The sequence below is a fragment of the Nocardia sp. NPDC055165 genome (assembly GCF_053606985.1).
The window spans coordinates 1-56499 of the sequence record NZ_JBSGSS010000002.1; the positions used below are offsets into that span (position 1 = coordinate 1).

At 69.2% G+C, this 56499-nt stretch carries 55 protein-coding genes (1 of these 55 only partly in view); 30 read left to right on the forward strand and 25 right to left on the reverse strand.

Annotation, left to right across the window (positions count from 1 at the left end; all coding sequences use genetic code 11):
* Positions 1 to 36: 36 nt before the first annotated feature.
* Genes ACWFRF_RS03975 through ACWFRF_RS03990 form a run of 4 tightly spaced genes read right to left on the reverse strand, consistent with a single transcriptional unit; the run spans position 37 to position 3520 of the window.
* Positions 37 to 537, reverse strand: a complete 501-nt coding sequence (locus ACWFRF_RS03975; protein WP_067444912.1) for a hypothetical protein — start codon at positions 535 to 537, stop codon at positions 37 to 39.
* Between the two features lie 29 nt (positions 538 to 566).
* The gene (locus ACWFRF_RS03980; protein WP_067444910.1) at positions 567 to 1349 is read right to left on the reverse strand and encodes an enoyl-CoA hydratase; all 783 of its coding nucleotides are present in this window, start codon (positions 1347 to 1349) and stop codon (positions 567 to 569) included.
* A 10-nt stretch (positions 1350 to 1359) separates the two neighbouring features.
* Positions 1360 to 2538 (reverse strand): acyl-CoA dehydrogenase family protein, encoded by a 1179-nt coding sequence (locus tag ACWFRF_RS03985; RefSeq protein WP_452448840.1) that lies wholly within the window; start codon positions 2536 to 2538, stop codon positions 1360 to 1362.
* Positions 2522 to 3520, reverse strand: a complete 999-nt coding sequence (locus ACWFRF_RS03990) for an acyl-CoA dehydrogenase family protein (RefSeq protein WP_452448841.1) — start codon at positions 3518 to 3520, stop codon at positions 2522 to 2524. Before ACWFRF_RS03990 ends, ACWFRF_RS03985 begins: the two co-directional genes overlap by 17 nt.
* Positions 3521 to 3695: 175 nt before the next feature.
* Between ACWFRF_RS03990 and ACWFRF_RS03995 the strand changes: the two genes are divergently transcribed.
* The gene (locus tag ACWFRF_RS03995; protein WP_174551036.1) at positions 3696 to 4349 is read left to right on the forward strand and encodes a TetR/AcrR family transcriptional regulator; all 654 of its coding nucleotides are present in this window, start codon (positions 3696 to 3698) and stop codon (positions 4347 to 4349) included.
* Between the two features lie 36 nt (positions 4350 to 4385).
* Here the strand turns inward: ACWFRF_RS03995 and ACWFRF_RS04000 are convergent, their stop codons facing one another.
* Both ACWFRF_RS04000 and ACWFRF_RS04005 read right to left on the reverse strand, forming a co-directional pair.
* Positions 4386 to 5531 (reverse strand): thiolase family protein, encoded by a 1146-nt coding sequence (locus tag ACWFRF_RS04000; protein ID WP_452448842.1) that lies wholly within the window; start codon positions 5529 to 5531, stop codon positions 4386 to 4388.
* Positions 5524 to 6960 (reverse strand): class I adenylate-forming enzyme family protein, encoded by a 1437-nt coding sequence (locus tag ACWFRF_RS04005; protein ID WP_452448843.1) that lies wholly within the window; start codon positions 6958 to 6960, stop codon positions 5524 to 5526. Before ACWFRF_RS04005 ends, ACWFRF_RS04000 begins: the two co-directional genes overlap by 8 nt.
* Before the next feature lie 53 nt (positions 6961 to 7013).
* On the opposite strand from ACWFRF_RS04005, the gene ACWFRF_RS04010 reads away from it, so the two are divergent.
* Positions 7014 to 7778, forward strand: a complete 765-nt coding sequence (locus ACWFRF_RS04010) for an SDR family NAD(P)-dependent oxidoreductase (RefSeq protein WP_378990217.1) — start codon at positions 7014 to 7016, stop codon at positions 7776 to 7778.
* Between the two features lie 166 nt (positions 7779 to 7944).
* Here the strand turns inward: ACWFRF_RS04010 and ACWFRF_RS04015 are convergent, their stop codons facing one another.
* From ACWFRF_RS04015 to ACWFRF_RS04030, 4 genes are read right to left on the reverse strand one after another with little or no spacing between them, the layout of a single operon-like run.
* On the reverse strand, positions 7945 to 8712 hold the full coding sequence (locus ACWFRF_RS04015) for an enoyl-CoA hydratase/isomerase family protein (protein WP_449961862.1): 768 nt from the start codon (positions 8710 to 8712) through the stop codon (positions 7945 to 7947).
* Entirely contained in the window at positions 8712 to 9983 is a 1272-nt protein-coding gene (locus tag ACWFRF_RS04020; RefSeq protein WP_452448844.1) for an acetyl-CoA hydrolase/transferase family protein, read from the reverse strand. The genes ACWFRF_RS04015 and ACWFRF_RS04020 overlap by 1 nt, the downstream gene beginning before the upstream one ends.
* On the reverse strand, positions 9980 to 10870 hold the full coding sequence (locus ACWFRF_RS04025; protein ID WP_452448845.1) for an HpcH/HpaI aldolase/citrate lyase family protein: 891 nt from the start codon (positions 10868 to 10870) through the stop codon (positions 9980 to 9982). Before ACWFRF_RS04025 ends, ACWFRF_RS04020 begins: the two co-directional genes overlap by 4 nt.
* Complete coding sequence (locus ACWFRF_RS04030; RefSeq protein ID WP_452448846.1) at positions 10867 to 12054, reverse strand: CaiB/BaiF CoA transferase family protein; 1188 nt, start codon at positions 12052 to 12054, stop codon at positions 10867 to 10869. The genes ACWFRF_RS04025 and ACWFRF_RS04030 overlap by 4 nt, the downstream gene beginning before the upstream one ends.
* A gap of 168 nt (positions 12055 to 12222) precedes the next feature.
* Between ACWFRF_RS04030 and ACWFRF_RS04035 the strand changes: the two genes are divergently transcribed.
* From ACWFRF_RS04035 to ACWFRF_RS04055, 5 genes are all read left to right on the forward strand, one after another.
* Positions 12223 to 13761: an AMP-binding protein gene (locus ACWFRF_RS04035; protein ID WP_452448847.1), complete on the forward strand. Its 1539-nt coding sequence runs from the start codon at positions 12223 to 12225 to the stop codon at positions 13759 to 13761.
* 10 nt (positions 13762 to 13771) lie between these two features.
* Positions 13772 to 14560: an SDR family NAD(P)-dependent oxidoreductase gene (locus tag ACWFRF_RS04040; RefSeq protein WP_452448848.1), complete on the forward strand. Its 789-nt coding sequence runs from the start codon at positions 13772 to 13774 to the stop codon at positions 14558 to 14560.
* A gap of 56 nt (positions 14561 to 14616) precedes the next feature.
* Positions 14617 to 15621 carry an acrylyl-CoA reductase (NADPH) gene (gene acuI / locus ACWFRF_RS04045; RefSeq protein ID WP_452448849.1) on the forward strand — a complete coding sequence of 335 codons (1005 nt, stop codon included), beginning with the start codon at positions 14617 to 14619 and terminating at the stop codon, positions 15619 to 15621.
* 13 nt (positions 15622 to 15634) lie between these two features.
* Complete coding sequence (locus ACWFRF_RS04050) at positions 15635 to 16831, forward strand: MaoC family dehydratase (protein WP_452448850.1); 1197 nt, start codon at positions 15635 to 15637, stop codon at positions 16829 to 16831.
* A 79-nt stretch (positions 16832 to 16910) separates the two neighbouring features.
* Positions 16911 to 18572, forward strand: a complete 1662-nt coding sequence (locus ACWFRF_RS04055) for a class I adenylate-forming enzyme family protein (RefSeq protein WP_452448851.1) — start codon at positions 16911 to 16913, stop codon at positions 18570 to 18572.
* 15 nt (positions 18573 to 18587) lie between these two features.
* Here ACWFRF_RS04055 and ACWFRF_RS04060 read toward each other — a convergent pair whose 3' ends face one another.
* From ACWFRF_RS04060 to ACWFRF_RS04080, 5 genes are read right to left on the reverse strand one after another with little or no spacing between them, the layout of a single operon-like run.
* A complete protein-coding gene (locus ACWFRF_RS04060; RefSeq protein WP_452448852.1) occupies positions 18588 to 19691 on the reverse strand; it encodes an acyl-CoA dehydrogenase family protein in 1104 nt (367 codons plus the stop codon).
* Positions 19688 to 20860 (reverse strand): acyl-CoA dehydrogenase family protein, encoded by a 1173-nt coding sequence (locus tag ACWFRF_RS04065; RefSeq protein ID WP_452448853.1) that lies wholly within the window; start codon positions 20858 to 20860, stop codon positions 19688 to 19690. The genes ACWFRF_RS04060 and ACWFRF_RS04065 overlap by 4 nt, the downstream gene beginning before the upstream one ends.
* Positions 20857 to 21639, reverse strand: coding sequence for an enoyl-CoA hydratase/isomerase family protein (locus ACWFRF_RS04070; protein ID WP_452448854.1), 783 nt, complete (start codon positions 21637 to 21639; stop codon positions 20857 to 20859). Before ACWFRF_RS04070 ends, ACWFRF_RS04065 begins: the two co-directional genes overlap by 4 nt.
* The gene (locus ACWFRF_RS04075; RefSeq protein WP_452448855.1) at positions 21636 to 22598 is read right to left on the reverse strand and encodes an acyl-CoA dehydrogenase family protein; all 963 of its coding nucleotides are present in this window, start codon (positions 22596 to 22598) and stop codon (positions 21636 to 21638) included. Before ACWFRF_RS04075 ends, ACWFRF_RS04070 begins: the two co-directional genes overlap by 4 nt.
* The gene (locus ACWFRF_RS04080) at positions 22595 to 23746 is read right to left on the reverse strand and encodes an acyl-CoA dehydrogenase family protein (protein ID WP_379313109.1); all 1152 of its coding nucleotides are present in this window, start codon (positions 23744 to 23746) and stop codon (positions 22595 to 22597) included. Before ACWFRF_RS04080 ends, ACWFRF_RS04075 begins: the two co-directional genes overlap by 4 nt.
* A gap of 118 nt (positions 23747 to 23864) precedes the next feature.
* Here ACWFRF_RS04080 and ACWFRF_RS04085 point away from each other — a divergent pair, with 118 nt between their 5' ends.
* The 11 genes from ACWFRF_RS04085 to ACWFRF_RS04135 all read left to right on the forward strand — a co-directional run bounded on the left by ACWFRF_RS04085 (position 23865) and on the right by ACWFRF_RS04135 (position 37176).
* Positions 23865 to 24668, forward strand: a complete 804-nt coding sequence (locus ACWFRF_RS04085) for a FadR/GntR family transcriptional regulator (protein ID WP_379313107.1) — start codon at positions 23865 to 23867, stop codon at positions 24666 to 24668.
* Between the two features lie 526 nt (positions 24669 to 25194).
* Positions 25195 to 26793 (forward strand): SMP-30/gluconolactonase/LRE family protein, encoded by a 1599-nt coding sequence (locus ACWFRF_RS04090; protein WP_452448856.1) that lies wholly within the window; start codon positions 25195 to 25197, stop codon positions 26791 to 26793.
* Positions 26790 to 27647, forward strand: a complete 858-nt coding sequence (locus ACWFRF_RS04095; RefSeq protein ID WP_452448857.1) for an SDR family NAD(P)-dependent oxidoreductase — start codon at positions 26790 to 26792, stop codon at positions 27645 to 27647. The genes ACWFRF_RS04090 and ACWFRF_RS04095 overlap by 4 nt, the downstream gene beginning before the upstream one ends.
* Positions 27648 to 27655: 8 nt before the next feature.
* Positions 27656 to 29029 carry an aromatic ring-hydroxylating oxygenase subunit alpha gene (locus ACWFRF_RS04100; RefSeq protein ID WP_067444854.1) on the forward strand — a complete coding sequence of 458 codons (1374 nt, stop codon included), beginning with the start codon at positions 27656 to 27658 and terminating at the stop codon, positions 29027 to 29029.
* Positions 29030 to 29078: 49 nt separating this feature from the next.
* The gene (locus tag ACWFRF_RS04105; protein ID WP_452448859.1) at positions 29079 to 30923 is read left to right on the forward strand and encodes a flavin-containing monooxygenase; all 1845 of its coding nucleotides are present in this window, start codon (positions 29079 to 29081) and stop codon (positions 30921 to 30923) included.
* A gap of 21 nt (positions 30924 to 30944) precedes the next feature.
* Positions 30945 to 31871, forward strand: coding sequence for an SDR family NAD(P)-dependent oxidoreductase (locus tag ACWFRF_RS04110; RefSeq protein WP_452448860.1), 927 nt, complete (start codon positions 30945 to 30947; stop codon positions 31869 to 31871).
* Positions 31861 to 33567, forward strand: a complete 1707-nt coding sequence (locus ACWFRF_RS04115; protein WP_452448861.1) for a thiamine pyrophosphate-binding protein — start codon at positions 31861 to 31863, stop codon at positions 33565 to 33567. Before ACWFRF_RS04110 ends, ACWFRF_RS04115 begins: the two co-directional genes overlap by 11 nt.
* 7 nt (positions 33568 to 33574) lie before the next feature.
* Positions 33575 to 35005 (forward strand): aldehyde dehydrogenase family protein, encoded by a 1431-nt coding sequence (locus ACWFRF_RS04120; protein ID WP_452448863.1) that lies wholly within the window; start codon positions 33575 to 33577, stop codon positions 35003 to 35005.
* Between the two features lie 10 nt (positions 35006 to 35015).
* Positions 35016 to 35843, forward strand: coding sequence for a TauD/TfdA dioxygenase family protein (locus tag ACWFRF_RS04125; protein ID WP_452448864.1), 828 nt, complete (start codon positions 35016 to 35018; stop codon positions 35841 to 35843).
* Positions 35840 to 36583: an SDR family NAD(P)-dependent oxidoreductase gene (locus tag ACWFRF_RS04130; protein ID WP_379314029.1), complete on the forward strand. Its 744-nt coding sequence runs from the start codon at positions 35840 to 35842 to the stop codon at positions 36581 to 36583. Before ACWFRF_RS04125 ends, ACWFRF_RS04130 begins: the two co-directional genes overlap by 4 nt.
* A 56-nt stretch (positions 36584 to 36639) precedes the next feature.
* Positions 36640 to 37176, forward strand: a complete 537-nt coding sequence (locus ACWFRF_RS04135) for a carboxymuconolactone decarboxylase family protein (protein ID WP_452448866.1) — start codon at positions 36640 to 36642, stop codon at positions 37174 to 37176.
* 21 nt (positions 37177 to 37197) lie between these two features.
* On the opposite strand, the gene ACWFRF_RS04140 is transcribed toward ACWFRF_RS04135, so the two are convergent.
* Positions 37198 to 37914, reverse strand: a complete 717-nt coding sequence (locus ACWFRF_RS04140) for an enoyl-CoA hydratase/isomerase family protein (protein ID WP_067444827.1) — start codon at positions 37912 to 37914, stop codon at positions 37198 to 37200.
* Between the two features lie 90 nt (positions 37915 to 38004).
* On the opposite strand from ACWFRF_RS04140, the gene ACWFRF_RS04145 reads away from it, so the two are divergent.
* Positions 38005 to 39552, forward strand: a complete 1548-nt coding sequence (locus ACWFRF_RS04145; protein ID WP_452448868.1) for an AMP-binding protein — start codon at positions 38005 to 38007, stop codon at positions 39550 to 39552.
* A gap of 349 nt (positions 39553 to 39901) precedes the next feature.
* Positions 39902 to 40114 (forward strand): DUF2283 domain-containing protein, encoded by a 213-nt coding sequence (locus tag ACWFRF_RS04150; protein ID WP_449961795.1) that lies wholly within the window; start codon positions 39902 to 39904, stop codon positions 40112 to 40114.
* 162 nt (positions 40115 to 40276) lie between these two features.
* On the opposite strand, the gene ACWFRF_RS04155 is transcribed toward ACWFRF_RS04150, so the two are convergent.
* Positions 40277 to 41455: a thiolase C-terminal domain-containing protein gene (locus tag ACWFRF_RS04155; RefSeq protein ID WP_452448869.1), complete on the reverse strand. Its 1179-nt coding sequence runs from the start codon at positions 41453 to 41455 to the stop codon at positions 40277 to 40279.
* Positions 41452 to 42642 (reverse strand): OB-fold domain-containing protein, encoded by a 1191-nt coding sequence (locus ACWFRF_RS04160; RefSeq protein WP_452448870.1) that lies wholly within the window; start codon positions 42640 to 42642, stop codon positions 41452 to 41454. The genes ACWFRF_RS04155 and ACWFRF_RS04160 overlap by 4 nt, the downstream gene beginning before the upstream one ends.
* Positions 42643 to 42767: 125 nt before the next feature.
* Between ACWFRF_RS04160 and ACWFRF_RS04165 the strand changes: the two genes are divergently transcribed.
* Together ACWFRF_RS04165 and ACWFRF_RS04170 are read left to right on the forward strand one after the other, a co-directional pair.
* Complete coding sequence (locus ACWFRF_RS04165) at positions 42768 to 42959, forward strand: hypothetical protein (protein WP_378990245.1); 192 nt, start codon at positions 42768 to 42770, stop codon at positions 42957 to 42959.
* Positions 42956 to 43849, forward strand: a complete 894-nt coding sequence (locus tag ACWFRF_RS04170) for an alpha/beta fold hydrolase (RefSeq protein WP_452448871.1) — start codon at positions 42956 to 42958, stop codon at positions 43847 to 43849. The genes ACWFRF_RS04165 and ACWFRF_RS04170 overlap by 4 nt, the downstream gene beginning before the upstream one ends.
* Before the next feature lie 63 nt (positions 43850 to 43912).
* Here the strand turns inward: ACWFRF_RS04170 and ACWFRF_RS04175 are convergent, their stop codons facing one another.
* The 7 genes from ACWFRF_RS04175 to ACWFRF_RS04205 are packed head-to-tail and all read right to left on the reverse strand — an operon-like array spanning position 43913 to position 50562.
* Positions 43913 to 45061 (reverse strand): acyl-CoA dehydrogenase family protein, encoded by a 1149-nt coding sequence (locus ACWFRF_RS04175; protein ID WP_452448872.1) that lies wholly within the window; start codon positions 45059 to 45061, stop codon positions 43913 to 43915.
* A 17-nt stretch (positions 45062 to 45078) separates the two neighbouring features.
* Entirely contained in the window at positions 45079 to 46224 is a 1146-nt protein-coding gene (locus tag ACWFRF_RS04180) for a thiolase family protein (protein ID WP_452448873.1), read from the reverse strand.
* Between the two features lie 17 nt (positions 46225 to 46241).
* On the reverse strand, positions 46242 to 47072 hold the full coding sequence (locus tag ACWFRF_RS04185) for an enoyl-CoA hydratase/isomerase family protein (protein ID WP_452448874.1): 831 nt from the start codon (positions 47070 to 47072) through the stop codon (positions 46242 to 46244).
* Positions 47072 to 48292: a CaiB/BaiF CoA transferase family protein gene (locus tag ACWFRF_RS04190; protein WP_452448875.1), complete on the reverse strand. Its 1221-nt coding sequence runs from the start codon at positions 48290 to 48292 to the stop codon at positions 47072 to 47074. Before ACWFRF_RS04190 ends, ACWFRF_RS04185 begins: the two co-directional genes overlap by 1 nt.
* On the reverse strand, positions 48292 to 49059 hold the full coding sequence (locus ACWFRF_RS04195; protein WP_449961774.1) for an SDR family NAD(P)-dependent oxidoreductase: 768 nt from the start codon (positions 49057 to 49059) through the stop codon (positions 48292 to 48294). The genes ACWFRF_RS04190 and ACWFRF_RS04195 overlap by 1 nt, the downstream gene beginning before the upstream one ends.
* A gap of 1 nt (position 49060) precedes the next feature.
* Positions 49061 to 50239, reverse strand: a complete 1179-nt coding sequence (locus ACWFRF_RS04200) for an acyl-CoA dehydrogenase family protein (protein ID WP_379316310.1) — start codon at positions 50237 to 50239, stop codon at positions 49061 to 49063.
* Positions 50240 to 50253: 14 nt separating this feature from the next.
* Positions 50254 to 50562, reverse strand: coding sequence for a hypothetical protein (locus tag ACWFRF_RS04205; RefSeq protein WP_452448876.1), 309 nt, complete (start codon positions 50560 to 50562; stop codon positions 50254 to 50256).
* Positions 50563 to 50719: 157 nt separating this feature from the next.
* Here ACWFRF_RS04205 and ACWFRF_RS04210 point away from each other — a divergent pair, with 157 nt between their 5' ends.
* The 8 genes in view from ACWFRF_RS04210 to ACWFRF_RS04245 are tightly spaced (at most 51 nt apart) and all read left to right on the forward strand, a layout consistent with a single transcriptional unit that may run on beyond the window.
* A complete protein-coding gene (locus ACWFRF_RS04210) occupies positions 50720 to 51253 on the forward strand; it encodes a carboxymuconolactone decarboxylase family protein (RefSeq protein ID WP_452448877.1) in 534 nt (177 codons plus the stop codon).
* Positions 51254 to 51257: 4 nt separating this feature from the next.
* Positions 51258 to 52529: an aromatic ring-hydroxylating oxygenase subunit alpha gene (locus tag ACWFRF_RS04215; protein WP_452448878.1), complete on the forward strand. Its 1272-nt coding sequence runs from the start codon at positions 51258 to 51260 to the stop codon at positions 52527 to 52529.
* Positions 52510 to 52836 (forward strand): hypothetical protein, encoded by a 327-nt coding sequence (locus ACWFRF_RS04220; protein ID WP_378990254.1) that lies wholly within the window; start codon positions 52510 to 52512, stop codon positions 52834 to 52836. Before ACWFRF_RS04215 ends, ACWFRF_RS04220 begins: the two co-directional genes overlap by 20 nt.
* A 2-nt stretch (positions 52837 to 52838) precedes the next feature.
* Positions 52839 to 54050: a metal-dependent hydrolase family protein gene (locus tag ACWFRF_RS04225; protein WP_067444766.1), complete on the forward strand. Its 1212-nt coding sequence runs from the start codon at positions 52839 to 52841 to the stop codon at positions 54048 to 54050.
* On the forward strand, positions 54046 to 54453 hold the full coding sequence (locus ACWFRF_RS04230) for a nuclear transport factor 2 family protein (RefSeq protein ID WP_371855968.1): 408 nt from the start codon (positions 54046 to 54048) through the stop codon (positions 54451 to 54453). The genes ACWFRF_RS04225 and ACWFRF_RS04230 overlap by 5 nt, the downstream gene beginning before the upstream one ends.
* Entirely contained in the window at positions 54450 to 55553 is a 1104-nt protein-coding gene (locus ACWFRF_RS04235; protein WP_452448879.1) for an acyl-CoA dehydrogenase family protein, read from the forward strand. Before ACWFRF_RS04230 ends, ACWFRF_RS04235 begins: the two co-directional genes overlap by 4 nt.
* Positions 55554 to 55604: 51 nt before the next feature.
* Positions 55605 to 56354, forward strand: a complete 750-nt coding sequence (locus ACWFRF_RS04240) for an acyl-CoA dehydrogenase family protein (RefSeq protein ID WP_452449146.1) — start codon at positions 55605 to 55607, stop codon at positions 56352 to 56354.
* Positions 56351 to 56499: the beginning of a TetR/AcrR family transcriptional regulator gene (locus tag ACWFRF_RS04245; RefSeq protein ID WP_452448880.1), read on the forward strand. Its footprint extends 511 nt past the window's final position; the window shows 149 of its 660 coding nt (coding positions 1-149); its start codon is at positions 56351 to 56353; its stop codon lies beyond the right edge, outside the window. The genes ACWFRF_RS04240 and ACWFRF_RS04245 overlap by 4 nt, the downstream gene beginning before the upstream one ends.

Sequence of the window (56499 nt, forward strand, 5' to 3'; positions counted from 1 at the left end):
GCGGAAACCGCTGGGCGCCACACTGTTTCGACTACCTCAACAGGCGGGCGAGGTGCCGCCCTGAATTGCCATCAGCGCGCAGTAGGTGGCTGCGGCCACCTTCCACTGGCCGCCCTGACGCACTGCCTGACCGGTCTGGTCGGGCAGTACCGGCGTGCCGTTCATGAGCAGCGAATAGGTGACGTCGGCGTTGTCCGCGTCGATCAGCTTCACCCCACCCACGGTGACCGAGGTGCTCTGGGCCTGCGGGTTGGCCGCTTGCGCCTGCAGCAACGGGGTGAACTCGGCGCCCTTCTCGACCACCGCGACCTTCTTGTCGGCCCCCGCCTTGCCGTCGAAGAACAGCACATAGGCATCGGTGATGGACTTGACCGCCGCCGGGTCGGCCGCCGCGGCCTTGGCCGAGGAGGTGGCCGCCGACGTGGTCGACGAACTACTCGAAGCCTCGTCGTCGGAGCCGCAGCCGGTGACCGTGACGAGGGCGATCGCCACGAGACCACAACAGGCCATGGCCTTGCGGCGCAGTGTATTTCGCATTGGTGGTACCTCTCTTCATGAGCGACGAATCACTCGATCTTCTGTTTCATCTCGTCCAGCGCCATCAGGATCGGAAAGCCGTTCACGCTCAACGCGTTCCCGTGACCGGTCGAGTGCACGTCGAAGACGGACTGAATGGCGGCGTAGAAGCCCTGGACGTCGAGTGTCTGGTTGACCGCGCGTTTGGCCTGCCGCAAACCGAACGACGGCATGGCGGCGATCCGGGTGGCCAGCGCACGGGTCTGCTCGTCGAGCTCCGCGCGCGGCACCACCTTGTTCACCATGCCGACCTGCTCGGCCTCGGTCGCGGTCACCGCGCGACCGGTGAACAGGATCTCCTTGGCCTTGCGCGCGCCGAGTTCCCAGGTGTGCCCGTGGTATTCGACGCCGCCGATGCCCATCAGCACCACCGGATCGGAGAACAGCGCGTCATCGGCGGCCACGATCAGATCGCACGGCCAGCACAGCAGCAGTCCCCCGGCGATGCACCGCCCCTGAACCGCGGCGATGGACGGCTTGGGCACATTGCGCCAGCGCAGCGAGTACTCGAGGTAGCGGCGGCTCTCGTTCTGGTAGATCCATTCGAGGGTGATGTCCTGCGGCGACGGCCAGCGATCCTTCAGGTCGTGACCGGCCGAGAAGTGCTTGCCCTCGCCGCGCAACACGATCACCGCGACCTCGGGGTCCTGGGCCGCGCGGGTCCACGCGCCGTCGAGTTCGTCGAGCAGGTCCGAGTTCTGGGCGTTGGCCGCCTCGGGCCGATCCAGGGTGATGGTCGCGATCTTGTCGGCGACCTCGTAGCGGATGTACACAGCGAGCTCCTCAGCTCCGAGGGAGACCGAGCACACGCTCGGCGATGATGTTGCGTTGGATTTCGGACGTGCCGCCCGCGATGGTCCCCGCGAAGCTGCGCGCGTAGCGCTCGAACCAACTGCACGAGAAGTTGTCCAGATTCAGCGGATTGAACGGCGCGGTGACGGCCGGGTGCACCAGCCCGTCCGCGCCCGCCGCGAGCAGCGTCTGCTCCGCGGCGCTCTGCACCGCCTCCGAACCGAAGACCTTGAGCACCGACAGCGCGGCCACATCCTGATCGCCGCGGGCCGCGCGGGCCAACGCCGCCGAGCCGAGCAGGCGCAAGGCCTGGTTGTCCATGACCATGGTCGCGTAGGCATCACGCTCGAGCACGGTCTCGGGGCGGAAGTCCTCGATCAGTTCCCGCAGGCGGTCGGCGAAACTCAGCCACAGCAGCGTGCGCTCGTGCCCGAGGGAACCGTTGGCCACGCTCCACCCGCCGTGCAGCGGACCGACCAGGTTCTGCGCCGGCACCACGACGTCCTCGAAGAACACCTCGTTGAAGTCGAGATCGTGCGGACCGCAGATCGACGCGAACGGGCGTCGGGTCACGCCCGGGGTGTCGGTCGGGATCAGCAGCACGCTGATCCCCTTGTGCTTGGGGACGTCGGGGTCGGTGCGGACGAAGGTCAGCAGCACGTCGGCGTCGTGGGCCCCGGAGGTCCAGACCTTCTGGCCGTTGACGACGAAGTGGTCACCGTCGAGCACCGCGCGGGTCCGCAGTCCGGCCAGATCGGACCCGGCGCCCGGTTCGCTCATGCCCAGCGCCGCGGTGATCTCGGCGCGCAGGATCCGCACCGCCCAGTTCTGCTTCTGTTCCTCGGTACCGAACGACAGCAGCGAGGCGGCGATGATGCCGAGCCCCTGGGGGTTGAAGCTGTGATACATGTGCCGCTTGGACAGCTCCTCGAGGTGCACGTACTGCTGCACGAGCGTCGCGTTGCGGCCGCCGTATTCCGGGGCGTTGCCGGGAAGCAGCCAGCCGCTGTCGAACTGGAGGCGTTGCCATTCGCGAGCCCAGCCGGGAATGTCGGCGCTCGACGCCGCCCGGTCCGCGCCGGCGACCGCCGCGTCGGGCAGGTTCTCGTCCAGGAACGCCACGAATTCGGCCCGGAAGGCCTCGACGTCGGCGTCAAAAGTCAGTTGCACGGTACTCCTCGGCGATCAGCGCCCGATGCGTGTGCGCGCCGCCGAGCAGCAGCTCGCCGGCCTTGGCCCGCTTCAGCGCGAATTGCAGGTCGTTTTCCCAGGTGAAACCCATGCCGCCGAACAACTGCACGCCGTGGCGGAACACCAGGGACTGGCACTCGCCGGACGCGGCCTTCGCCATCGAGGCGGCGATCCGGCGGCGTGGATCATCGGTGGCGATCGTCAGCGCCGCGAAATAGGCCAGCGCCCTGGCCCGTTCGATCGCGATCTGCATGTCGGCGGCCTTGTGTTTGACCGCCTGGAAGGAACCGAGCGCGACGCCGAACTGCTGACGCGTGCGCACGTGCTCGAGCACCAGGTCCAGAATCCGCTGACACGCACCGACCGTGGTCAACGCCAGCCCGGTCAGCGCGAGGTAGCGCGCGCGTTCGGGCACCGAGGCGACGCGCCGGTCGTCGCGCACGCGCACCCCGACGAAGCTCACCTCGGCGAGGTGCAGGACCGGGTCGAAAACCGCTGTGCGCCGGGCGATCACCTCGGCCGCCTCGACGACGAACACCCCGGCATCGGTGACGACCGCGTAGTGCTGCGCGCGATCACCGTCGAGGACATGGTGCGCGGTGCCGTCGAGCACCCAGTCCGCACCGTCGCGCCGCACCGTGACGCCGGTGAACACGGCCGTTCCCGAGCGCCCACCCTGCGCGAACTCCGGTGCGAGCGGAGCGAACTGGCTCATCGTCGCCAGGTACGGCGTGGGATCGGTCGCCCGGCCCAGCTCCTCGAGCACGATGGCCAGTTCCACCGCGTCGCCCGCGTCGACCAATTCGGTCCAGCCCAGCTCGACGTAGGTCTGCCACAGCGGGTCCGGATCGGCGTTCTGGTCGGCGACCGCGCGAATCAGCGTGGGCGGACATTCCTTGGTGAGGACGGCGCGCACAGTTTCCTGCCACAGCCGTTGATCGGAGTCGAACTCCACGAGCATCCGGAGGGCCTCCTTGCCAGCAACCGTCAGTATCGATACGGAGAATAACATTCTCGTCAGAAGAAAGTAATAGTCTCCAAGATCGCGGACACGCGGGCCTGGTAGCCCTTGGATATGACGTTCTCCGGTACAGTGCATGCATGTTCTGCACACCTGACCGAGGATGGAGGCAACCGTGACCAGCGTCAGCGAAGAGCCCGCGTGGAAACAGCGGGCCGTCGAGCGGTCCATCCGCGGGGCGAAACTGCGCGCCGAGCAGCGGGTGCAAAAATTCCTCGACGCGGCGCAGGCGATCATCACCGAGAAGGGCACCACCGACTTCACCGTGCAGGAAGTCGTCGACCGCTCCCGCCAGTCGCTGCGCAGCTTCTACCTGCAGTTCGACGGCAAACATGAGCTGTTGCTCGCCCTGTTCGAGGACGCGCTGAGCCGGACCGCGGATCAGCTGGCGGCGGCTGCCGAGGGCAAGACCGAGCCGCTGGATCGGCTGCGGGTGACCGTGGAGCTGCTGTTCGAATTATGCAGGCCCGACCCGGTCGCCCAACGGCCCCTGTTCACCGATTTCGCGCCGCAGCTACTGGTCTCGCACCCCGCTCAGGTCAAGGTCGCGCACGCGCCCCTGCTGTCGCTGTTCACCGACCTGATGGAACAGGCCAAGAAGGCGGGTGCGCTGCGCGCCGACCTCAACCCGCACCGCATGGCCGCCGTCGTGATGCAGACAGTCATGTTCACCGCCCAGTCGGCGGGCGGCGCCGACGAGGACAGCGCACACCCGATCACCGCGGGCGAGGTCTGGGACTTCTGCGCGTTCGGGTTCGCCGAATCCTGAACGACCGGGTGGCCGCGGAGGCCACCCGGTATCACCTCAGGGCGCGGCCACCTCGATGACCGTCGCCGAGCCCATGCCACCACCGGCGCACAGCGCCGCGATGCCGAAACCGCCACCACGGCGCCGCAATTCGTGCACCAGGGTGGCGATCATCCTGGCCCCGGTCGCCGCGACCGGATGCCCCAGCGAGCACCCGCTGCCACTGACATTGACCAGTTCCGGGTCGATGTCGAGCGCCTTGATCGCGGCCAGCGGCACCACCGCGAACGCTTCGTTGATCTCGATCAGACTCACCTGCGACAGCGAGATCCCCGCCCGCGACACCGCTTTCGCGATCGCCTCGATGGGCGCGAGGCCGGTGACGGCGGGGTCGACCGCGACCGACGCCCACGACCGGATGACACCGAGCGCGGGCAGACCGAGCCGATCGCTGGCGATGGCCAGGGCCGCGGCCCCGTCGTTGGCGCCCGCGGCGTTGCCCGCCGTGATGCTGAAACCCTCGATCTCGGGGTGCAGCACCTTCAACCCGGCCAGCTTCTCGATGGTGGTGTCGCGGCGCGGGTGCTCGTCGACCTCGAACAGGCCGTGCGGGGTCTTGATCGGCACGATCTCGTCGGCGAAACGCCCCTCGTCGATGGCGGCGATGGCGTTGCGATGCGAACGCAACGCCCAGGCGTCCATCTCCGCACGCGAGATACCGGCTTTGACCGCCGCGTTCCAGCCGACGGTGATGGACATGTCCAGATTCGGCGCATCCGGACGATCGGGATGCGTCGGGGAGGTCCACGGGTCGAGCCACTCGTCCTCGCCGACCCGGAAACGCAGGCGCGGCGCGGTGGAGTCGGCGTTCACGCCACCGGCGATGATGAGCCGGTCCATGCCCGCGCGGATGCTCGCCGCGGCGGACTGCACCGCCGCCATCCCCGCCGCGCAGTGCCGGTTGGTGGCGAGGCCGGGCACCGTGGTGAGCCCCGAGGTGACCGCGGCGTGCCTGGCCAGCACGCCGCCGCCGTAACGCCCCTCACCCAGGATGACATCGTCGATCTGATTCGGATCGAGGTCGGCCGCCACCGCGGCGACCACATGATCGGCCAGCGTGAAGCCGTCGGTGTCGCGCAGCGTCCCCTTGCGCGCGGTCCCGATGGGCGTACGCAGCGCGGAGACGATGACTGCTTCAGGCATGGGTGCCCTCCATTTCGGCGACAAGGGTGCGTCGCAATAGTTTTCCGGTGTCGGTCTTGGGCAGCTCGGTACGGAACACGACGGCGTCGGGCGTCTTCGACGAGCGCAGCCGGTCCTTGACCCACTGCTTGACTTGCGCTTCGTCACCGACCCCGACGACCACCGCGACCAGGCGCTGACCCCATTCCGCATCGGGAACGCCGATCACCGCGGCCTCGGTGATGCCGGGGCATTCGAGTAGCACGTCCTCGATCTCGGCCGGTGCGATGTTCTCCCCGCCTCGGATGATGGTGTCGTCGGCGCGGCCGTCGATGAACAGGTAGCCGGCGGCGTCGAGCCTGCCGAGATCACCGGTGGGGAACCAACCCTCGGCGTCGAGGGCGCTGCGGCCGCCGTATTCGCCCGAGATCTGATCACCACGGACAAAGACCGATCCGGTCTCGCCGTCCGCGACGGGTTCGCCCGCGGCACTGCGGATCTCGAACTCGATGCCGGGCAGCGCGCGGCCCACCGAGCCGAGACGATCGCGCACGAGCTCATCGGCGGAGGCGGCGGCGGCCCGGTGATCATCCGGTCCGAGAACCGCGACCGAGGACGCGGTCTCGGTGAGGCCGTAGGCGTTGACGAAACCGGTCTCGGGGAACACCCGCAGTGCGCGATCGAGCACCGGGCGCGGCATGCGCGAGCCGCCGTAGGCCAGCGTCGCCAAGGTCGGGGTGCTCGCGTCGGGTCCGTCGACCGCGGCGACGATGCGCGCCAGCATGGTCGGCACCAGCATCGCCTGGGTGATCCGCTCTCGGCGTACCGTCGCCAGCCACTCGGCGGGGTCGAACGCGGGCAGGTAGACCACCCGGCGGCCGGCGTAGAGATTCGAGAGCAGATTCGTCAGCCCCGCGATGTGATACGGCGGCACCGACACCAATGTCGCGTCGGTGGTCGCGGCGGCACCGAACTCCACGGTGTTGAGCAGGTAGGCCATCAGGTGCCGGTGGCGCAGCAGCGCGGCTTTGGGCGCGGAGGTGGTGCCGCTGGTGTAGAGGATCACCGCCACCGAGTCCGCGTCCCATGGCGTCGCCACCTCGGGCGCGTCGGGCTGGGCGGGGTCGACCGCCACCAGGGCGTCGAGGTCCTCCGGTCGTAGGACCAGCGCGCCGGGGTGGCGTTCGAGCAGCGCGCTCAGCTGGGCGTCGCCGAGCCGGTAGTTCAGCGGCACGAACGGCACACCGGCCAGCACGGCGCCGAACAGGGCGATCGGATAGGCCAGGTGGTTGGCGCCCAGATACAGCACCGCGGAGTGCTCCTGTAAGCGCGGGGTCGCACGTCGGGCGCGGTCGAGCAGGTCTGCCGCGGTCAGCGAGCGGTCGCCGACCGTAATCACCGATCGGCTCCCGGCCGAGGCGGCCATGTCTAGGATCATGCCAATGTTCATGAGAACATTATTCTCACAGCAAGAGAGTGTTAATTTCAAGAGAGGAAAACAACATGGATATAAGTGGTAGTTCCGCCATCGTGGTCGGCGGTACCGGCGGGCTCGGGGAGGCCACCGTCCGCCGCTTGCACGCCGCGGGGGCGAAGGTGGTCGTCGCCGATGTCGCCGACGACAAGGGCAAGGAACTGGCGGCCGAGCTCGGTATCCGCTACGTGCACACCGACGCCACCAGCGAGGAGTCCGTTCAGGCCGCCATCGACGAGGCGCAAACCCTGGGCCCGCTGCGGATTTCGGTCGATACGCACGGCGGCCCCGCCAGCGGCGGACGACTGGTCGGTAAAGACGGCAGCCCGCTCGCGCTCGACGGCTTCCGCACCACGATCGAGTTCTACCTGACCGCTGTGTTCAATGTCCTGCGGCTCTCGGCCGCCGCGATCGCCAAGCAGGAACCGCTCGACGAAGGCAGTCGCGGCGTCATCGTCAACACCGCCTCGATCGCGGCCTACGAGGGCCAGATCGGCCAGCTCCCCTACGCCGCGGCCAAAGGCGGCGTGGTCGGCATGACCCTGGTCGCGGCCCGCGACCTGTCCCCGCTCGGCATCCGGGTCGTCACGATCGCACCCGGTACGTTCAACACCCCCGCCTACGGCAAGGCCGCCGATCGCTTGGAGGCCCACTGGAGCACGCAGGTTCCCCACCCGAAGCGGATGGGGCAGTCGCCGGAGTACGCGCAGCTGGCGCAGTCCATCATCGAGAACGACTACCTCAACGGCGAGGTGATCCGCCTCGACGGCGCACTGCGCTTCCCGCCGAAATGACCACGGTCGGCACGAATTGACGCTCGCGACGGTCGATGCGACGACCACCGAGGGTATCCGAACCGGGCCGAGGCAAGCGCATTCCCCTCGCCCGGATTCGGCCCACGGGCACGAGCCGAAGTTCCCGGTGCACCCACCGAATCGGTCGTGGCGGCAGCCGAATGTCTCAGCGGCCCAGCCAGATCGGGGTTCGCTTCTCCGCGAACGCGCGCGGACCCTCCTGCGCGTCGGCACTGTCGTAGCACTCGACGGCGGCCGCTCTGGCGGCCCCCAGCGCGTCGGAACGGCCCATCTCGGTGGCGAGCATCACCGTATCCCGCGCCGCCCGCACCGACAGCGGTGCGCCGCGCAGGATCTCGGCAGCCAGCTCCAGCGCCGCCGTCAGGACCGCGCCCGGCTCGGCGAGGCGATTGACCAGGCCCACCTCGTAGGCCCGGCGCGCGGTGATCGGCGCGCCGGTGAGCAGCAGTTCCATCATGATCCGCTGGGGGATCATATGAATCAGCGGCGCGGCCCACGGCGAGCTGCGCCCCACCTTCACCTCGGTGATCGCGAACGTCGCCGCCGTGCTCGCCACACACAGGTCGCAGGCCTGCGCGATCATCCACCCGCCGGCGAACGCGGCGCCGTTGACCGCGGCGATCGTGGGCTTAGACAGCTCGATGGTGTCGTAGGGCAGCGGGAACATCTCGGGCGGGGGCACCCGCATCCCGGTGTCCACCATCTCCTTGAGGTCGCCGCCCGCGCAGAACGCCTTGTCACCCGCGCCCGTGAGCACGGCCACGCGCAGCGCGGGATCGTGCTCGAACCGGTCCCACGCGGCGTACAGACCCGCGCGCACATCGGCGGCCAGACAGTTGCGGGTTTCCGGCCGGTTCAGGGTGATCACGGCGATGCCGTCGGCCCTGGCGTCGAAGAGCACGGCGTCGTTCATCAGAAACCTCGCTGCTGGATCAGGTGGGCGGCTCGGTCGAGCTCGGCCCGGAAGTCGGGATGGGCGATGGCGATCAGTCGGCGCGTGCGCTCGGCGACCGATGCGCCCGCGAGTTCGGCGGCGCCGAACTCGGTGACGATCACATCCACGTCGCTGCGCGCGGTCGTCACCGGCCCGGACAGACTTGCGGTGATCCGGCTGAGGGTGCCGCCTTTCGCGGTGGCGGGCAACGCGATCACGGCGTGCCCGCCCGGTGAGCGCAGGCCGCCACGAACGAAGTCGACTTGACCGCCGGTCCCGCCGAGATAGGCCGAACCGCTCTGTTCGGCGTTCACCTGGCCGGTCAGATCGACCTCGAGCGCGGAATTGAGCGACACCAGATTGTCCAGGGTCGACAGCACGCCCGCGTCGTGGGTGTAGGAGGTGGCGCGCATGCCGATCAGCGTGTTGCGATGGGCGAAGGAGTAGAGCCGTTCGGTGCCGATCAGCGCCCCGGTGATCGACACCCCTCGATCGATCCCTTTGCGCGCGTTGGTGATCGCGCCGGACTCGATGAGATCGACGACGCCGTCGCCGATCATCCCGGAGTGCACACCGAGATCGGTGCGATCGCCCAGCAGCCGCAGGACCGCGTCCGGCACCGCGCCGACGCCGACCTGCAGCACGGCGCCGTCGCCGATGTACTGCGCGGCGTGTCGGGCGATGGCGTCGTCGGTCGGGTCGGCGGCGGTCGGCGCGACGGCGACCGGTGGCCGCGAAACCGTGACAGCACAGTCGATGTCGGCGCTCGCGAGCAGCGCGCCGTGGGTGTAGGGCACCCGCTCGTTCACCTCGGCGATCACGACGCGCGCCTTCGTGACAGCGGCCCGGACGTAGTCGCTGATCAGCCCGAGGCTGTGGTTGCCGTGCGCGTCGGCGGGGCTCACCTGGACGAAGGCGACGTCGCAGCCGAGCGTGCCCGCCGCGATCATCGGCGCGACCCGGCTCACGTGGCACGGGATCACGGTCAGCTTGTGCGCCTTGGTCATCGACCGCAGCGTGCCGATCGCGCCCATGCTCGACAGCGCGAAACTGTCGGCCGTCTCGGGGGTGAACAGTCCGGAGAAGCTGGTGGCGATGAACGCGCTGAGCCCGCCGATCTCGCGACCATTCGCGATCAACGCCTCGACCAGGGTGGTCGGCTCGCCGCACGCCTGACCGATGACGATGCGGTCGCCGTGGCGCAGGTAGCGACCCAGATCCAGCTCTGTCGCCGCGACCGAGACGCTCACGCGCGGCCACCCGACGCCAGCAGCGCCTGCGCGCGGGCCAGGTGCGGACGATCGAGCATGGCGCCGCGATGACCGAGCGCGCCGACGCCGGGATGGGCGGCGAACAGGTCGACGATCTCCTGGGCCGCGGCCAATTCCGCGAGCGTCGGGGTGAACGCCGCGTTGATGACCTCGACCTGGTCGGGATGGATGGCGAGCATGCCGCTGTAGCCGTCGCGACGCACCCGCTCGGCTCTGGCGCGCAGCCGGGCCAGGTCGCGGAAGTCGCCCTGGATGGTCTCCACCGCCGCCACCCCGGCGGCGGTGGCGCCGAGCAGACACAGGCTGCGCGCCAGCTCGTAGGTGAATCCGTAACTCCCGTCCGGATTTCGGTTCTCGGCGGCGCCCACCGAATCGGCGAGGTCCTCGGCGCCCCAGGTCATCGCGACCACCCGGGGCGCGCCGCGGTAGGAGCCGGTGGTGAACATGGCTTCGGCGGTCTCGGTCACCAACACGATGACCTTGGTGGAGCCCTGTTCGATCCCGGCGGCTACCTCCAGCGCGCTCAGATAGTGGTCGAGACGTTCGACATCGGCGCGACCGCGCGACTTGGGCAGCATGATGCCGCCGGGCCGAGCCGCGACGACGGCCGCCAGATCGGCCAGGGTGTGTGGTCCGTCGAGCGGGTTGACCCGTACCCACAGCCGGCTCGCGTCCGCGGGCCGCGTGGTGAGCAGATCGGCGATCATCGTGCGGGACTGCGCTTTCGCCGCGTCGAGGACGGCGTCCTCCAGATCGAAGATGACGATGTCGGCCGCGCTGGCCGCCGCCTTCTCCATCTTGCGCCTGCTGTCGCCTGGCGCGAAGAGCCAGGAACGCGCGCGAAAGGCTTCTCCGAGACTGGTCATTGCTGCTCCGATGCTGCGGTGGTGTGATGGGTCGTTATCTCGTCGAGTACTTCCGTGGTGTGGGCACCGAGTCCGGGCGCGCCACCGGCGACCCGACCGGGTGTGCGGGAGAACCAGGTCGGTGGACCGGGAAAGCGGATCGCGCCGTGCTCGGTCTGGACGGTCTCGAAGAAACCCGCCGTGTTCAGGTGCGGATCGTCGAAGAGTTCGTCGAGGGTGCGCACCGGGGCGGCCGGGATATCGAGCGCGCGCAGCAGGTCGAGCCATTGCTGGGTCGTGCGCTCGGCGAACGTCTCGCTCAGCAAGCCGTAGACGGTGTCGATCCGGGCCGCGCGCTGGGCGAGAGTGGCGAATTCCGGTCCGGCCCAAGGTGGTTGGACCGCGTCGATGAACGCCGACCACTGTTTGTCGTTGTAGACCAGCGCGCTGACATAGCCGCCGTCGCTGGTCCGGTAGGGCTTGCGGTTGGGCGTGACGGCGCGGGGGTACACGGCGGGACCGAGCGGTGGGCTGAACAGCGCGCCGTTGGCGTGTTCGACCAGCATGAACGCGGCCATGGTCTCGAACATGGCGACCTCGACCTCCTGCCCCTCCCCTGTCCGCTCCCGATGGAACAGCGCCATGGTGGTGGCGTAGAGCGCTGTCAGCCCGGCCACCTTGTCGGCCAGGATGGTGCCGACGTAGCCCGCCGTTCCGGTCAACTGCTCCTGCGCGGAAAGCAGGCCGCTCTCGGCCTGGATGGTGTCGTCGTAGGCAGTGAAGTTCGCGTAGGGCCCACGCCTGCCGTACCCGTAGCAGTTGGTGTAGACGATCGACGGATTGATCGCCGACACCGCGGCGTAGTCGAAGCCGAGTCCGGCGATCGCGGTGGCGCGCATCGAGTGGACGAACACGTCGGCGTCGGCGATCAGCGCGCGCAGCGCCTGCTTGTCCGGCTCCGATCGCAGATCCAGGACCACGCTGCGTTTGCCCCGGTTCACATTGACGAACACCCCTCCCATCGCCGGGTCGGGGCCGACCGAGATGTAGCGGGTGTTGTCCCCGGCGGGCGGCTCGATCTTGATCACGTCCGCGCCCATGTCGGCCATGATCTGGGTGCAGTAGGGGCCCATGACCATCGCGGTCAGATCCAGGACACGCAGCTCGGACAGTGGTCCCGAGCGCGTCGTTGTTCGAGGTGCCATCACGGCTCGACCTCTCCTCCGTCACAGGGATCCGGCAGCCGAGAGATGTTGGCGGCCGGGCGGATTCGGCATCGGCGGAAGCCACATCCAGGAGCTCGCGCGTGCTCCGGGACAGCGGGACCGAGCCTATAGTATTAATCATTACAAGGATAGTGAGGGGAAGAAGTCGTGGACGACATCGACAACAGCGACCCATCGGGCTCGCACCCACCTCGGCACGCGACCGTCGCCGGGGTATTCGACACCGCCCTGCGCGAGCGCCCGGACGCCGCCGCGGTGGAGGCGGTGTCGGGCGTCTGGACCTATGCCGAACTCGACGAACGGGCCGACCGGGCGGCGGGGGCACTGTGGTCACTGGGCGTGCGGCCCGGCGACCGGGTCGCCGCGTGCCTGCCCAACGACCTCGACATCGTCGCCGCGTTTCACGGCGCGCAACGGATCGGCGCGATCTGGGCGGGGATCGGCGAGGCGCTCACGGCGAGTGAGCAGCGCTACCTCGACGAGCTCTGCGCTCCGATGGTCGTGCTCGCCGGGGAGCACTGCCGATTGACCGCGTCCACGTGCGTCGATTCCGATCGATGGGCGGACCTGATCGCCGCAGGGTCGGTCGCGCCGCGGGTCGAGGCCGACGTCGACGCGCCCGCCGCCATCGCCTTCACCAGCGGCACGTCGGGACAGCCCAAAGCCGTAGTGCACAGCCAGCGCAACCTGCTCCTGCCCGGCGCGGCGCTCGTCGCCACGCGCGGCTGGGGCCCCGAACTGCGCAAGGGCGACAGCTTTCCGCTCACCATTCTCAACCTCATGGTCCTGTCCACCCTGCTCACCGCCCAGGCGGGCGGATGCGCGGTGGTGATGAACCGGCGCGACGTCGACGGTGTCGCCGAATGGATCGCCACGCGACGGGTCACCGTGTGGAACGGCGCGCCCGCGCAGCTCTACGACCTCGCCCGCCGCCCCGACCTCGATCTCAGCTCGCTCACCGAGGCGTGGAGCGGCGGCGGCGACACCCCGGAATCGCTGCGACAGGCGTTCCACGCGACGCACGGGCTCGTGCCCCGCGTCACCTACGGCCTGACCGAAGCGCCGACCGTCGTCTCCATCGACCCGCCGCGCGCGGCCCCACGCCCCGGAACCTGCGGGCAGGTACTGCCGCAGTACACGGTCGCGGCCTACGACGACGACGGCCATCCGCTCCCCGCAGGTGAGCTCGGTGAATTGCGCCTCGACGGCGCCACCACCGGACCGTGGGCGCACCGGTGGCGACCGATGCTGGGTTACTGGGAACCCGAGGGCATTCGAGCACCGGCCTCCGGCCCGATCCCGACCGGTGACATCGGGACCGTCGACGCGGACGGCTGGCTGACCGTGCTCGACCGCAAGAAGCTCGTCATCATCCGTGGTGGCGCGAACGTCTATCCGCTCGAGGTGGAACGCGTCATCGCCGCCCACCCCGGTGTCGCCAAGGTCGCGGTCTGCGGCATCGCCGACGACCGGCTCGGCCATCGCGTCGCCGCCGTGCTCGAGCGCGCCGGCGCCCCGATCGACATCGCCGAACTCACCGCGCTGTGCCGCCGGGAGCTCTCGCCGTACAAGGTGCCCGAGATCTGGTCGGTGGTCGATGCCCTTCCGATCAATGCGATGGGCAAGGTCGAACGCACGAAACTGCCCGCGCTCGCCGCCCGGCGACCACACTCCACCGAAGCCTGAGGAAATCGCCATGACACCCGAGCGCGACACGACCGCACGGCTTTTCGACCTCGACGGACGGGTGGCGATCGTGACCGGCGCGTCGTCGGGTCTCGGCGCCGCGGTGGCGACGGCCCTGGCCGACCTCGGCGCCCGGGTGGCGGTGGTGGCCCGGCGCCGGGATCGATTGGCCGAACTCGCCGCGCGGATCGACGGCCTCGCCATAGCGTGCGATCTGTCCGATCTCGACGGCAGCGGCGAGGGCCTCGAAGCGATCGTGCCCGCGGTCGCCGACGCACTGGGTCCACCGGAGATCCTGATCAACGCCGCGGGCACGATGTTCACCACCGAGCGCGCCGAGGACGAACCCCTCGACGCCGTCCGCCGCACGATGGACCTCAACCTCGTCGCGCCGTTGCGGCTGTCGCAGCAGGTGTTTCCGCATATGCGCGGGCTCGGTCGCGGCGCGATCGTGAACATCTCCTCGATCAGTGGGCGGGTCGGCATCCCCGGCATCCCGCAGGCGTCCTACGCCGCGAGCAAGGCCGGGTTGTCCGGGCTCACCGCCGAACTCGCGGTGCAGTGGGCGCGGCATTCGATCCGGGTGAACACGGTCGCGCCGGGCTTCTTTCGCAGCGAGATCACCGGGTCGCTCTACGAGAGCGAGCGCGCCACGGAGTATCTGCGGCGCAATACGCCACTGCCGAAGGAGGGCACCGCGCAGGACATCGTCGGGGCCGTGCTCTGGCTGGCGGGCGACGCGGGCAGCTACGTCACCGGCCAGACGATCGTGGTCGACGGCGGCTGGACCACCCGCTGATCCATTGAACAGTCAAGCATTGCTATCCTTAATAGGATTGACGTAATGTGCTCGCCATGGACGACACGACGACGGCGAAGTTCTCCGCGGTATTGATCGAAAAAGACGATGCGGGACGAAGAGTCGCGCTGACCAGCGTGGCCGAGTCTGCACTCCCGGACGGCACCGTCGACATCGACGTCGAGTACTCGACGCTGAATTACAAGGACGCCCTGGCGATCACCGGCGCCTCCCCCGTGGTGCGCAGCTTTCCGATGGTGCCCGGCATCGACCTCGCCGGCATCGTCACCGACAGCGCGCACCCGGACTGGGCCAAGGGCGACCGCGTGGTACTCAACGGCTGGGGTGTCGGGGAGACCCACTGGGGTGGCCTCGCCCAGCGCGCCCGGCTCGACGGCGACTGGCTCGTGCCGCTACCCGAGGCATTCACCGCCCGGCAGGCGATGGCCATCGGCACCGCGGGCTACACCGCGAGCCTGTGCGTGAGCGCGCTGCTCGACCACGGCGTGCGGCCCGAGCAGGGCGAGGTCCTGGTCACCGGCGCGACCGGCGGAGTCGGCGGCATCGCGATCGCCCTACTCACCGCGGCCGACTTCACCGTGGCCGCCGCGACCGGAAAGACCGACGAGGCCGACTACCTGCACAACCTCGGTGCGGCCACGGTGCTCGACCGCGCCGAACTGGGTGCGGGCGGCAAGCCGTTGCAGAAGGAACGCTGGGCGGGCGTCGTCGACTCGGTCGGCAGTCACACCCTGGCCAATGCCTGCGCCCAGACCCGCTACGGCGGCGCGGTCGCCGCGTGCGGGTTGGCCCAGGGCATGGATTTCCCGTCCTCGGTCGCGCCGTTCATTCTGCGCGGGGTGACCCTCTACGGCATCGACAGCGTCATGGCGCCACGATCGCGACGCGACGCCGCCTGGACCCGGCTCGCCCGCGACCTCGCCGCCGACACCATCGAGGCGATCGTCGAGGAGATCACGCTGGCCGACACCATCGCCGCCGCCGAACGGCTCATCGCGGGCACGGTGCGCGGTCGCATCGTCGTCGACGTCAATCGATAATTCAGGAGCAGCTGTGAGCACGAAGCCGGACCGACCCGCGACCGCCCAACTCGATCTGTCCGATGTCGACCATCGGGTCGGTCAGCCGATCGGCGGCGGCCAACTGTGGGACCCGTGCAGTACCTCCGACATTCGCCGCTGGGTGATGGCGATGGACTACCCCAATCCCGTGCACTGGGATCACGAGTTCGCCAAGGAATCCCGCTTCGGCGGACTCGTCGCCCCCCAGTCGATCGCCGTGGCCTTGGACTACGGGCACGGCGCGGCGCCCGCCTGCGTCGGCCACATTCCCGGCAGCCACCTGATCTTCGGCGGCGAGGAATGGTGGTTCTACGGCTGCCCGGTGCGGCCCGGCGACACCCTGTTCCAGCAGCGCCGCTTCCACGACTACAAGGTCGCCGACACGAAATTCGCCGGACCGACCATGTTCTCGCGCGGCGACACCACCCACACCAACCAGCACGGCGTCCTGGTGGCGCGCGAACGGTCCACCGCGATCCGCTATCTCGCCGCCGAGGCCGCCGAACGCGGGCTCTACGAGAACCAGTTCAGCGCGGTGAAGAGCTGGACCCCGGCCGAACTCAGCGCGGTCGACGCACTGCGCAACGACTGGCTGCTGTCCAACCGCCACGGAATCTCGCCCCACTTCGACGAGGTGAAGGTCGGCGACACCCTGCCGCGCCGCGTGATCGGACCGCACACGGTCGCCAGCTTCACCACCGAGTACCGGGCGTTCCTGTTCAACGTCTGGGGCACCTTCGGCTGGGTCGCTCCGCCGGGCATCGCCGACCCGTGGGTGTATCAGGACCCGGGCTGGGTGGAGGGTTTCGCCTTCGACGAGGAGGGCGCCAAGATCGACCCGCGCAAGCGGGACGGACTGTACGTCGGCCCGTCGCGCGGTCACATCGACGCGGACAAGGCCAGCGAGGTCGGGATGGCGCGCGCCTACGGCTACGGCGCCACCATGGGTGCCTGGTGCACCGACTACCTCGCCTACTGGGCCGGTTACGACGGCATGGTCCGCCATTCCAAGGCGAATTTCCGGCTGCCCGCTTTCGAGGGTGATGTGACCTACTTCGACGCCGAGGTGATCGGCAAGGACGCGGAGTCGGCCTGGGGCGTGCCGATCGTGCAGATCAAGCTGCGCCTGACCAATCAGGACTTCGGTGTGCTGGTGGACTGCACCGCCGAGGTCGAGCTGCCGTTCTAGCGGCGCCGAGACGAATCCGCGAGAGAGGCCGATGATGGGCGTGGAGTCCGAAACCGTATCCGCACAGGCTGTTTCGCTCGTGACGGGACCCGACCTGCGCAGCGAGCCCGGCCTCGGGCCGCTCACGCTGCCCGGGTTCCTGCGCACGGTGACCCAGAAGTACGGCGATCGCGAGGCCGTGATCGCCGCGTCCGCACAGGGCGAGATCCGGTGGACCTACACCGATCTGTGGGAGCGCGCCGTCGAGGTCGCCACGGCGCTGCGCGCCACCGGCCTCGGCAAGGACGGCCGGGTCGGGGTGTTGATGACCAACCGGCCCGAATGGATCGCGGCGATGTTCGGCGCCGCGCTCGCGGGCGGGGTCGCCGTGGCCCTGAGCACCTTCTCCACCCGCGCCGAACTGGAATTCCTGCTGCGCGAGTCCAGCGTCTCGGTGCTGCTGTTCGAGCGGACCGTGGCGGGCAAGGACTTCGCGGCGATCCTGGCCGAGCTCGAGCCCCGCATCGCCACGGCGGAGCCCGGCGCGCTGGACTCGACCGAATTCCCCTTCCTGCGCAGGCTCGCGATGATCGGCGAGCCGACACCGAGCACCGCGATCCAGACCTGGGCCGACTTCCTGGCGCAGGGCCACGGCACCCCCCGCGCGCTGGTCGAGGCCACCGCCGCGGCGGTGCGGCCCAGCGACGCGGCGGTGCTGTTCTTCTCCTCCGGCTCGACCAGCACGCCCAAGGGCATCCTCAGCGCGCACGCCGGGGTGACCATCCAGATGTGGCGTTTCCAGCGCATGTTCGCCTTCACCCCCGCCGACAATGTGCGGTGCTGGGCGGCCAACGGGTTCTTCTGGTCGGGCAATTTCGGTCAGGCGCTGGGATCGACGCTCGCGGCGGGCGGGGTCCTCGTGCTCCAGCCGACCTTCGACGCCGCCGAGGCGCTGGATCTGATGGCGGCGCAGCGGGTGAACTTCCCGGTCGCCTGGCCGCACCAGTGGGCCCAGCTCGAGGCCGCCCCCAACTGGGCCACCGTCGATCTGAGCAGTATGCGGTTCGTGGACTACGACACCCCGATCGCCCACCATCCCACCGTCTCGACCAGGTGGTACGAACCCGGCCACGCCTACGGCTGCACCGAAACCTTCACGATCGCCACGTGTTTCCCCGCCGACACCCCGCCCGAGGTGCACGCGGGCAGCAGCGGCCTTGCCCTGCCCGGCATGACGATCAAGATCGCCGACGCGCTCACCGGCGAGATCGTCGCGCGCGGTGCGCGCGGGGAGATCTGTGTGAAGGGCCCCACCCTGATGCTCGGCTATCTCGGGGTCCGGCGCGAGGACACCTTCGACCCCGACGGGTACTTCCACACCGGCGACGGCGGCTACCTCGACGACACGGGCCGGCTCTACTGGGAGGGCAGGCTCACCGACATCATCAAGACCGGCGGGGCGAACGTCTCACCGCTCGAGGTCGACGCGGCCCTGAACAACCATCCCGGCGTGAAGGTCACCCGCACGGTCGGCGTCGCGCATCCGACCCTCGGTGAGGTGGTCGTCGCGTGCATCGTGCCGCACGCCGGGGCCGAGCCCGCGGCCGAGGAGATCCGCGCCTTCCTCAAGGCGCAGCTCGCCAGCTACAAGGTGCCGCGCCACGTGCTGTTCTTCGACGACGCCGATATCGCGCTCACCGGCAGCGCCAAGATCAAGTCCAGCGATCTGCGCGAGCTGGCCGAAGCCCGGCTGCGGGGGTAGCCGGGCCGGTTCCGTTCAGGCGCCCGTGCGATGCGGCGCCTGAACGGAATACCGCCGGGCCAGTGCGGCGCGATGTCGCGCGGGCGAACCGAACAGCGAACGGTTGAGCGCGGCCCGCTTGAGATAGACGTGGATGCCGCTCTCCCAGGTGTAGCCCATGCCCCCGTGCAACTGCATCGCCTTGCCCGCGATGTCGACTGCCGCCGCGCACGCGTAGGACTTGGCCATCGACGCCGAGGTCGACGCGTCGGCGGCGTCACGCGCCTGGTCGCGCACCGCGGCCTCGACCAGTTTGCCCGCGACCCGCACCCGCACGAGCATGTCGGCGCACGCGTGTTTGACGGCCTGGAACGAGCCGATCGGTCGGCCGAACTGTTCGCGCGTACCGACATGGGCGACGGTGGCGTCGAGCATGGCCCGGCTCAGGCCGAGACTGTCGCAGGCCACCGCGACGGCGGCCCGGTCGCGCAGCCGATCGAGCACCCGGACGGCATCGTCATCGACGAAGGGCCACAACGACTCCGGGGCCACCGCCACTCCGTCGGCGACGACGCTGCCGAACCGGCGGGTGGCGTCGAGCACCGGCTGTTCGGCCACGAGCAGCCCCCGCGCGCGGGGATCGACCTCGACGAGCACCCCTCGGCCCGCCCGATCGAGCGCGGGGACGAGCAACTGTCCGGCGGCCGGTGCGTCGAGGACGAAATCGGCTGTGCCGTGCAGCAGCGGCCCCCGCGTCGACGGCTCGATCCGGAACCGCGTCGGTCCCGTCGCCTCACCCGCGAGCACGAGGATCGGGACAGCCGCGCCCACTGCGGTCTCGCGCAGGAGCTGGTCGCGTCGCGGCGTCGCGACGACGTGCGCGAGCGCGCCGACGCCGAGCGCCGCGACCGCTGGATACGCGCCGCTCGCGGCGGCCCGGCCGATTTCGGCGAGGACCACCGCGACCTCGGCGAAGGTGGCCTCGGCACCGTCGAAGGCGGCGGGGATCTCGAGGCCGGGCCAGCCCGCGTCCGCGATCGCCGTCCAGTCGGGCGCGGCGGCGGATCGGCGCAGCAGCTCGCGCGCCACCCCGGCCACCTCGTCGTGTAGGTCGGCGAGGTCGTGCTCGTCGGAGGTCATCGTTTTCCCCTGGGTTCTCGAGGCAGGCCGAGGCCGCGCTCACCGATGATGGTGCGCTGGATCTCGCTGGCGCCGCCCGGAATCGTCCATTCCCACGAGCCGAGGAAGTCCAGCATCCAGGCGCCGGACTCCCAGCCGCTCGACAGCGGTTTGCGCAGCTCGGTGTGGGTGGCCAGCCCGGCTATCTCGGTGCCGAAGTCGGTCATCCGTTGCAGCAGTTCGCTGTAGAACAGTTTCACGATCGAGGCGTCGGCCGGGCCGGGCTGATCGTCGGCAGCCGCGATATCGGCGCACAGCGCGCGCAGCCCGGTGAGCTCGATCTCCAGTTCGGCGAGGCGGTCGGCGACCAGCGGATCGTCGAGCGGACAGCTCTCGACCAGGCGGCGGAAACCGTTGTTGCCCAGTCGTTCGGCCAGTTCGAGCATGGTCATGCCGCGTTCGGCGCCGAGGGTGCGCTGGGCCACCTGCCAGCCTTCGTTCTCCGCGCCGACCAGCCGATCGGCGGGGATAACCACCTCGTCGAGGAAGATCTCGCAGAAGTGCGACTCCCCTGTCGCCTGCCGGATGGGCCGCACCTCGACGCCGGGGGCGCGCATGTCCAGCAGGAAGTACGAGATGCCGTGGCGCGCGGGCGCGTCGGGGTCGGTGCGGGCGAGCAGCAGACACCAGTCCGCGTGCCGCGCGCCGCTGGCCCACAGCTTCTGTCCGGAGACGACATAGCCGTCGCCGTCGCGGCGGGCGGTGGTCGCGAGCGCCGCGAGGTCCGAGCCCGCGCCCGGCTCGGAGAAGCCCTGGCACCAGATCTCGCCGTCGAGGATCGCCGGCAGGTGGCGGCGGCGTTGCTCGTCGGTGCCCGCGGCGAGCAGGGTGGCGGCGGCGTGGTGGATCGAGACGAAGGCCAGGACCAGTCGGGGTGCGTCGTGGGCGGCGAGCTCCTGATAGAGCACCACCTGCTCGGCCGGCGACATGCCGCCGCCGTATTCCTCCGGCCAGTGCGGGACCGCGAAACCGGCCCCGCGCAACGTCTGGAACCAGGACTGCTGGAAATCGACGAACTCGCGCTCGGAGACTCCTGTCTGCGCCTGTCGCCAGTCGGCGGGAATCCGCGTCCGGCACCACTGCCTGACCTCGGCGCGGAAGCCGTCGATGGTGCGCGCCGTCGAGGTCATCGGGGGCGCGCGTTCTCGTGCAGGGCCAGCAGCCGATCGCGGTGCGCGGCGGACTGCATGGTGGCGACCTCGGCCGCGAAGCCGGCCTGCATCGGACCGCCGAGCGCCTGGGACAGATACATGTTCACGATCCGCTTGGTCCCACGCACGGCCTCGGGCGGCAGCGCGGCCAGCCGGTGCGCCAACGTCCGCGCCTCGTCGAGCAGGGCGTCGGGGGCGACGCTGCGCGTGGCGAGCCCGAGCTCCACGGCGGTGGCGGCCGAGATGCGGTCACCGGTGAACAGGTATTCGCGCGAGCGCAGGATCGGGGTGAGCAGCGGCCAGAACGCCGCCCCGCCGTCCCCCGCGATCAGCCCGACCGCGACGTGCGGATCGGCCAGATGCGCCCGCTCGGAGATCAGCGCCACATCGCAGAGCACCGCGAGGCTGGCCCCGAGCCCCACGGCGGGCCCGTTGACCGCCGCGATCACCGGCAGCGGGAAACGCAGCATCTCCTCGATGATCTGCGCGCCCTCCCGGATGCTCTCGTCGCGGCCGACGGGGTCGTCGAGGAAGGAGGTGATCCAGCCCAGATCGCCGCCCGCGCTGAACGCGCGACCCGCCCCGGTGAGGATCACCACCGCGGCGTCGCGGTCGGCGGCCAACTGCCGCCACACGTTCGCCAGCGCCCAGTGCAGCGCCTTGTTCACCGCGTTGAGCTCGTCGGGCCGGTTGATCACCACCGTGCGGATCGGGCCGTCGCATTCGACGATCAGTTCGTCGGGCAAGTCGTATTTCACCGCGCCACCCCCGGGTACTCGTCGGCATGTCCCGCGCCGAACAGCCCGGTCAGCCCGGTGCGGCCGAGGCGGTCGGTGAGGACCCCGCTGGTCGCGGACAGGCCCAACGGCAGTCGCCGCAGCGGCAGGCTGTAGCGCGAGAGCCACGACAGCGGCGACTCGTCGCAGAAGCCGATGGCGCCGTGCAACTGGTGCGCGACCCGGAAGACGATCTCGGCGGCCTCGATCGCGGCCGAGCGCAGCGCGAGCGCGTCGTCGAGCGCCTCAGGCCGCCCGGCCTGGATGCTCCACAGCGCGTATTTGGCCAGCATGTCGACGCCGCTACGCTCCACCTCGGCGTCGGTGAACTGGAACTGCACGCCCTGCAACTGCGCCAGCGGCTTGCCGAACTGCTCGCGCAGCAGCACGTGGGCGCGGGTGAGATCCAGGGCGCGGTCCAGCATGCCGAGCAGCGTCCAGCACGGCAGCACCAGCCCCAACGCCACATCGGCGGCGCCGTCGTCGTCGAGGTGGCGCAGTGCGAGGGAGGTGACGAACGCCGAGGTGCGGGGCGCGTGCGCGGGCCCGACCTCGACGGCGGAGCGTCGACCGGTGATCGTCACCGCCGCCCAGCGCAGCGCGAGGTCGGCGACGGGCGCGGCCGGGTTGGTCTCGGCGACGACGAGCAGTCCGTCGACCGCGAGATCGGTGGGCCGGGCCAGCCGTTCGGCCAGCGGATAGGGCAGCGCCCAGTAGCCCGCGCTGCGGCACAGGGCCGCCGCCGCCTCCAGCTCGTCGGCGTCGCCGCGCGGATCGAGATCCCACGCACCCAACCGCGCGAGCACCGGCGCGAACACGCTCTCGCGCCGCGCGGGTTCGCGTTCGCCGAGCTGGACCAGCTCGTCACCGCCCGCCGCCGCCAGCGCCAGCGATGCCTGTCGGCCGAATTCGAGCGCGTCCGCGCTCAGCTCGATGTTCACGACGCCGCCAGCAGCGCGCGGGCCAGCAGAATCCGCTGCATCTCGATACTGCCCGAGGCGACGGTGGCGGCCTGGGAGTAGCGCCAGTGTTCCTCGGCCTCGCGCCGGAACCGATGTGGCCCGTCGGCGCCGGCCGGGTCGAGGTGGGCGGCGAGTTCCACGAGTACCTCCGCGCTGTCCTGGTCGAGGGTTGTCACCGCGATGCGGTAGGCGGCGGCGTCGCTGGGTCGTACCTGGCCCAGGCGTTGCAGCGACAGCACTCGGTAGGCCAGTAATCGCGCGCGACGGCAGTGGGTCAGCATGCGGGCCCAGCGGCCACGGAGTTCGGCGGGCAGCGCGTCCCAGCGCTCGCCCAGCGCCGACGGCGCGGCGAGCAGCAGCCGTTCGCAGCGGGCGTAGCGGGCGATGCCGACCCGTTCGAAGGCCAACACCTCCTGCGCCACCTTCCAGCCCTCGTCGACCGGGCCGAGCACGTCGGCTTCGGTCACTCGCAGGTCGTCGAAGAAGACCTCGTTGAGGTGGTGCGGGCCGATCATGGAACGGATCGGGCGCACCTCGATGGCCGGGTTGGACATCGGAACGAGGAAGATCGTCAGCCCGGACTGTTTGCGTTCGCCGGTCGAGGTGCGGGCGAGCAGGAAACACCACTGGGCCATCGCGGCGTAGGAGGTCCACACCTTCTGTCCGGTGATCCGCCAGCCGTCGCCGTCGCGGCGCGCCGCGGTACGCAACGACGCCAAATCAGAGCCCGAGTCCGGTTCGCTGAAACCCTGGCACCAGATCACCTCCCCCCGCGCGATCGGCGGTAGATGGGTCCGCTGCTGGGCCTCGGTGCCGTGCCGCATGATCGTGGGCCCCACCCAGTTCACGCCCATGTACTGCGCACCGCGCGGTTCGTGGTGGGCCCACATCTCCTCGCGCACCACGGTCTGTTCCCAGATGGAGGCGTCGCGGCCGCCGAACTCGGCGGGCCAGGCCAGGCAGAGCAGACCGCGTTCGGCCAGCAGGCGGGAAAACCGCTGGGCGGCCTCGAAATCGGCCGGGTCGTCGGTGAAGGCCCCCAGAAAATCAGCCGGGACGTGCTCGTCCACCAGACGACGCAGCTCCCCCCGCAGGTCCGCGGCGGCCGTTCCCATCGTGAAATCCATGATCGGACTGTAATTAATCCTCATAAGGATAGCAATATTTGACATAATAAGGATAGCAATACTTGAATGGTTGACCCGCGATCAATTACACTCCCGCCATGGATGATCGGCGGGTTCGTTGACCACCCCGAGACGGGGCCGAGTTCCGCAGCGCCGCATCGCGGAGACCGTCGCGGCCGAACTGCGCGACCACATCCTCTCCGACGACAACTACCGCCTCCCCACCCAGGATCAGCTGGTCAAGGACTTCGGCGTCAGCTACCCCTCCATCCGGGAAGCGCTGCGCATCCTCGAGACCGAGGGCCTGGTCACGGTCCGGCGCGGCAACATCGGCGGCGCCGAGGTACACCGGCCCGACGAGGTCTCTGCGGCCTATCACCTCGGGCTCGCCCTGCAGGGCGCCCGCGTGACGCTGGGCGATCTCGCGTCCGGACTCCAGGCGCTCGAGCCGATGTGCGCCGCCGCGTGCGCCCGGCGCGAAGACCGCGCCGAGGTGGTCGTCCCAGCCCTCGAGGCCGCCGTCGACGACTCGGCCACCAAGGTCGGCGACGGTGTGGCCTTCACTCAATCCGCCCGCGAGTTCCACGATCTCGTCGTCTCGTTCACCCCGAACGTGACCATCCGCTACGTCGTCAGCACGCTCGTAGCCCTGTGGTCGGCACAGGAGCAAGCCTGGGCGGAAGCGACGACCCGGAGGGGCGAGTACCCGTCCGAGGCCGACGCGCGCGACGCCGTGCGGTTCCATCGCCGGCTCGTCGAGCAGATCGCCGCGGGTCAGGCCGAGGAGGCCGAGCGGTTGGCGCGCGCGCACCTGGCCGCGACGCAGGCAGTGGTGCTCGAACGTTTCGACGGCGGCGTCGTCAACGCGTCGTCGGCCATGTCGCGCCAGTCGATCCAGTCCGGCCACCGCGCACGCCTCTAGCCGAGTCGCGCCGAACTCGCCGATTTCCTCAAGGCGCACCGCTCCCGCTTGCAGCCCGGCTGAACCCCCCGGGACTTCGCGCGGCTCTCCGCAGCCTGGCCGCACTACGCCGATGATCGAATCACGGTGGAGCGCAACAGTATTCACTCGCCGTGCGCCGTATCCCACCGCCGCGCGCCTACCGGCAGTACGCGACCGCGTTCACCCCCGCTGACGGAGCCGAATCGCACGACCCGCCCCGCGCGACCCAGCGCGGGGCTTCTTCGTACGCGGATCACCACGCGATTCCCCATAAAACCGCATGTCACCGACGGTAGAGTACGACTTGCTTCATAGGAGATCGTAATTCTCACTCTTCGCGCATGCTAGCTAATCCTTACAAGGATAACAATACTTGCAATGCTCACGGCTTGCTGGCAGGCTCCGAGCCACCGATGAAGTGGTCCGCATCACGCTCCGGCGATCCGCAGGACAGCGACGCCACCCATCGCGGACCCCGACGCACTCACCCGGAGGAGGCCCCACCTTGATACAAGGGGCGCGCTACACCAGCACCACAGCAACAAGCCTCGCCGAAGGGTGGAGCCTGGAACGCCTCACGCCGCCGAGCCGGCTCTTCGGCGCCAACGGCCTGCGCACCGGCCCCGACGGCCGCATCTACGTCGCCCAGGTGACCGGCAGCCAGATCAGCGCCCTCGACGTCGCCACCGGCGGACTCGAGACGATCAGCGCCAAGGGCGGCGACATCATCGCCCCCGACGACCTGGCCTTCGACGACCACGGCAACCTGTTCGCCACCGAGGTGATGGACGGGCGCGTCAGCATGCGCGGCGCCGACGGACAGACCAGGGTGTTGCGCGACGATCTGCCCAGCGCGAACGGCATCACCGTGCACCAGAACCGGTTGTTCGTCAACGAATGTCGCGTTGGCGGACGGCTGATGGAGCTGTTCACCGACGGCAGCGAGCCCCGCGTCCTGGCGGAGAACCTCGCCATGCCCAACGCCATGGAGGTCGGTCCCGACGGGCTCCTCTACTACCCGGTGATGGGCACCAACGACATCTGGCGGATCGACCCGCGCGGCGGCGAACCCGAACGCGTCGTCGGCGATCTCGGCGTGCCCGACTCGGTGAAGTTCGACGCGGCGGGCAACATCGTCTCCACCCAGGTGAGCACCGGCGAGGTCCTGCGCATCGATCCCCGAACCGGACAGCGCACCGTCCTGGCCACCTTGAACCCCGGCTTGGACAACTGCACGTTCGTCGACGGTCGGCTCTTCGTCTCCAACTTCACCGGCGAGATCACCGAGATCCTCGACGGCGGCGAGACCAGAACGACCCTGCCCGGCGGCCTGAACTGGCCGCTGGACCTCACCGTCGGCAGCGACGGCGAACTCTACGTCGCCGACGGCACCTACTTCTACGTGCTGCGCCGGGGACAGGCCCCGGAAACGGTCGGCATGCTGTTCAGCCCCGGCTATCCCGGCTTCATCCGGGGCGTCACCGCCGTCGGCGCGGGGGAATTCGTGGTCACCACCTCGGGCGGACAGATCACGCGGTGGCGGCCGGCGAGTCAGGAGAGCGAGGTGCTGGCCGACGAACTCGACCAACTCTACGGCGTGGCGCTCGGACCCAACGGCGACATCGTCGCCACGGAGTTCGGCCGTGGCCGGGTGCTGGCCGTGCGGTCCGGCGGGCGGGTCGAGGAGCTGGCCTCGGGCCTGAACCAGCCGATCGGCGTCGCGTTCACCACCGGCGGGACCTGCCTGGTCGCCGAAGCCGGCGCGGGCCGCATCGTCTCGGTGAGCAGCGCCGGGGTCGACACGGTGGTCGACGCGCTCGAGCAGCCCCAGGGCATCCTGGTGCGCGGCAACACGCTTTACGTCGTCGACGTGGGCAGCAAGTCGCTGATCAGCGTGGATCTGGCAACCAAGGTGCGGACCACCCTCGCCGGGAATCTGCCGGTCGGCGCGCCTCCCGGCGTCACGCCCAAGCCGCTGCGCGGGCTGCCGCCGTTCTCCGGTCCGCAGGGCCCCTTCGCGGGGATCACCGCCGGACCCGACGGGACCCTGTACCTGTCGGCCGACGCCGAGGGCGGCGTGCTCGCGCTGCGCGCCACGGCATGAACCCGGCGGTGGCGGCCGGGTCGATCGACCTGAGCGGACGCGTCGTCGTGGTGTCCGGGGCAGCGGGCGGCGGCATCGGCACCTCGGTGGTGGAGATGGTCGCGCGGGCCGGGGCCACCGTGATCGCGGTGAGCCGATCGAAGGACAACCTCACGACCCACATCGACCCGCTGATCGAGCAGGGGCTCGCGGTGGTGCCGGTGGCGGCCGACGCCGCTACCGACGACGGCATCGCCACGGTGCTCGCGACGATCCGCGCCACCGAGGGCGACCTGCACGGTCTGGTCAACGTGGCGGGCGGCGCGGCCCCGGCGACGTGGATGCCCGCGCTGCGGGTGAGTCGCGCCGATTGGCGAGCGCTGTTCACCCAGAACCTCGAAACGATGTTCTTCATGAGTCAGGCTGTCGCCGCCGAACTGAAAACGCGGCGACGGCCCGGCTCGATCGTCTCGATCTCCTCGATCAGCGGCATGAACACCGCGCCGTTCCACATCGGCTACGGCACGGCCAAAGCCGCGCTGGTGGCCGCGACCCGGACCATGGCGGTCGAACTCGCCGCCGACGGCATCCGGGTCAACGCCATCGCGCCCGGGGTGACCAAGACCCCCGCTTCGGCGACCTACGTCGGCGAGGACGCCGACCGGGACCGGCGCGCCATCGCCATGGGTCGGCGCGCGCGGCCCGAGGAGCAGGCGGGCGCGATCCTGTTCCTGCTCTCGGACCTGTCGACCTACATCACGGGTCAGACGCTGCTGGTCGACGGCGGACTCGACCTCAAGTGGACCCACCTCGACGCCGACCACACATCGCTGTTCCTCGAGGACGACGCGTTCCGCACCGCCATCACCCGCTAGGAGAGGTCATGACCGACACCACAGAGTCCGCGCTCACCGCTACCGAGGAGGCGCTGTCGACCCCGCGCACGATCGGCGTGGAGGCCTATCTGTCGCCGGACTACGCCCGCGCCGAACGCGACAAGCTGTGGACCAAGGTGTGGCAGCAGGTCGGTCGGGTCGAGGAACTGGCCCAGGTCGGCGACTTCCTCACCTACGACATCCTCGATGACTCGATCATCGTGGTGCGCTCGGCACCCGACACGCTGCGCGCCTACTACAACGTCTGCTCGCATCGGGGCCGCAGGCTGATCGACACTCCCCCGGGCGCGCGGGAGGCGCACGGCCGCCGCAAGCAGTTCGTCTGCGGGTTCCACGGCTGGCGCTACGACCTCGAGGGCCGCAACACCTTCGCGGCCGAGCAGCAGGACTGGCCGTGCGGGCTGACCCCGGACCGCACCCGGCTCGGCGAGGTGCGGGTCGACACCTGGGGCGGCTGGATCTGGATCACCATGGACCCCGAGGCCGAGCCGCTGCGGGAGTACCTGGAGCCCGCGGCCGGGCTGCTCGATCCGTTCCAGCTGGAGAACATGCGCTATCGGTGGCGGCGCTGGCTGGTCTTCGACTGCAACTGGAAGGTCGCGTTGGAGGCGTTCATGGAGACCTACCACGTGCCCTACACCCACCCCGAGTTCATGAACTTCGGCAATTTCCTCGGGTGGTCGCGCGCCCAGGGCAAGCACAGCAACATCGGCTACGACGCGCCCAAGGGCATGGAGGAGAACCAGGCCAAGCTGCGGCTCGGCGCCGGACCCGACGCCCGCATGTCCACGGCCGAACTCCAGAACTTCACCTGGGAGAACGCCAACACCAACACCACCCGCACCCTGGTCGACGCAGCGAATCGGCTGGTCGCGGAGCTGCCCGAGGGCACCCCGGCCGATCAGGTGCTCAAGCACTGGCTGCAATCGGCCCGCGAGTACGACGCCGATCGCGGGGTGGTGTGGCCGACGGTGGACCCGCAGGTCGTCGCGGCGGCGGGGACCGCGTGGCAGATCTTCCCCAACTTCCAGATCGGGCACGCGCTCAACAACATGCTCTGCTACAGCGCCCGGCCCTACGGCTACGACCCCGACAAGTGCATCTTCGAGGCGGCCGTCTACGAACTGTTCCCGGCCGGCCAGGAACCGAAGACCGAGTGGGAGTACACCGCGGCCGACGATCCGGCCTGGCGCACCGTCCTGCCCCAGGACTTCTCGAACATGGCCGCCGTGCAGCAGGGCATGAAGACGCGCGGCTTCGCCGGGCCGATGCCCAACCCCTACCGCGAACGCAGCGTCGTGAACCTGCACCACAACCTGGCCACCTACATGGGCACCGGCGCACCGCGCGACCTCGCCTGAGTCCCGTGCCCTGATCACCCGAAACACCGCACCACACCGAGGAATTCGCATGCAGAACTGCGCACCAACGCAGACACCCGAGGTCGATCACGAAGCGCTCCGGGCGAAGTATCTCGCCGAACGCGACAAGCGCATCCGCCCCGAGGGCCAGCAGCAGTACGTGACGGCCGAGGCGGACTTCGCCGAGTATCACGAAGCCGACCCGTACACCCCGGTCCAGCCGCGACCGCCGATCTCCCAGGAGATCGACGTGGCGATCCTCGGCGGCGGGCTGGCCGGACTCGTCACCGCCGCCCGGATCAGCGAGGCCGGGGTGGCGGACTTCCGGATCATCGAGCACGCCGGCGATTTCGGCGGCGCGTGGTACTGGAATCGCTACCCCGGCATCCAGTGCGACACCGACTGCTACTGCTATCTGCCGTTGCTCGAGGAGGTCGGCTACGTCCCGAAGCAGAAGTACTCCTACGGCGACGAGGTCTTCGAGCACTGCCAGCGCATCGGCAGGCACTTCGGTCTCTACGACAAGGCGATCTTCGGCACGCTCACCCGCTCGATGGCGTGGGACGAGTCGATCCAGCGCTGGCGGATCGGCACCGATCGGGGCGACGAGATCCGCGCTCGCTTCGTCGTCATGTGTCAGGGCCCGTTCAACCGGCCCAAACTGCCCGGCATCCCTGGTCTCGGCGATTTCGCGGGACACACCTTCCACACCGCGCGCTGGGACTACGAGTACACCGGCGGCGGCGACATGCGCGGGGGCCTGGACAAGCTCGCCGACAAGCGGGTGGCGATCATCGGGACCGGCGCCAGCGGCGTGCAGTCCATCCCCCACCTGGCCCGCTCGGCGCGCCATCTCACCGTCTTCCAGCGCACCCCGTCCTACATCTACGAGCGCGGCAACGTGCCCACCGACCCCGCGTGGGCCGAGAGCTTGCAGCCCGGCTGGCAGGAGGAGATCCGCCGCAACTTCCACACCGGCGCGTTCGAAGCCTACGGTCCCGGTCAGGACGATCTGGTCTGCGACGGCTGGACCGAGGTCAGCCGCAATGTGCGCGACCACCTCGATAGCACCGGCGGCTGGGCGGAGCTGACGCCGGAGAAGTTCATGGAGCTGCGCGAGCTGGCCGACTATCGGGCGATGCAGCGGGTGCGCGACCGGGTCGACGAGATCGTCACCGACCCGGCGACCGCCGAGGCGCTCAAGCCCTACTACCGGTTCCTGTGCAAGCGGCCGTGTTTCAACGACGAGTACCTGCCGACCTTCAACCGCGACAACGTCACCCTCGTCGATGTTTCTGGCACCAAGGGCGTGGAGCGGATCACCGCCAACGGCATCGTCGCTGACGGCGTCGAACACGGGGTGGACTGCATCATCTTCGCCAGCGGTTTCGAGATCACCACCGACCTCGACCGACGCTTCGGCATCGCGCCCTACGTGGGCCGCGACGAGCTCTCGCTCTACGACCACTGGGCCAAGGGCTACCGCACCCTGCACGGCACGATGACCACCGGTTTCCCGAACCAGTTCTTCACCGGGTTCGTCCAGGGCGGGGTGACCGCGAGCACTACGGCCATGTTCGAACAGCAGGCCCGCCACATCGCCTTCATCATCGAGCAGACGATGAGCCGGGGCGCGACCACGGTGGAACCCACCGCCGACGCGCAGGAACAGTGGTGCGCGACCGTGCGCGAGAGCGCGATCGACAACAGCAACTTCCAGCGCGAGTGCACCCCCGGCTACTACAACAACGAGGGCGAACAGCAGATCCGCTCCCACCTCGGCGACCCGTACTGGCCCGGCTTCTACGCCTTCGAGGATCTGCTCCAGGCGTGGCGCGACACCGGCGAGCTGCCGGGCCTGGCGCTGGGCACCCCGACCGAACCGGCCCGATGAGCGCGGCGAGCGGAGCGCACCATGTCTGAACTCGGGTTCGAGGGCAGAGTCGCCGTGATCACCGGCGCCGGACGCGGATTGGGCCGCGCCTACGCGCTGCTGCTCGCCGCGAAGGGGGCCAGGGTGGTCGTCAACGACCCCGGCGCCACCATCAGCGGAGACAGCGGCGACGCCGGAATCGTCGCGGCGGTGGTCGAGGAGATCACCGCCGCCGGCGGCATCGCGGTGGCCAGCACCGATTCGGTGGCGACGGCGCAGGGCGGGCGCGCGATCGTGGCGACCGCGATCGAGGCGTTCGGCCGGATCGACATCATCGTGCACAACGCGGGCAACAACCGGTACGCGCCGCTGGCGCAGATGTCCTACGAGGATTTCGACGCCGTCCTCGACGTCCACCTGCGCGGCGCGTTCCACGTGGTGCGCCCGGCGTTTGCGCTGATGTGCGAGGCCGGATACGGCCGGGTGGTCCTCACCTCCTCGATCGGCGGGCTCTACGGCAACCACCGCGTCGCCAACTACGGCGCCGCCAAGGCGGGGCTGATCGGACTGTCGAACGTGATCGCGCTCGAGGGCGCCGAGCACGGCGTGCGCTGCAACGTGATCGTGCCCGCCGCGCTCACCCGCCTCGCCGAGGGCATCGACACCTCGGCCTATCCGCCCATGGACCCGGAATTGGCGGCGCCGGTGGTGGGGTGGCTCGCGCACGAATCCTGCTCGATCACCGGCGAGATGCTGGTGTCGATCGCCGGACGCGTGGCGCGGGCGTTCATCGCCGAGACCCCCGGGGTGTACCAGCCGAGCTGGTCGATCGAGGAGGTCGGCGCGCGGATCGACGACATCCGGGCGACCGAGGATCCCTGGATCCTGCCGGTCGTCCCCTCCGGACACCTCGACCACATCACCAAGAGCTTCGCGACAGCTATGAAGGGCAGCACGCATGTCGGTTAAAGTTTACGAACGCATTCTGCAACTCTTCGAAGCCGAGGGTATCAACACCCTGTTCGGCATTCCCGACCCCAACTTCGTGCACATGTTCCATCTCGCCGAAGAACGCGGTTGGACGGTGGTGGCCCCGCACCACGAGGAGTCGGCCGGTTTCATGGCCGAGGCGGTGTCCCGGATGACCGGCAAGGCCGCGGTGTGCATCGGCACCCTCGGCCCCGGCGTCGCCAACCTGGCCGGGGCGATGATGTGCGCCAAGGTCGAGAACTCGCCGGTGATCTTCCTGGGCGGGCAGCGCGCGCGGATCACCGAACAGCGGGTGCGGCGCGGCCGCATCCAGTTCGTGAAGCAGGCGGAACTGTTCGAGCCGTCGGTGAAGTACTGCGCCAGTATCGAATACGCCGACCAGACCGACGAGGTCATCCGCGAAGGTCTGCGTAAGGCGCTATCGGGCACTCCCGGCCCGGTGTACATCGAGTACCCCTCGCACGTCATCCAGGAGGAACTCGAGGTCGCGCCCGCGCTGGCGCCGTCGGCGTATCGCCTGGTCGGGCAGACCGCCGGTGCGGACCGGATCGCCGAGGCGGTCGACTACATCCGCGCGGCGAGCCAGCCCGTGCTGCTCGTGGGACACGGCGTGCACACCACGCGCGCCGGCGAGTCGGTCCGCGCGCTCGCCGAGGCCATGGCCTGCCCGGTCATCCAGACCTCGGGCGGCACCTCCTTCATCCCCGGGCTCGAGGACCGCACCTTCCCGTACGGGTTCTCGGCGGCGGCGATCGACGCGGTCGTGAAATCCGATCTGTGCCTGGCCATCGGTACCGAGCTGGGCGAACCGGTGCACTACGGGCGCGGGCGGCACTGGGTCGCCAACGAGGCAAACCGTAAGTGGATCCTCGTCGAGCAGGACCCCGAGGCCATCGGGGTGAACCGATCGGTGGACGTGCCGCTGGTCGGTGACCTGCGCGCGATCGTCCCGCAGCTGGTCGAGGCGCTGCGCGAGACCCCACGCACCCCCACCCCCGAGCTCGCGGGCTGGATCGAACAGGACGCGGCCCAGCTCGCGGAACTGGCCGAGACCGCGCCGTCGGGGATGTCGCCGGTGCACCCGGCGCGGCTGATCGTGGAGGCCACGCAGGCGTTCCCGGCCGACGGCATCATGGTGCGCGACGGCGGCGCCACGACGATCTTCGGCTGGACCTACTCGCAGGCCAAACCCCATGACGTCATGTGGAATCAGAACTTCGGGCACCTGGGCACCGGCCTGCCCTACGCGGTAGGCGCGGGCGTGGCCGACGGCGGCAAACGACCGATGATGCTGATCACCGGCGACTCCTCGTTCCAGTTCCACACCGCCGAACTCGAAACCGCCGCGCGACTGAACCTCCCCCTGGTCTGTGTGGTCGCGGTCGACTACGCCTGGGGACTCGAGGTCGGCGTCTACAAGCGCACCTACGGGCAGGGCTCGCTCGAGACCGGCGTGCACTGGAGCAAGAACACCCGGCTGGACAAGGTCGCCGAGGGCTTCGGCTGCTACGGCGAATACGTCGAGCGCGACGAGGACATCGCCCCCGCCATCAAACGCGCCTACGCCAGCGGGCGACCGGGCGTCATCCACGTCGCGGTCGACCCGAAGGCGAATTCGGAAGAAATGCCGAGCTACGACGAATTCCGCACCTGGTACGCGGAAGGCACTCAGTGAGGAAATCATGCGTGAATATCTGAAGCTCTACATCGACGGGCAGTGGACCGACCCCGCCGAACCGCACACCATCGACGTGGTGAATCCGGCCACCGAGCAGGTGTGCGGCACGGTGGCCGTCGGCACGGCGGCGGACGTGGACCGCGCGGTCGCCGCCGCGCGCGCCGCGTTCGCCGGGTGGTCGAGCACCGAGCCCGCGCAACGGCTCGCGCTGCTGCGCGCGGTCCTCGCCGAATATCAGAAACGCGCCCCCGATCTCGGGGCGGCGCTGATCGAGGAGCTGGGGGCACCGGCCGCCCTGGCCAACGGCTTCCAGGTGGACCTGGGAACGGGCCACCTCAGCACCACGATCGAGGTCCTCGAGGGGTTCCGCTTCGAGGAACAGCGCGGCGCGTCGCTGATCGTGAAGGAGCCGATCGGGGTCTGCGCCCTGATCACCCCGTGGAACTGGCCGTTGAACCAGATCGCGGTGAAGGTCTTCCCCGCGCTGGCCACCGGCTGCACGATGGTGCTCAAGCCCTCCGAACTCGCGCCGTTCTCCGGACAGATCTTCGCCGAGATCCTCGATGCCGCCGGTGTTCCGGCCGGGGTGTTCAACCTGGTGCAGGGCGACGGCCTCGCTGTGGGCGTGCCGTTGGCGAGTCATCCCGACGTCGACCTGGTCTCGTTCACCGGCTCGGCCAGGGCGGGCATCGATATCGCGCGCAACGCGGCGGCCGGGGTCAAGCGGGTTACCCAGGAGCTCGGCGGCAAGAACCCGAACATCATCCTCGATGACGATGCCTTCGCCGAGAACGTCGGCAAGGGCGTGGTGAGCATGATGCTCAACTCGGGCCAGACCTGTAGCGCGCCCTCGCGCATGCTGGTGCCCGGCGCGCGGATGGCCGAGGCGATCGAGGTCGCCCGCGGTGCGGCCGAGGGGGTCACCGTCGGGGATCCGCACGGCGAGTTCGCCATCGGCCCGGTGGTCTCGGCCAACCAGTTCGACAGGATCCAGACACTGATCGCCAAGGGCATCGGCGAGGGGGCCACGCTGGTGGCGGGCGGGCCGGGCAAACCCGACGGTCTGAGCACCGGCTACTACGTGCGGCCCACCGTCTTCGCCGAGGTCACCAATGACATGACCATCGCCCGCGAGGAGATCTTCGGGCCGGTCCTGACGATCCTGGGTTACGACGATCTCGACCACGCCGTCGAGATCGCCAACGACACCGAGTACGGCCTGGCCGGCTTCGTCGCGGGCACCGACCTGGTGCAGGCGCGCGCGGTCGCCCGCCGGATCAGGGCGGGGTCGATCGCGATCAACGACGGGTTCGATTTCCACACGCCCTTCGGCGGTTACAAGAAGAGCGGCAACGGCCGCGAGTGGGGCGATTTCGGCTTCCACGACTACCTCGAGATCAAGGGCGTGCTCGGTTACGCGCCGCCGGAAGAATGAGAGGCGACCGATGCCTACCCTGGCCACGAAGAAACTGAGCGACGCCGTCGGCGTGGAGGTGCTCGACGCCGACGCCGACCGGCTGCTGCACGACCCCGACATTCCGGCCGCGTGCATGGCGGCGCTCGAGGAGCACGGCGTCCTGCTGTTTCGCGAACTGCACATCGGCGACGAGGCGCAGGCGGCGTTCGGGCGGCGGTTGGGCGAGCTGGTGCAGTTCCCGCTCTACGCCAACCCCGATGTCATGCAGATCAGCTTCGACCCCGACAATCCGAACGCGGAGTACTTCGCGAGCAACGATTTCTGGCACCTCGACGGCGCGTTGGACGCCATCCCGGCCAAGGCGTCGATGCTCAGCGCGCACGTGATCGCCACCGAGGGCGGCGAGACCGAGTTCGCCAGCACCTACGCGGCCTACGACAACCTCTCCGAGGACGAGCGGCAGCGCGTCGCCGACCTGCGGGTGGTACACACCTTCGCCGCGATCCAGAAGCTGACCTACCCGGACCCCACCGAGGAGCAGCTCACCGAATGGGCCTCGCGCACCGTGCGCGAGCATCCGCTGGTGTGGCAGCACGACACCGGGCGGCGCTCCCTGGTCTTCGGGGCGACCACGTCCCACATCGTCGGCATGGACCCCGAGCAGGGGCGCGCACTGCTCGACGACCTCCAGGCGCGCGCCACCGCCCCGGAGCGCGTGCTGCGCCACGCCTGGTCGGTGGGCGATCTGGTGATCTGGGACAACCGGGGCCTGGTTCACCGGGCGTGCGAGTTCGACCGGCGCGAACCGCGCCGGATGCACCGCACCACCCTCGCGGGCGACGAGGCCATCAAATGAGCGCCCGCACCGCAATCGTCACCGGCGGCGCGTCGGGGATCGGCGGCGCGATCAGCGCGCGGCTCGCCGCCGACGGGGCATCCGTCGCCATCTTCGACCTCAATGGTGACGCGGCCAAGGACGCCGCCGCCGCGATCGAGAACGCCGGCGGTCGGGCGATCGGCCTGCCCGTCGATGTCACCGACCGCGCGGCGATCGACGCCGGGGTCGCCGAGGTCCGTGCCCGGCTCGGCCGACCGGCGGTACTGGTGAACAGCGCCGGTCTCACCCTGGACGGTCCCTTCCTCGAGATCAGCGCCGAGACCTGGAACCGGGCCCTGGCGATCAATCTCACCGGGACCTTCGACTGCTGCCAGGCGGTGATCCCGGACATGATCGAGCAGGGCTGGGGACGCATCGTCAACATCTCGTCGTCGAGCGTGCACAGCGGCGCGGCCGGGCTGGCCGGGTACGTCGCGGCGAAATCGGGCGTGGTGGGTCTGACCAAGGTGCTCGCGCTCGAGTTCGCCAAACGCGGGATCACGGTGAACACCATTCCGCCGGGCTTCATCGACACCCCGATGCTGCGCCACACCGTGGACCGGGGGTTCATCGACGTCGAGGCGCAGATCGCGCGCACCCCGGTCGGCCGGATCGGCACACCGGCCGACGTGGCCGCCACCTGCGCGTTCCTGGTGAGCGAGGAGGCCGGCTATCTCACCGGTCAGATCATCGGCGTCAACGGCGGGCGGAACACGTGACGGCGGCGCAAGTGCCCCGCATCGCGCCGTTGCCGAAGGCGGAATGGTCCACGGAGATGACCACGTTCATGGCCGAGTATCGCAGCGCGGCGATCGGCGACAAGCCGTCGACCGGGCGGCAGAGCGGGGCGAACCTGCTGGGCACTCTGGCCAGATACCCGGCACTGGCCAAACCGTTCCTCACCTTCAACGGGCACTTCCTCTACGGCTCCACGCTCTCGGCCCGGCAGCGCGAGCTGCTGGTGCTGCGGGTGGCGGCGGTCCAGCGCTGCGGCTACGAGTGGGCCCAGCATTCGATCCTGGCCGCCGACGCGGGCCTGGAGCCCGAGGAAATCGCCCGGATCGAACGGGGTCCGAGCGCGCCCGGGTGGTCGGCGATCGACGGCGCGCTGCTGGCCGCCGTCGACGAGCTGCTCGGCGACGGGGCCGTGAGCGGCCCGACCTGGACCGCCCTGGCGGCGGAGTTCGACGAGCACCAGCTGATGGATGTGGTGTTCACCGTGGGCATGTACGCGATGCTCGCCATGGCTCTGAGCTCGTTCGCCGTGGCGGCCGAAGCCGCGCTGGTTCCGTACCTGCCCGCACCGGAGTAAGCGCGGGCAGGTGGGCGCGGATTATCCGCGGCGGGTGAGCACCGCGTCGGCGGCGGCCCAGTGCTCATCCGCCACCCACAGGCGCGCGAAGGCCGCGACGGCCTCCTCGGCCGACACCCCGCCGACGACCCGCTTGATCTCGGCGGCCTGCGGGGTGGCCAGCGATCGGGCCAGCGCGCGCCAGCCGTCCTCGAACTCCGCGCGCGGCAGCACCCGATCCACCAGGCCGAGGCGCTGCGCCTCGACGACGTCGAGGATCGCGCCGGACCCGGCGAGCAGCAGCGCGCGGCTCTTGCCGACGAGGGCGGCGAGGCGTTCCGCGCCGCCCCAGGCCGGCATGATCGCCAGCGCGGACTGGTTGAAGCCGATCTTGATATCGTCGGCGGCGACGCGGATGTCGGCGGCCACCGCGAACTCGGCGCCGCCGCCGAGCGCATGCCCGTTGAGCGCGGCGATCACGGGGGCGGGGAAACTCGCCAGCCGGTCGCAGATCGAGCGCATCCGCCAGGCCATCGCGGCGGCCTGTTCCTCGGTGCGCAGAGCGCTGAGTTCCTTCAGGTCACCGCCGGAGACGAACGCGCGCTCACCGGCTCCGCGCACGACGAGAGCACGCGCACCCGCCGCCTTGTCGAGCGCCTCGTCGAGCTCGTCCATCGTGACGGGCGCGATGGCGTTGCGCGCGTGCGGTCGATCGATCGTGATGACCGCGACGCCCTCGTCCAGCTCGAGCTCGACCATCTAAGATTCTCCCATCACGAGATTGTCATTCTTGTTTTCAGAGAATAACATCATCGCCGCAGAACTTCGGATCAGGCATTGGAGTCTCACGTGCGCAGCATTCCCGCCGACTTGATCGAGCACTACCGAACGCAGGGCTGGTGGACCGGAGAACCGATCGGCGAGTTGCTGACGCGCGGTCTCGCCGCTGCCCCGGACACCGAATTCCGGGTGCACTCCGCCGAGCGTCCTTGGTCGGGCACCTTCGGCGAGGTCGAGCACCGGGCCCGACGCCTCGCCGCGGGCCTGCGCGCTCGTGGCGTCGGACCCGGCGACGTCGTGGCCTTCCAGTTGCCCAACTGGATGGAGGCCGCCGCCACCTTCTGGGCGTCGGCCTTCCTCGGTGCGGTGGTGGTGCCCATCGTGCACTTCTACGGCCGCAAGGAACTCACCTACATCCTCGAGGCGACCACGCCACGGGTGTTCATCGGAGCGGAGCGGTTCGGGCGCCTCGAGCACCAGGCCGATCTGTGCGCCGACATCCCGATCGTCGGCGTGGTGGGACGCGACTTCGACGACCTGCTCGCCGACGAACCGATGCCCGGATTCCTCCCGACCGATCCGGGCGGCCCCGCACTGATCGCCTTCACCTCGGGAACCACCAGCGCGCCCAAGGGCGTCGTACACAGCCATGAGACCCTCGGTCACGAAACCCGGCAGCTGTCCGCCTGGTACCCGCCCGACCGCGGCAAACAACTCACCGCCGCACCCGTCGGGCACTTCATCGGCATGGTGAACGCCTTCCTGATCCCGGTGCTGGACGCGACGCCGGTGAACCTGGCCGATGTGTGGGACCCGCAGCGCGTCCTCGCGCTGATGCACAGCGACGGACTCACCGTGGGCGGCGGCGCGACGTACTTCGTCACCAGCCTGCTCGACCACCCCGATTTCACCGCCGCACATCTGCCCCGGATGAGGTACGCGGGCCTGGGCGGGTCGTCGGTGCCCGCGGCGGTCACCCGCAGGCTCGACGAACTCGGCATCACGGTCTTCCGCTCCTACGGCAGCACCGAGCACCCGTCGATCACCGGGTCACAGATCACCGCGGCCTCGGACAAACGCCTGTTCACCGACGGCGATGTCCTACCCGGCGTGGAGATCCGCCTGGCCCCCGACGGCGAAATCCTCAGTCGCGGACCGGAATTGTGCCTCGGCTACACCGACGACGCCCTCACCGCCGCCGCCTTCGACGCCGACGGCTGGTACCGCACCGGCGACATCGGCGAACTCGACGCCGACGGCTACCTCACGATCACCGACCGCAAGGCCGACATCATCATCCGCGGCGGCGAGAACATCAGCGCCCTCGAAGTCGAGGAGGTCCTGCTGACAATGCCCGGTATCGCCGAGGCGGTCGTCGTCGCCGCACCGGATGCCCGCCTCGGCGAGCACGCCGCCGCCGTGGTGCGGCTGCGCACCGGCCACGAGATGCCGACCATCGACGAGATGCGCGCGCATTTCGACCGGGCCGGTGTCGCCAAACAGAAGTGGCCCGAGGAGTTGCACCAGGTCGAGGATTTCCCCCGAACCGCGAGCGGCAAGGTACAGAAGTTCCACGTCCGACGAAACATCGCCGACCGCCAACCGTTGCACGGCTGAACTCCCGCGCCCAGACGTGGAGCCGCGAAAGTCCACGCAGCGACCACGTACGGGCCCGAATCAGCGCACCGATGGTGTCGAATCGACCCCATCGGTGCACAGTTCGAGAACGCCTGGCCACCCACGATTTCCAGCAAAGTCGATACCGGGCGATCAGGTCTCAACTCGCCCGCTGGCCTGTACGGCTACGACCTCCTGCGGATCGGCCATCGAAGTCGTCCGACACGCTGGTACCCATCGCTCATTTCCAGCGACGCCCGCGCCAGTACTAGTGCGTGGTCCGATTACGAATCAACGACAATGGGCAACTGACGTCGGAACCAACTCGACAGGAGTTGTCCTTGTGCGGATGACCTACGATTCGACGGCAAACGCCGCGATGATCTACCTCGCCGATCGCATCGGTCCCGGACAAGCCGTCCGGCAACAAGCAGTACCACTCGATGGGGCCGAGATGGTCCTGGATTTCGATGTCGATGGCGTGCTACTCGGCATCGAGGTGATCGGCGCACGTGAAACGATCTCGGCCGAAGTGCTCGACGCGGCTGAACAAATCGGATGATCCCGCCGGTTCGGGCTACTCGGCACGCGGCGCAGGTAGCCCGAACCGGCGGCTCGATCCGATGACCGCATCAACCCGAAGCGAGATGGGATCACCTGCCATTGCCGCTAATACTGTGCTGATCGAATCAGCGATCGCGGCCACCGTCGTCGACCGACTCGCCTACGACCGATCCGTGTCTCGCGCGTCGGGCCCCGCCAGGATCGTCACGGCCGCGACCGCGGTGGGACCACCGATGGAGTGCGCCAACCCGATTCGGGCCCGGTCGACCTGGTTCACCGCGTCGCCACGCAACTGCTCGAACAACTCCACGCACTGCGCCACACCGGTGGCGCCCGGCGGATGTCCCTTCGACTTCAGGCCGCCGCTCGGATTGACCGGTAGCGCGCCGCCCACGCTGGTGACGCCCGCTTCGACGAGCTTGTGGGCCTCGAACCGATCGGCGAACCCGAGATCCTCGTAGCTCATCAACTCGATGCCGGTGAAGAAGTCGTGCACCTCGGCGACATCGATGTCCGACGGGGTCAGCCCGGCCATGCCGAACGCCTGGCGAGCGGCACGGACCGTGGCGGGGAACGTCGTCATGTCCCGCTTGTGCTGGTGCATCACCGAATCCATGCCGAGTCCCACCCCGCGAATCCACACAGGGCGGTCGGTGTAGCGATCGACCACGTCCTCGGCGGCCAGCACGAGCGCCGCCGCCCCGTCGCTCTGCGGCGCGCAGTCGTAGAGCCCGAAGGGCGTGACCACCGTCGGCGCCGCGAGGGCTTCCTCGATACTGATCTCGAAGCGCAACCGCGCCTTGAGGTTTCGCACGCCGTGCCGATGGTTCTTCACCGCGACCATGGCCATGTGTTCGCGCGTGGCAGGCGATTCGTGCAGGTACCGTGCCACGTGCAGCGCGAACCCGGCAGGCGCGACCAGCCCGAGCGGGTAGTCCCAGGCCATGTCCCGGGTCATCGCCTCCCACTCCCACAGCATGTCCTTGGACGCGGACTCACGCAGCTTGTCCGCGCCGACCACCAGGGCCACGTCGATAGCGCCGGAGGCGATCGCGAGCAGCGCGTTGCGGACCGCGTCGTGCCCGGTGGCGCAGGCGTTCTCGACGCGGGTCACCGGAATGTCGGGCAGCCCGAGGGTGTCGGCGAGAATGCCGGAGGCGAACCCGTCGGCGGTGCCGAGCTCACCGAACCACGCCGCCTGGATGTCGGATTTTCGGAACCCCTTGTCGATGGTGCGCGCGCAGTCGGCGAAGGCCATCGGCACCAGATCTTTGATGCCGAGTGCGAAATGCTCGGCGAAGGGCGTCATTCCGGCGCCGACGATGGCGACTCTTCTCATGCTGCCGACTCCTGTCGTTCGGGGGTTTCCGGTTCGAAGGCGTAGCCGTAGTCCGGCACGCCGGAGCGCACCGCCACGCGTCGCAACACCATGCGGCCGCGATCGCCGATGTCCACCGAACCCGGTTCGGCGCTGGTCACTTTCACCAGCGCGCGCACGCCGACCTCGTCGAGTTCGACGATGACCAGCGAATACGGCGTTTTCAGCCCGGGCACCGGCACGTGCACGGTCACCGACGTGTACACGGTGGCGGTCCGGGGCAACGGCACCAGTGTGTAGTCGGTGCGCAGCGTGCCGTCGTCGTCCACCCGGTATCGGGGTGGGAAGTCCAGTTCGTCGGTGCCCTCGTGGCGTCCGGCCGCCCAGCGCACTTTCGCCTCGAACGCGCGCTCATAGGCGGCCAGCGAGATCGGGATGTCGGCCCCGGGTACGAAGCTCGTCACCGGTTTCTCCCGCGGCGGCGGTTCGCGCCGATGCACCGGCACCGCGCCCGCCGCGACCGTGACGCCGGACAGACTGCCCTGTTCCACCCCGACCAGCGGGCCGGCCTGCCCCGCGTCCACCATCGCCGCCAGCGCGAACAATCCAGAACTCGCCCCCAAGGTGGGCAGCGGCGGCGGGGTGCCGATACACAGGTCGGTGGCCTGTTCGTGATCGACCCCTGCCACCGCGACCGGGGTGTCGAGCCAGGACGCGGCCAGTGAGCCGAGAAGTCCGCGTTCGCGCAATAGTCGGGGGTCTCCGTAGTCGTGCACGACGCCGGTGGCATAGCGGGTCCGGACCGGCAGGCTCCGGGCGACGCGCGCCGGGGTGCGCACCTGCAGTCCTCGTTCGCCCGTGACGGCGGCGGCCGCGCCGGCCGGATCGAGGTCGACGCCGATCACCAGGGTTCGCGGCCTCGCCGAGCCGAGTGCGTCGAGGGTCGCGGGTGCGCCGCCGAGCCGCTCAGTGACCTCCAGTTCGGAATCCAGACCGAGGCCCGCCAGCAGTACCGCGGCGTTACCGCCTTCCAGCAGCGGCAGATCCCGGCTGACCAGCACGACGTGCTCCACCCCGGCCCCCGAGGCGATCGCGGCCCGGCCCGCTTCGACGGCGAGGGTGATCGCGTCCTCGTCGTCACCGGGTACGCGCTGTTCGGCGGTACCCCAGCACGGCAGATAGGTACCGACCGAAGCGATCAACGGCATCGTGCTCTCCCGACCTAGATGATAATGTGATTCTCATATTAGAGAATGCAGTCTAGCAACAGGCCGGAATCGGTGACATTGCGATCCGCTCCCTGGATCTTTCCGACAATTGAATGGGGAGTCTCATGACTGGGACAACTCTCCCGCTGCCCAGCGGCGGCATCACCGTCATCCAGCGCCTGCGCGCGTACGCCTACCACTACGGCACGGCGGTGCTGCCGGATCTCACGATCGCTGCCTGTGCCGTGCTCGTCTCCGCGGAGGCGGGCCATCTCACCCTCACCCCCACCGAGTCCGAAGGCGACCCCACACCATGACCAGTGCCGGTTCCGATCTGGTGCGGCTACCGCACGAGGTACCGATCAGCTCCTACGTCGTCGATATCGACGGAATCCCGATGTCGGCCACGGTCGCCGAGGCGGCCGACCCGCGCGCCGTCATCATCGCCGTCCACGGCGGCGTGACGACCTCCGCCTACTTCGACTGCCCCGGCCACCCCCGGCTGTCGCTGTTGCGTACCGCGCCCGCGCTCGGGTTCACCGTGGTCGCGATCGACCGACCCGGCTACGGCAGTTCGGCCCCGCACGCGGCCGACATCGCACCGGCCGCCCGCCGCGTCGACCTCGCCTACGCCCTGGTGGAGCGCATGCTCGGTACGCGCGAGCGCGGAGCGGGGATGTTCATCCTCGCGCACTCGGCCGGGTGCGAGCTGGCCGTCCGGATGGCCGCCGACGAGCGCGGCGCGCAGTTGCTCGGCATCGAACTCGCCGGCACCGGCAGAAAACACCACCCCGAAGCCATCAGCAACCTGACAGCGGGCGGGCCGGGGCGCGGCGAACGTCTGCGCGAGCTGCTCTGGCAGCCGAGCCGCCTGTATCCCACCGAGGTCTTCGGCGGCGCGGCGATCGCGTCGCCGGGCCCGGCGTACGAGGCCACCATGATGCCGCAGTGGGTGGCGCACGATTTCGAGCACACCGCCGCGCAGGTCCGCGTTCCCGTCCAGTTCACCGTGGGCGCGTACGAAAAGGTATGGCGCACCGACCCGCTCGCGCTGAGCGAGATCACCGCGCTGTTCACGGCCGCGCCGCGCGTGCTGCTCCACGAGCAGGCCGACGCGGGCCACAATCTGAGCATGGGGCATTCGGCGACCGCCTATCACCTCAGGGTGATGTCGTTCATCGAGGAATGCGTGATCGCGCGCCGCTGAGATCGCCGGTCAACGAAATCCGCCCCACGACACCGATGGTCGTGGGGCGGATTCACTGGTGTGTCAGAGGCCGAGGGATTTGGCGATGATCACCTTCATGACCTCACTGGTTCCGGCGTAGATCCTGGCCACTCGCGCGTCGGTGTACAACCGCGCGATCGGGTACTCGCTCATATAGCCGTAACCACCGAACAGCTGCAGACAGCGATCGACCACCCGGCCCTGCATTTCGGTGGTGAACAGTTTCACCCGTGCCGCGTCGGGGCCGGACAGTTCACCCTCGACCAGATCCAGCACGGCACGATCCACCATGGCCTGCGCCGCCTCGACTTCGGCCGACATCGCGGCGAGTTCGAACTTGGTGTTCTGGAAGGACGCGACCGGTTTCCCGAAGGCCTTGCGTTCCTTGACATAGTCGATCGTGGCGGTGATCGCGGCCCGCGCTTGGGCAACCGAGCCGACCGCCACCGTCATCCGTTCCTGCGACAGATTGTTGCCGAGGTAGCCGAAGGCCTCGCCTTCGGCCCCGAGCCGATTCGCCACGGGAACCCGGACCGCGTCGAACGACAACTCGACGGTGTCCTGCACCTTGCAGCCCATCTTGTCCAGCACCCGCCCGCGCTCGAACCCGGGCATGCCGTCCTCGACCACCAGCAGGGTCAGGCCCGCGCGCCGGTTCTCCGGATCGGTCGAGGTCCGCGCCACCACGATCACCAGATCGGCGAGCAGGCCGCCGGTGATGAACGTCTTCGCGCCGCTGAGCAGATAGTCGTCGCCGTCGCGCACCGCGTAGGTGCGCATCCCGGCCAGATCGGAGCCGGTGCCGGGTTCGGTCATCGCGATGGCGGTCAGCAGCGAACCGCTCGCCAGCCCGGGGAACCAGCGTTCACGTTGCTGCTCGTCGGCGTAGGCCAGGAAATACGGGAGGATGACATCGAGCTGGGTGCGCACCGTGCTCAGCGTCACCAGCGCGCGCGCCGCTTCCTCCTGCAGGACGGCGTTGTAGCGGTAGTCCCGCAGGCCCGCGCCCCCGTACTCCGGTGGGATGGCGACGCCGAGAATGCCGAGCGCACCGAGCTTTTCGAAGACCTCTCGCGGCATCTGCCCGGCCTTTTCCCACTCGGCGTAGTGGGGCGCGATCTCCTTGTCGATGAATTCCCTGGCCAGCCCGCGGAAGGCTTCGTGGTCCTCGGTGTAGATGTCTCGGCGCACCGATGTCTCCTTGTTGCTCAGGCGACCAGTTCGACGATGGCGGCGTTGGCGGTGCCGCCGCCCTCACACATCGTTTGCAGGCCGTAGCGAATTCCGTTGTCGCGCATGTGATGAACCATCCGGGTGAGCAGACCCGCCCCCGATCCACCGAGCGGATGACCGAGCGCGATGGCGCCGCCGAGCGGATTGAGCAGCTGCGCGTCGGCGCCGGTTTCGGCGAGCCACGCCAGCGGCACCGACGCGAACGCCTCGTTCACCTCGAAGACGCCGATCTCGGCGAGATCGAGACCGGCCTTGCGCAGGACTTTCTCGGTCGCCGGAATCGGACCGGTCAGCATGAGTACCGGGTCGGCGCCGGTCACCGCGCCCGCGCGGTAGCACACCAGCGGCGTCAGCCCCAGTTCGCGGGCCCGCTCCGGTGTCGTCACCAGCACCGCGGCGGCACCGTCGGAGATCTGGGAGGAGTTACCCGCGTGGATCACGCCGTCGGCTTGGAAGGCCGGCTCGAGCTTGGCCAGGGTCTGGGGTGTCGTCCCGCGGCGCACGCCTTCGTCGGCGGTCACCGTCCCCGCTTCGGTCTCGACGGGCACGAGCTGGGCGTCGAACGCGCCCCGGTCCTGGGCGGCCGCGGCCAGTTCGTGCGAGAGCGTGGCGAATTCGTCGAGCCGATGACGATCCAGCCCCCACTTCTGGGCGATCAGCTCCGCGGAAATGCCCTGGTTGAACGAGAAATCCTGGTAGCGCGCACGGGCTTTCGGGCCGTAGGGGGCCCCGCCCTCCTTCGCCGCGCCGAGCGGGACCCGGCTCATCACCTCGACCCCACCCGCGACGACGACATCCTGCTGCCCCGACATCACCGCCTGCACCGCGAAATCCACCGCCTGCTGGCTCGAGCCGCACGCCCGGTTCACCGTCGTGCCGGGAATGCTCTCCGGCCATCCGGCGGCCAGCACCGCGTAGCGCCCGATATTGCTCGACTGGTCACCGACCTGGGAGACACAGCCCCAGATCACGTCGTCGATCACGGCCGGGTCGATCCCGGTGCGCTCGATCAGGGCGCTGAGTACCACCGCGGACAGGTCCGCAGGATGGGTTCCCGCCAGTCCGCCGTTGCGTTTGCCCCACGGCGTGCGCACCGCCTCGACCACTACTACCTCACGCATGGCGCTCTCCATTCGAACTAGTCATCGTTGTGTTCGGTCTGCCGGGCGATCGCCCAGCGGCCGGTGAACTCCGGTTCCCGGGCGGCCGCGAACGCCGCGAAGGCCTCCGGTGCGTCGGCGGTCGCGAAGTTCACCCCCTGCGCCCGGGCCTCATTGGCCAGTGCGTCGCGCAGGGTGCGGTCCGCGCCCTCGTTCAGCAGTGCCTTGGTCTGGGCCAGCGCCACCGGCGGTCCGGCGGCGAGCCGTTCGGCGAGCTCGACGACGAAGGCGTCGAGCTCGGGTTCGGCGACGACCCACGTCACCAGGTTCAGCGCGTGCGCCCGCTCGGCGTCGATCGTCTCGGCCAGCAGCGCCAGCCGCTTGGCCTGTTGCAGTCCCACGAGTTTGGGCAGCAACCAGGACCCGCCGAGATCGAGCGAGAGCCCGCGACGGGTGAAGATCTGCGAGAACCGCGACTCCGGCGTCGCGACCACCAGATCGCAGCCCAGTGCCAGGTTCCAGCCCGCGCCCACCGCCACCCCGTGCACCTTGGCGATGGTGGGAATCGGCAACTCGTGCAGCAGCAGCGCGACATCGGTGAGCGCGCGCAACTTGTGCAGGGGATGGCTGGGGTCGGGTGTGGCGATATCCGCGCCGGCGCAGAAGGCCCCGCCCGCGCCGGTGAGCACGAGGGCGCGGACGTCGCGATCGCGGCCGGCCGCGTCCAGCGCCTCCCGCAGCGCCGCCCACAGTTCCCGATTGATCGCGTTCTTGCGGTGCGGGCGATGCAGGGTCAGCGTGCGCACGCCGTTGCGGTCTTCGGTCAGCAGGATCTGTTCGTCGCGAATATCGTTGTCCCCCAGTGTCATCAGGGCACGGCCGTGGCGATGAGACGGTGCAGGCGTAGCAGGGCGATCTCGTCGTCGGTGAGACCGAACTCCGCGAGCACCGCGTTCGTGTGTTCGCCCAGCGCGGGCACCGCCCCCATCGGCGGGTCGAACCCGGCGATGATCGGGGGCGGGAGCAGCGCCGGGATCTGCCCGACCGGGGTATCGATCCGACGCCAGCGATCGCGCTCGGTCAGCTGGGGATGATCCAGCACTTCGCTCGGGGTGTTGTAGCGGGCGTTGCCGATGCCCGCGGTGTCGGCGGCCTGTTGGATGTGGGCCAGGTCGTGGCCGGCGCACCACGCGCCGATCTCGGCGTCGAGCACCTCGCGATGACGAACCCGGTCGGAATTGCTCCGGAATCGTGGGTCGTCGGCCAGATCCGCTCGTCCCAGCAGTTCGCGCGAGAGCCGTTGCCATTCCCCGTCATTGGTGGTGCCGAGCACGACGGTCTGCCCGTCACCGGTCGGGTACGCGCCGTAGGGCGCCACCGCTGGCGAACTCATGCCGAGCGGCTGCTGATCGATGCCGGAATGCCGGGTGTAGGTGAGCTGGTAGCCCATCACCTCGGCCATCGTGTCGAACAGGCTGACCGTGACCGCCGCCCCCTTCCGGGTGCGCCGGTCGCGCGCGGACAGCATGGCCAGGATCGAGATCGCCGCGTACAGACCGGAGCAGACATCGGCGACCGGTGGACCGGGCTTGGCGGGCGCGCCCGCCGAACCGGTGACCGCGCACACCCCCGATTCCGCCTGTGCCAGTAAGTCGTACGCGCGTTTGCCCGATAGCGGACCGCCCGCGCCGAAGCCGTCGATCTCGACCGCGACCAGGTCGGGATGGCTGTGCTCGAGGTCGGCGGGGGTGATGCCGAGCCGCGCGGTGGCGCCGGGAGCGAGATTGGAGACGAGCACGTCGGCGTGGTCGAGCAGCCGGTGCAGCACCTCCATTCCGGCCGGCGACTTCAGGTTCAGCGCCACCGATTCCTTGCCACGATTCACCCAGACGAAGTGCGCCGCGAGGCCGTCGACCACATCGTCGTAGTACCGGGCGAAATCGCCACCGTCCGGGTTCTCGATCTTCAGCACCCGTGCACCGAGATCGGCCAGGGTGCGCGTGCACATCGGCGCGGACACCGCCTGCTCCAGCGCCACCACCGTGACGCCGGCCAACGGCGCGGGGTCCGCCGCCGCGTGTGCGGCCATCACATCACCATGCCGCCGTCGACCGGCAGCACCTGCCCGGTGACGAAGGAGGCCGCGTCGGAGGCGAGGAACACGAAGGCGCCCGCCACCTCATCCGGTTCCGCCCAGCGGCGCAACGGGATTCGGTTCAGCATCTGCGCGGAGAACTTCTCGTTGGTGCGCAGGGTGCTGGTCATCGGTGTCGCCGCCAGCGGGGCGAGCGCGTTCACCAGGATCTGCTTGCGGGCCAGCTCGCGCGCCAGCGACTTCGTGACGCCGATGATGCCGGCCTTGGCCGCGGAGTAGTTCACCTGGCCGAGCGTGCCGACGATGCCCGCCGAGGAAGTGACGTTGATGATCCGGCCGGTACCGTCGGTCGCCAATTTCGCCAGCGCGGCCTGCGAGCACCGGAATGTGCCGAGCAGGTGGATGTCGAGCAACAGCGACACCGATTCCTCGCTGGTCTCGGCGAACATGGCCGGAGCGGTCACACCGGCGTTGTTCACCAGAATGTGCAGGACTCCCCCGGCCAGCTCGGCCGCCGCGGCGACGGCCGCGTCCGCGGACGCTCGGTCGCGCACGTCGAGCGCCGCGCTGCGGGCGGTGCCGCCCTCGGCCACGATCTTCTCCGCGACCACGGCCGCGGCGGCGCCGTCGACATCGGTGACCAGCACCGCGGCGCCCGCGGTGGCCAGGGCCCGCGCGACAGCGGCACCGATGCCGCCTGCCGCGCCCGTGACCAGTGCCGATCGTCCGGTCAGATCGAACAGTGCTGTGTTGACGGTCATTTCAGTAGCTCCTCGGCATTCCCAGCGTGTGCGATCCCAGGTAGTTCAGGATCATTTCCTGACTGATCGGCGCGATCTTCATCACGCGCGCCTCGCGGAAGTAGCGGGCGACGTTGTACTCCTCGGCGTAACCCATCCCGCCGTGGGTTTGCAGCGCGCGATCGGCGGCGGTGAAACCCGCCTCCGCGCACAGATACTTGGCGGTGTTCGCCTCGCGACCGCACGGTTGGCCGTTGTCGTAGAGCCAGGTGGCCTTACGCAGAACCAGCTCGGCGGCATCGAGATGGGTCAGCGAGTCGGCGAGCGGGAACTGGATGGCCTGGTTCATCCCGATCGGCCTGCCGAAGACTTCGCGGTCACCGGCGTAGCGCACCGCCCGGTCCAGGGCGACCCGGCCTATACCGAGCGCTTCGGCGGCGATCAGCATCCGCTCGGGATTGAGCCCGTCCAGCAGGTACCGGAACCCCATGCCCTCTTCGCCGACCCGGTCCTCGACCGGAATCCGAAGGTCGTCGATGAACAGTTCGTTCGAGGTGACGGCGTTGCGACCCATTTTCGCGATCGGCCGGATGTCGACCTTGGTGCGGTCGAGATCGGTGAGGAACAGGGTCATGCCGTCGGTCTTCTTCTCGACGTCTTCGTACCGGGTGGTGCGCGTGAGCAGCAGGATCTTCTCCGACTCCATGGCCTTGGAGATCCACACCTTGCGCCCGTTGACCACGTAGTCGTCGCCCTCGCGTCGGGCGAAGGTACTGATCCGGGTGGTGTCGAGACCCGCACCCGGTTCGGTGACCCCGAAACACACGTGCAGATCACCGCTGACGATGCGTGGCAGGGTCCGGCGCTTGAGCTCCTCGGATCCGTGCACCACCACCGGATGCATGCCGAAGATCGACAGGTGAATCGCGGTGGCCGCGTTCATCCCACCGCCGGAGCGGGCGACCTCCTCGAGCAGGATCGACGCCTCGGTGATCCCCAATCCGTGCCCGCCGTACTCCGGCGGAATCGTGATGCCGAGCCAGCCGCCCGCGGCGATGGTGTCGTAGAACGCCGCCGGGAACTCGTGGGCCTGATCGCGCTCCATCCAGTACTTGTCGTCGAACTTCTTCATCAGCTCGGCGACCGAGTCGCGGATCAGCTGCTGATCCTCGCTCAGCGCGAAACTCATCCCACCGGACATGCGTACTTCCCCCATCAATCCGAGGCGGGCAGCGCTTTGGCCGCCTTCACCGTCATCGGCTCGCCGTCGCAGCTCAACGAGCCCGCGCCCGCCGCGATGCACAGCACCTCGACGTGCTCGGCCACATCCACATACCGCTTGCCGATCACCGTGCTCGGCGCACCGCTCGCGGCGACCGTGGGGGCGTTGACGGCAGGGATCATCGGGCTCGCGCCGCAGGTGATCATGGGCGTGCGGTTGGCCGGTACCCGGATCACCACCACGCGCGTACCGCAGACGGTGCTGGCGAGTTGATCACCGGGACGCAGTGGCACTGCGGTCATGGTGGATCTCCCTTCCTGAGGTTACGTCGCTCTCTCTCAATGAAAACTAGCTTCTCATTCAGCGAGAATCAATGACCCGTTGACTATCCGCCCAACCCGTGGAAATCTTACAGTTCAAATCTGAGAACGTGATTCTCCGAATCGAGAGGAGGCAGTGATGCGCCTACCCCCGCTGCCGGCGGACCAATGGGACGAGCAGGTTCAGCGCGCCCTGTCCGGTCTGCTCCCCCGGGACCGGCAGAACCCGGCGGATGCCGGAAACGCACTGTCCACCCTGGTCCGCCATCCGGACCTGACGAAGGCCTACCTGAGCCTCGGTGTGCACCTGCTGTTCCGGTCGACACTGCCGGCGCGGGTACGCGAACTGGCGATCCTGCGCGTCGCCCATCGACGCGGCTGCGCCTACGAGTGGGCCCATCACGTGGAGATGGCCCACGAGTCCGGCGTGAGCGCCGCCGATATCGCGGCGGCGCAGGGCGGGCCGCCCACCGACGAGTTCGATCGCGTGATCTTCACCGCGACCGACGAACTCGACACCACAGCGAACCTGTCCGATTCGACCTGGGCCGCCCTCGGCGCGCACCTCGACGAGCGGCAGTGCATGGATCTGGTCTTCACGGTCGGCGGCTACGGCATGTTGGCCATGGCCTTCAACACCTTCGGCGTCGAAGTCGAACAAACGGAAAGGTAACCCCTTGTCCCACTTCACAAAACCGGCCGCGGGTAGCTGGACGGAGCACTACCCCGAGCTCGGCACCGAGCCGGTGGACTACACCGACTCCATCGATCCGGACTTCTACGAGGACGAGCGCAACGCCATCTTCAAGAAGACCTGGCTCAATATCGGTCGCGTCGAACGACTTCCGAAGGTCGGCAGCTACTTCACCAGGGAACTGCCCTCGGTCGGCACCTCGCTCATCATCGCCAAGGGCAACGATCAGGTCGTGCGGGCGTTCCACAACATCTGCCGCCACCGCGGCAACAAGCTGGTCTGGGACGACTTCCCCAACGAGGAGACCTCGGGCACGTGCCGCCAGTTCACCTGCAAGTACCACGCCTGGCGCTACAGCCTCGAGGGTGAGGTGAACTTCGTCCAGCAGGAGAAGGAGTTCTTCGACCTCGACAAGCAGCTCTACGGCCTCAAGACCGTGCGCTGCGAGGTGTGGGAGGGCTTCATCTTCGTCAACCTCGACGAGGACGCCCCGTCGCTCACCGAGTACCTGGGCACCCTCGTCACCGGCGTCGAAGGCTACCCGTTCCACGAGTTCACCGAGGTCTACAGCTACCGCGCCGAGATCGGCAGCAACTGGAAGCTGTTCATCGACGCGTTCGCCGAGTTCTACCACGCGCCGATCCTGCACATGAAGCAGGCGGTCAAGGACGAGGCCGACAAGCTGGCGGGCACCGGTTACGAGGCGCTGCACTACGAGCTGCAGAGCCCGCACTCGATGATCTCCTCGTGGGGCGGCATGGCCCCGCCCAAGGACCCCAACATGGTCAAGCCGATCGAGCGCGTGCTGCGCAGCGGCCTGTTCGGACCGTGGGACAAGCCCGACATCGAGGGCCTGGACAAGCTGCCCGAGGGCATCAACCCCGCCCGCCACCGGGCCTGGGGCGTCGACGAGTTCGAGATCTTCCCGAACATGTCGCTGCTGTTCTGGGAGCCCGGCTGGTACCTCACCTACCACTACTGGCCGACCGCGGTGAACAAGCACATCTTCGAGGCGAACCTGTACTTCGTGCCGCCCAAGACCGCGCGCGAACGCCTGGGCCAGGAGCTGGCCGCGGTCACCTTCAAGGAGTACGCGCTGCAGGACGCGAACACCCTAGAAGCCACCCAGACGATGCTGGCCACCCGCATCGTGTCCGATTTCCCCCTCAACGACCAGGAGATCTTGCTGCGCCACCTGCACAAGGTCGCCAAGGACAAGGTTCAGGAGTACCGAGATGCCACTGCTGCCCGCTGAATTCGCTGATCTGGAGCAGTTCTCCGACTGGGTCCTGCCCACCGAGCCGCAGCGCTACACCAAGCGTCTCGCCTCGAGCATGCCCGACATGCAGGAGTTCTACGACACGGCGTTCCCCCGGCTGGAGGATGCGATCACCTACTGCGACAAGTTCCCGCTCGACGACCTGCCCGAGGATGCCCGCGCGCTGCTGCATCTGATGCAGTCGCTGGTGAACGTGTCCTTCCCCGTCGAGGTCTGGAAGCAGGCGCGGGTACCCGACTCCGGCGCCGCCATGGTCCACCTCATCCGGGAGCCGGTGGTCTGATCATGCTGACGCTGTTGGCCGCCGGGTACCTCGATATCGACACCGGCGAGATCGTCCGACCAGGAGTCATCCGGATCGAGGGTGATCGGATCGTCGGCCTCGGTGGCGAACCCGAGGGCGAGATCATCGACCTCGGCGACGCCGTCCTGCTGCCCGGCCTGATGGACATGGAGGTCAACCTCCTGATGGGCGGTCGCGGCGAGACCGGGCTGGCCTCCAGCGTTCAGGATGATCCCCCGCTGCGAATGCTGCGTGCGGTGGGCAATGCCCGCCGCACGCTGCGGGCCGGTTTCACGACCGTGCGCAACCTCGGTCTGTTCGTCAAGACCGGCGGGTATCTGCTCGATGTCGCGCTCGGCAAGGCCATCGACGCCGGCTGGGTCGACGGTCCGCGTATCGTGCCCGCCGGGCACGCGATCACCCCGACCGGCGGACATCTCGATCCGACGATGTTCGCCGCGTTCGCCCCGCACGTGCTGGAACTCAGCATCGAGGAGGGCATCGCCAACGGTGTCGATGAGGTGCGCAAGGCGGTCCGGTACCAGATCAAGCACGGCGCGCAGCTGATCAAGGTCTGTGTCTCCGGCGGCGTCATGTCGCTCACCGGAGCGCCTGGGGCGCAACACTATTCGTCCGAGGAACTGCGGGCGATCGTCGACGAGGCGCATCGGCGCGGGTTGCGGGTCGCCTCGCACACCCACGGCGCCGACGCGGTGCGCGCCGCGGTCGAGGCGGGAATCGACTGCATCGAGCACGGGTTCCTGATCGACGACGACGCCATCGCCCTGATGGTCGAGAAGGGCACCTATCTGGTGCCGACCACCCGCCTGGCCGACGCCATGGATGTCTCGAAGGCGCCGCCGGAGCTCCAAGCCAAGGCGGCGCAGATGTTCCCGCGCGCCCGCACCTCGGTGCTGGCCGCCTACAAGGCCGGGGTGAAGATCGCGGTGGGCACCGACGCCCCCGCGATCCCGCACGGCCGCAACGCCGACGAGCTGGTCGCGCTCGTCGACCGCGGCATGAGCCCGTTGGCCGTGCTGCGCGCCGCGACCACCACGGCCGCCGAACTGATCGATGTCACCGACCGGGGCCGGCTGGCCGAGGGCCTGCTCGCCGACATCATCGCTGTTCCCGGCGACCCACTCACCGACATCACCGTCACCCAGCGGGTGCGGTTCGTGATGAAAGGCGGAAAAGTCTTTGTCCAGAATTGACGACGTGATCGAGCTGGAACAGCTGCTCGCGCGGTACGCGGTCACCATCACCAAGGGCGACATCGAGGGCCTGGTCGCGGTGTTCACCCCCGACGGCAACTACAGCGCCTTCGGCGACACCTACCCGCTCGACGAGTTCCCCGATCTCGTCGCCGCCGCGCCGAAGGGGCTGTTCCTCACCGGCACACCGGCATTGGAGATCGACGGCGACACCGCCAGCGGCACCCAGCCGCTGTGCTTCATCGAGCAGTCGACCCACGACATGCGGATCGGCTACTACAGCGACACCTACGCGCGCACCGACGCGGGCTGGCGGCTGCGCACCAGGGCCATGACGTTCATCCGTCGCAACGGCGACCACGATTCCGGCCGTCCGCACGCCTTCGAACGACCGAGTGCGTGAACCGCGCCGACTTTCGGACCGGTCTGCGGTCCTGGCTCGACGCGAACGACCTGTCCGCGGGGCCCGACCATTCGCTCGACGCACAGGTCGAGCAACTGGCCAGGGTCCGGCGCGCGCTCTTCGACGCGGACTGGATGCGGTACGGCTGGCCCGCCGAGGTGGGAGGTCTCGGCGGACCGGCGGTGCTGCGGGCGATCCTCGGCGAGGAGGTCGCGACCCGCGACCTCGCCGAGCCCGGCATCTACTCCATGATCGAGGTGCTCGCGCCCACGATGATCTCCTACGCCGGCCCGCAGCTGGCGGCGGAAATGGTGCCGCGACTGCTCAGCGGCCGGGAACAGTGGTGCCAGGGGTTCTCCGAGCCCGGCTCCGGCAGCGATCTCGCGTCCCTGAGCACCAAGGCCGAGCAGCGCGGTGAGCACTGGGTGATCACCGGCCAGAAGGTGTGGACCAGTCTCGCCCAGTACGCGGCGCGCTGTGTCCTGTTGACCCGCACCGGAATCGGCCACGACGGGATCACCGCGTTCTTCGTCGACATGGACTCCCCCGGCATCACCGTGCGGCCGTTGCGCACGATGCACGGCATCGACGAATTCGCCGAGGTGTACTTCGACGAGGTCGTCGTGCCCGCCGACCGCATGCTCGGCCGACCGGGCGACGGCTGGCGGATCGCGATGGATCTGCTCCCACACGAGCGCTCCACCTGCTTCTGGCACCGGATCGCTTATCTCTACACGCGATTCGACCAGCTGCTCGAGCAGACCGCGCACGACGACCGGGCCGGCCACGACGACGCCGAACTCGGCGCCGTCCATCTGGCGCTGCACACCATCCGCTGCCGCTCGCTGGCGACGCAGGAACGTCTGGCGGCCGGCGGCAAGCTGGGGCCGGAGACCTCCGTCGACAAGGTGCTGCTCGCGACGGCCGAACAGCACCTGTTCGACACCGTCTGCGATCTGCTGCCCGGCGTCATCGAGCTCGCCGATTCGCCGTGGCGCGCGGAATACCTGTACTCGCGCGCCGCGACGATCTACGGCGGCACCGCCGAGATCCAACGCAACATCATCGCGCGTCGACTGCTCGACCTGGGGAAAGAGTGAACCGTGGATGCTGCCGAACTCGATCTGCTGGCTCAGACGCTGCGCAAGACCATGCGCGACGTCTCCGGCGCGGAGCTGCACACAGCGCTCGACGACCTGGGCTGGCAGGAGATGCTGACCGACGCGCCTGATGCCACTGTCCCCCTGGTTTTCCGGTTGCTCGGCGAGACCGGCGCGCACGCGCCGCTGCTCAACGACGTCGTCCGGGCGGCGGGCGGACTGTCCGCCGACGACCCGGTCGCGCTGCCCTGGTCCGGGGGGACCTGGGTGCGCTGGGACCACGCCGACGACGCGTCCGGCGCCGACCGGTCCCCGACCCTGGACGCTGATCTGCCGATCCGCGCGGTCCCGGCGGGGACACCGATCCCACTGGCGCAGGGCCGGCGGGCACTGGGCTGGTGGCTCACCGGCGCGAGCCGGGCCATGCTGACGCTGGCCCGCACCCACGCCCTCGATCGCGTGCAGTTCGGGCGGCCGGTGGCCTCGTTCCAGGCGATCCGGCACCGTCTCGCCGAGACCTTCGTCGCGATCGAGGGCGCCGAGGCCACCCTGGCCGCGGCCACCGACGATTTGGGGTCGCTGCTGGCCAAGGCCGCCGCGGGGCGGGCCGCCCTGATCACCGCGCGGCACTGTCAGCAGACGCTGGGCGGCATCGGCTTCACCGCCGAACACGATCTGCACCGCCACATCCGCCGGGTGCTGGTCCTGGACGGACTGCTCGGCAGTTCCCGCGAACTGGTCCGCGAGGCGGGCGCCATCGCACGCGCCTCGGGCACGGCCGCGCGGCTGGTGCAGCTATGAGCGAGCGCGCGGAACCCGCCTGGAAGCAACGCGCGGTGGAACGGTCGATCAAGTCCACCCGGTTGCGGGCCGAACAGCGGGTGCAGCGTTTCCTCGAAGCGGCCCAGTCGATCATCTCCGAGAACGGCAGCACCGATTTCACCGT

Bases quoted from the DNA above. Each gene is read 5' to 3' on its own strand.
- ACWFRF_RS03975 (WP_067444912.1), bottom strand. From the start codon at position 537: ATGCGAAATACACTGCGCCGCAAGGCCATGGCCTGTTGTGGTCTCGTG.
- ACWFRF_RS03990 (WP_452448841.1), bottom strand. From the start codon at position 3,520: ATGCTCGTGGAGTTCGACTCCGATCAACGGCTGTGGCAGGAAACTGTG.
- ACWFRF_RS04000 (WP_452448842.1), bottom strand. From the start codon at position 5,531: ATGCCTGAAGCAGTCATCGTCTCCGCGCTGCGTACGCCCATCGGGACC.
- ACWFRF_RS04005 (WP_452448843.1), bottom strand. From the start codon at position 6,960: ATGAACATTGGCATGATCCTAGACATGGCCGCCTCGGCCGGGAGCCGA.
- ACWFRF_RS04010 (WP_378990217.1), top strand. From the start codon at position 7,014: ATGGATATAAGTGGTAGTTCCGCCATCGTGGTCGGCGGTACCGGCGGG.
- ACWFRF_RS04015 (WP_449961862.1), bottom strand. From the start codon at position 8,712: ATGAACGACGCCGTGCTCTTCGACGCCAGGGCCGACGGCATCGCCGTG.
- ACWFRF_RS04025 (WP_452448845.1), bottom strand. From the start codon at position 10,870: ATGACCAGTCTCGGAGAAGCCTTTCGCGCGCGTTCCTGGCTCTTCGCG.
- ACWFRF_RS04030 (WP_452448846.1), bottom strand. From the start codon at position 12,054: ATGGCACCTCGAACAACGACGCGCTCGGGACCACTGTCCGAGCTGCGT.
- ACWFRF_RS04040 (WP_452448848.1), top strand. From the start codon at position 13,772: ATGACACCCGAGCGCGACACGACCGCACGGCTTTTCGACCTCGACGGA.
- acuI (WP_452448849.1), top strand. From the start codon at position 14,617: ATGGACGACACGACGACGGCGAAGTTCTCCGCGGTATTGATCGAAAAA.
- ACWFRF_RS04060 (WP_452448852.1), bottom strand. From the start codon at position 19,691: ATGACCTCCGACGAGCACGACCTCGCCGACCTACACGACGAGGTGGCC.
- ACWFRF_RS04065 (WP_452448853.1), bottom strand. From the start codon at position 20,860: ATGACCTCGACGGCGCGCACCATCGACGGCTTCCGCGCCGAGGTCAGG.
- ACWFRF_RS04080 (WP_379313109.1), bottom strand. From the start codon at position 23,746: ATGGATTTCACGATGGGAACGGCCGCCGCGGACCTGCGGGGGGAGCTG.
- ACWFRF_RS04095 (WP_452448857.1), top strand. From the start codon at position 26,790: ATGAACCCGGCGGTGGCGGCCGGGTCGATCGACCTGAGCGGACGCGTC.
- ACWFRF_RS04100 (WP_067444854.1), top strand. From the start codon at position 27,656: ATGACCGACACCACAGAGTCCGCGCTCACCGCTACCGAGGAGGCGCTG.
- ACWFRF_RS04105 (WP_452448859.1), top strand. From the start codon at position 29,079: ATGCAGAACTGCGCACCAACGCAGACACCCGAGGTCGATCACGAAGCG.
- ACWFRF_RS04110 (WP_452448860.1), top strand. From the start codon at position 30,945: ATGTCTGAACTCGGGTTCGAGGGCAGAGTCGCCGTGATCACCGGCGCC.
- ACWFRF_RS04115 (WP_452448861.1), top strand. From the start codon at position 31,861: ATGTCGGTTAAAGTTTACGAACGCATTCTGCAACTCTTCGAAGCCGAG.
- ACWFRF_RS04120 (WP_452448863.1), top strand. From the start codon at position 33,575: ATGCGTGAATATCTGAAGCTCTACATCGACGGGCAGTGGACCGACCCC.
- ACWFRF_RS04125 (WP_452448864.1), top strand. From the start codon at position 35,016: ATGCCTACCCTGGCCACGAAGAAACTGAGCGACGCCGTCGGCGTGGAG.
- ACWFRF_RS04130 (WP_379314029.1), top strand. From the start codon at position 35,840: ATGAGCGCCCGCACCGCAATCGTCACCGGCGGCGCGTCGGGGATCGGC.
- ACWFRF_RS04135 (WP_452448866.1), top strand. From the start codon at position 36,640: ATGACCACGTTCATGGCCGAGTATCGCAGCGCGGCGATCGGCGACAAG.
- ACWFRF_RS04140 (WP_067444827.1), bottom strand. From the start codon at position 37,914: ATGGTCGAGCTCGAGCTGGACGAGGGCGTCGCGGTCATCACGATCGAT.
- ACWFRF_RS04150 (WP_449961795.1), top strand. From the start codon at position 39,902: ATGACCTACGATTCGACGGCAAACGCCGCGATGATCTACCTCGCCGAT.
- ACWFRF_RS04155 (WP_452448869.1), bottom strand. From the start codon at position 41,455: ATGAGAAGAGTCGCCATCGTCGGCGCCGGAATGACGCCCTTCGCCGAG.
- ACWFRF_RS04160 (WP_452448870.1), bottom strand. From the start codon at position 42,642: ATGCCGTTGATCGCTTCGGTCGGTACCTATCTGCCGTGCTGGGGTACC.
- ACWFRF_RS04165 (WP_378990245.1), top strand. From the start codon at position 42,768: ATGACTGGGACAACTCTCCCGCTGCCCAGCGGCGGCATCACCGTCATC.
- ACWFRF_RS04170 (WP_452448871.1), top strand. From the start codon at position 42,956: ATGACCAGTGCCGGTTCCGATCTGGTGCGGCTACCGCACGAGGTACCG.
- ACWFRF_RS04180 (WP_452448873.1), bottom strand. From the start codon at position 46,224: ATGCGTGAGGTAGTAGTGGTCGAGGCGGTGCGCACGCCGTGGGGCAAA.
- ACWFRF_RS04185 (WP_452448874.1), bottom strand. From the start codon at position 47,072: ATGACACTGGGGGACAACGATATTCGCGACGAACAGATCCTGCTGACC.
- ACWFRF_RS04190 (WP_452448875.1), bottom strand. From the start codon at position 48,292: ATGGCCGCACACGCGGCGGCGGACCCCGCGCCGTTGGCCGGCGTCACG.
- ACWFRF_RS04195 (WP_449961774.1), bottom strand. From the start codon at position 49,059: ATGACCGTCAACACAGCACTGTTCGATCTGACCGGACGATCGGCACTG.
- ACWFRF_RS04200 (WP_379316310.1), bottom strand. From the start codon at position 50,239: ATGTCCGGTGGGATGAGTTTCGCGCTGAGCGAGGATCAGCAGCTGATC.
- ACWFRF_RS04205 (WP_452448876.1), bottom strand. From the start codon at position 50,562: ATGACCGCAGTGCCACTGCGTCCCGGTGATCAACTCGCCAGCACCGTC.
- ACWFRF_RS04210 (WP_452448877.1), top strand. From the start codon at position 50,720: ATGCGCCTACCCCCGCTGCCGGCGGACCAATGGGACGAGCAGGTTCAG.
- ACWFRF_RS04220 (WP_378990254.1), top strand. From the start codon at position 52,510: ATGCCACTGCTGCCCGCTGAATTCGCTGATCTGGAGCAGTTCTCCGAC.
- ACWFRF_RS04225 (WP_067444766.1), top strand. From the start codon at position 52,839: ATGCTGACGCTGTTGGCCGCCGGGTACCTCGATATCGACACCGGCGAG.
- ACWFRF_RS04240 (WP_452449146.1), top strand. From the start codon at position 55,605: ATGCGCGACGTCTCCGGCGCGGAGCTGCACACAGCGCTCGACGACCTG.